This window comes from Thalassospira sp. MIT1004, from assembly GCF_001858545.1.
Taxonomy (GTDB): domain Bacteria; phylum Pseudomonadota; class Alphaproteobacteria; order Rhodospirillales; family Thalassospiraceae; genus Thalassospira; species Thalassospira xiamenensis.
Map to the genome: position 1 here is coordinate 115344 of NZ_MCAO01000011.1, position 57671 is coordinate 173014.

Here is a 57671-nt window from a genome sequence, read left to right on the forward strand (position 1 = left end):
TGATCCAGAAGCGGTACGCGGCTTTCCAAACCGTGCGCCATGCTCATTCGGTCTTCCACCTGAAGAAGAGCTGGCAGCAGACACTTGAAGTCAAAATGGGTCATGCTGTCAAAATAGGCTTCCTTTCGGACGTTCCCGCGATTGTTAAATATCGCCTTGAAGTCTTCGAAAACTTTTTCCTTGCTCAATGAGCTCCAATCAACTTCATCAACCATATCGGTTGACCTATCAACCAACCGGAAATAGCGAGCGTCAATAGACTCAAACAAACCTTCACGCCAAAATTCTTTGATCAGCGGCTTGTATTCACGCAAAACGCCCAAGTTTGGAATAATCGATTCAGGCGTAACGACGAAATTACCGTTTTTATAGGTCCCGTCGATCGCAGCCTTAATCGCTTGCTCGAAATAGGCAACAACATACCGGGCGTATCCGCCGAAAATTTCGTCCCCGCCCTGACCGCCTAGGACGACCTTAACATGTTCGCTGGCCAGCTTTGAGACCATGTACTGTGGAAACGACCCTGGACCTGCTACCGGAACATCAAGATGATAAATTACCTTTTCAATATTCTCACGGAAGTCTTCTGCGGTGATATCGATCTGATTGAGCTCAGAGCCGCATTGATCAGCAGCTATTTGCGCATACCTGCTTTCATCATATCCGTCAAAACAGGTAAATTTCCCGTGGAAGGCCTGATTATTCTCTGGCGCATGTTGCCGCGCCAGGATCGCTATAAGGCTTGAGTCAATGCCGCCAGACAAATAGCTGCCGACGGGCACATCGCTTCTCAGATGGACATCAATTGAGTCATCAAGAAGTTCTCTCATCTTACCATCAAAGTAAGAAGCAGTGTGATCATAGTCGATTTCGTAATGGACGTCCCAGTAGCGCTCGACCCGTACCTGGCCGCGTTCTACAATAAGCTGATGGCCTGGCATCAATTGCTTCACACCTTCAAACAGAGTGTGCTCGCCAATTGTGTACTGGAAGGTCAGGTATTCGGCAAAAGCCCCTGCGTCGGTACGAATATCGGGAAGCAGCGGCAGCAACGCCTTAATTTCCGACGCAAAAATCAGGTTGCCCTCAACTATAGCATAGTAAAAGGGCTTAATCCCGAAACGGTCACGTGCCGCCAACAAGCGTTTGCGTTTTTCGTCCCAAATTGCGAACGCAAACATGCCTCGAAAATGCTGAACACAATCAGTGCCATACTTTTCGTAGGTAGCAAGGATTGTTTCAGAGTCTGAAGAGCTTTCGAACGACCATATCGGAGACAACTCTTTCTTAAGCTCAATATAATTGTAGATTTCGCCATTGAACGTTAGAACCGTATCATTCGGTGCTGTCATCGGCTGAGCACCATGATCGGTCAGATCAATGATCGAAAGACGGCGGTGAGCAAGACCAACACTCTTATTTTTTGCAGACCAAGTGCCTGCGCCATCTGGGCCGCGGTGTGCGATCAACTTATTCATTACATTAAGTTTATCATCCAGACGGCCCAACTCCGAACCGCGAAGAGAAATAATCCCAGCAATGCCGCACATCTTAACCTTACCCCCAACCGAACAAAATTTTTCTAACGAAAGGCTTTATTTTACATTCTACGATCTGAATCAACCGTCGGAATACTGGAGACTTCGAATTACGCATAGCCCCTTTGAATTTGCCCCACAATGACGATAGGGCAATAGCAAACCTCATTCGGTACTTAAACCCCAAAGATTTTTTATCAGACGATCGCTCTATCTCAGTAACGAACTTCAGTCCCATATCAGCCTTTCTTGGAATATTAAGCTTCTCAAAGCTGGCCGATATTTCTTTGTCAAAGGCAGCTATAAAAGTCTTCAGTGTCCATTTTGAAGAAAGAGCCACTTCTTCATGCGCCGCCATTATTATCTTGTTCGCCTTCGCAGGGTCGCGAATAAAATCGACAACTTCCTTCATATTTGAATGGTCACGAGAGAGAACTAAAAAATGCCTGTTAGGCTCAAGGACCCCCGAATACTCTCCGTCGTACATAATCATCAAAGTTTTCAGGCACGCAGCTTCGAAACAACGCGGTGAAATTGCCTTGATAACAACTGAACCGTCACGCCCTTCCATGAATAGCTCTTGAACTTCGCGGAACGTTGCTTCGGGATAAAGCCTTACATATTCTTCAATCTTGGAAGATACATGGCCTGTGAAATCAATAAAGCTTGCACCACTTTCTGTACCCAGCACAGCTTTCGAGTTGGCCAGAAATGAGTTCCACTTTTCACCATACAGACGGCAGGATTCCTCTGTAGAAATATCACAAGTTAATTTATATTTACGCGCATCCAGCAAGAAATTTTCGGCGATTTTCCACTTCTCTTGACTGAACTCACCATACCAAGCAGGTAGCTTTCGGGCCCGGTATCCCACGTCGACAGGCCTGTCCAAATAGTTGGGGACAGTGCGCGACAACAAGTGCTCGGGAACAAAGCCGGTCAAAGTAGATACAAAGCGTACTCTCGTAAAATCAACATTGCGATACACCTGCTGGGCTTGAAAATTATTCAATATAGTAAAGACAAGATTAATTCCGAGGTCATTTATCGCTGCACTAGTTTTGTCAGCCCATCTCATTTCATCCTGAACAAAGGCAGCCTTTAATCCTTTGAAATCTGATACGTCATTAAAAACCCCTTTTGATACGTACTGTTCATTAGATATAATTACAGAATAGTGAAAAACTACTACATCAAAAGTATCAAAGTTTATATTCATCGACTTCGCGGACATAACGTCCACTAAAGCAATTCGATGCTGGCTCCAGTTCTTAAACGCAAGAAGGTGATCATTCACAGTTCCTGCTTCTCGCCCAACATTTGAACAAAGAACAATTATATTCATTTTAGTATCCGACTAACTATCAGCCAGCGCGGCAGGTCCCCCGCTTCTCCACCATCCACGGTCGTTCAATTCGAACCATTCGACCAAACTAATCCATTTCCAGAGAGCCCAAGAGTTATTTTTCCGACCGCCCAGATGCTCTTCCCACAACTTAAGCACTTCATCTTGATAATATCCGTCAATCCCGCTTAATCTATCGTCGGTGATCCTCTCAAAGCACCAGTCTTTCAACTCTCCCCTCATCCAGTGATCCAGCGGAGCAGCATACCCAACTTTGTCAACCCGCCACCTGATACTCTCGGGGACGATGCCCGCAGCACATTCACGCAGGATCCTCTTTTGCCACCCGTCTCGAATATATGCGTCATCAGGTAGGCTCATGCAAAGATCAGCGAATTCGTAATCCAGAAAAGGCAGGCGCGCCTCTCTTGAAAAGGCCATAGAGTTCCGGTCAGCATACCGCAACAACATAGGCAGGCTGTTATAGGTGACAGCATCAAATAGAATTCTCCTAAGATCACTATTTTCAGCCCCCAAAGCCTTTTGATCCTTTGAGCCTCCTCGAGCTTTCTTTTTCTGTATAAGTGAAGCAATTTCTTCGTTACTGAACGCAACTTGTGCGTTGAACCGACGCTCCGGCTTTTCGTACCCCTCAGATGCTGAGATGAGCCTGCCATTAAACGCCTGCGTCTCTTTCATTGCTACATCGAAATATCCTTGATCAATAAGATCAAGCTGACGTGTCTTAAAATAATATTGATAACCGGCCAGCAACTCATCAGCCCCCTGCCCATCCAATAAGACCGTCACGTTGTTTTCCTTTGCCAGACGGGCAACACACCACTGCAAATAGATAGACGCCGAGAGAAAAGGCTCCTCCTGATGCCAATGCAGCATCAATGAGTCTTTCTTAAGTCCTTCCGGGTTGGGCGATACCTTCAATGAGTTTACGTGCGTAAATTCTTGGACAGCATCAATTTCATTTTCTTCGGAAATATCTGCATCATCGGGAAAACAGGCAGAAAATGTATGTTGTGTGTTAATATTGCTTTCATTTTGATTAGCAATGATGCCGACGATTACAGACGAATCCAGCCCACCAGATAAGCTAGAACCAACAGGAACATCAGACCGAAGCCTCATTGCCACGCTTTTTTCAAGCTTGGCCTTGAGATCCGATACCGCATCTACATCCCGAACGACGGAATAATCAGGCGTCCAATATTTCCATTCCTTGATATTCCGACCTTCAACAGACAACCATCTCGCCGTTGCTGCGGGGAACCTTTTAATATTTACAAAAAATGTGCGCTCGTCATTCTCGTACCAGTCACCCTTGGCGTAGGCCGTAATGCTTTGGTCATCGATGGTAAGATCAATAAGCGGATGCGCTGTAATCGCCTTCATTTCAGAGGCAATGACCACAGTACTTAGATCTCCGAAACCAATAAAAAGTGGTTTTTCACCGAAACGATCTCGCGCGACAAGCAACCGTTTCTGCAAACGATCATAAAAAATCAAAGAGAACATACCATTAAGTCTAGATAATGCACCCTCCCCCCACTCTATCAACGCAGTAAGAAGTACTTCTGTATCGCCAGATGTTCTGAACTTGTGCCCAAGCTTTGACAGTTCTTCCTTGAGTTCGATAAAATTGTAGATTTCCCCATTGAACACCAATACATATTGATTACAAGCTGACACCATCGGTTGATTGCTCCCCTCAGAGCAATCAACAATCGAAAGTCTTCTATGCCCAAATGCGACCTTACGTTTGGGCGACATCCACTCGCCACAGGCATCGGGTCCTCTGTGTCTCAACCTGTCGCGCAATTCGCATAACAATTTTGTCTCGACAGGTACTACCGGAGACAATATCCCCACAATTCCACACATGACGCGCCTGTTACAAAATATTAGTGACCATTTTTTCTTTTATCTTCGCAGGTATTCTCTGCCAAACAGCACGGCACACTGCGTACAGACATTTATTGTTTTGGATTGTCCCGACAACGTATTTACGAATTACGTACTTGACGTTCTTTCTGTTTATGCTCGGAATTTTTATCGTTAGCCATCCCCCGGATTTTTTGAAATGAATCTTGGAGATATTAGCCAACAACTCTTTACGATCAACGACTCCAAGAGGCAATGGCGGCATAATCTGCTTTACCACGGTATCCCCCGGAACCTGATCGACATATAACGCAAAAATATTGTTTTCCCTAGGCCATCTTATGTAGCGACTAATGACCCGGTCAAAATTCTCAACAAAGGTTTGGTAACTGTATCGCCCGGTATTGATTACATCTTCATAAGCTTTGGCGGTCATATTTTCCAAAAATTCGTGATTTTCCAAAAGATCAAATATTTCATAAATATTTGAAAAATCTTTTTTCAAAGGAATATAGTGCTCCCAAGGCCGAACAACCCCGGAATAGTCCCCCTCGAACAAAACGAGCGCCGTTCTTAACTTTATTGCTTCGAATATCTTAGGAGAAACTTGATTCATGACAATCTCCCCTTCGACGCTGGAAACAAGCTCAAGAGCTTGATCGTAATAGCAGTCCGGTGATAGCCTCTCGCTCATTTTCTTTAATTGATCGGAAATTCTTCCGTCAAAATCAAAGACATTGGAGCCACTTTCAGTTCCCAGCGTTGCCCTGCAACTTCCCAAGAATCTATACCATTGATCCCCGTAAACTCGAAATTGATCATCGACTTCTATATCGATAGACACTGCTTTTTCTTGAGCCAACTTCTTTACTTGCTCACCGATGATATACTTGTCATATCCAAGTTGACCATAAATCGGTGGCAACCGACGCCCACGATAGCCAATCCGGACCTCTCTTTGATCCAAAGGAATGCCAAAGTCCTCAATCCCCGGGCTTTCGGGAACATATCCGGTCAAATTGTTGATAAACTTTGTTCCTGGAAACCGATAAGAAGGATATACCTTTTCGATGTAGTCTTCCGGCACACAGGTGTAAACAATATCGAAACCTAGCGTCTCGATGTAGGAACGCGCTCTTTCGGTATTCTCATATTCATCTTGAATAAAGAGTATCTTGAGTCCGTCAAAGTTTCTCATTTTATTGAAAAACTTCTCTTGCAGATGTCCAACTATAGATAGCCGAATCGAGTAATGCAAAACAACGCAATCAAATGACGAAAAGTCGACCTCGCCTGGATCCGCAGATAAAGCCTGCCAATCATAAATCGAGCATGGGATGTTGAATATGCGGCTGGAGCTGTACTTCGTAAAAGCAGCAACGTGTTCTTGAACCGTTTTGGTCTCAACAGCACCTGCGTCGTATAAAAATGCGATATTTGCGCTTTTTTGATTGCTCTTATTTATCTCATCCTCGATTTTCGCCAACAAAGCATTAAAACGGGAATTATATGAATTCTCCTGAGCAACCTTTCTACGCAGATTCTTGGCCTGACCATCACTCGACACAAACTGCAATTTTACAATCTGCTGCACAAACTCATCTGAATTACTTGCAATTGCGAAAGTATCGGGATGCTTTTGCAGGGCATCAATTGGAACGCTAACAACGGGTAAATCGCATGCAACATACTCAAAGGCCTTAAGAGGCAGAGAATTTTTAATCCAGGCATCGACATAGAATGGGATCAACCCTACCGTCGAGCATTTCAATTCCAAGTAAAGATTCTTGCGGTCTAGCGCCCCCAAATAAATGACGTTTGGCAGCTCTTTGATCGCTTTCCAATCTTTATTGCGTGTAGTTTCTTCCCCTATAAACTTGAATGTCCAATCGTCAAGGCTTTCAACCAAGGTGCGGATCATACCAAAGTCAAGCCGATCGTTCACCCCGCCCTGATATACAGCAATTTTATCAGAATCCCTGCGTGACACGGTCTCTGGCACAACACTATCAATGAAGCCCAGATCACAACCATTCTCAATTACTTGCATGTTCTTAATAGCAGGAATTGCGCGTGCATAAGAGTTAGCGACACCATTACTACATGCAACAACCATATCGACCTTCGGCAAGATCCATCGTAAGGACTTTCTTATGTCGTGGATGCCATCTTCCCAAACTTTGGTATCGGTGAAATAATCTTCAGTTGCGTGATAAACTCTAAATCCTGAACTTAAAGATTCTATCAATAACTTATAGTTAATGGGGTCGTATAACCACACAATCGGACGCCGATACCCGCGGGCGCGCAGAATTTTCTTGATAGTAGATACATCTCGCAACGTGAGTTGCACACTCACATTGACCAATTCAATATTTTTATACTGGGTATCAACAACCCGAACTTCCGATGATATTGTATTCTTATGCTGAAAGAAAAGAACAGGCAGGCTATCTGCAAACCTAGTAGCGTAATGAAATCTATTACTTATCGCCTCTTTGTCCCAGTCGGACCAAGTCAGCATAAGAACGCAATCAAAATCATCAGAAATAGAATAAAACATATTTATAATCTCTAATATCCAGACTTTAATTCAATATGCTTTTCTTTTACTGCTTCCACAACAATCTCATGAGGCCGCATAAATACCCGACACAGCAAACTATTCCACTTATTTACATCAGACGGATTACCTATCTTTTCCAATACTTTCTTTTGAATTAACTCGTAAATCCTCTTAAATGATTTATTATCCATATAAATATCTCGAGGAGTAAAAATACTATATCCATCAATATGATATTTTCTGATCGAGAAACCTGCATCTACGAACATGTCGCGCAACAATTTTTTATTAAAGTTTCTCAAATGGACATACTCATATTTACATCCCATTTTCGGAGAATACTTTAATAAAGACTCCCGGTAAGGCACTCGAATATACGCCCTACCTCTTACTTTCAATGACCGATTAACACTAATAAGATAGGATCCAACATTCAAGACATGTTCCATTACATCGGTACTGGTAACAATATCAAACTCGTTAAGATACGGTAGGTTTTCTGCGTTAGCGAGAACCGGTTGAATCGATCTTTTATTCTCCATTCTCTTAAGATATGGAAGGGAGATATCAACAGCAACTACAGATTCAGCTCCTGCAGAGACAAGAGCTTTAGCAAGAACACCTTGACCAACCCCCAGCTCACAAACACGAGAACCTGTAACGTTGCCAATATACTTTAGCATATTGTTTGCTTGGTGGCCGATATACGTCCGATCCAAAATGGATTCAGACAAGTCATCTTCAGCAATTTCATCGTAGTTCGTCAGGTACTCTTTGAATGCCCGACTCTCGCGATCCGACTGGCTTAGCATTTCGACAACGCCACCAACTCGTCCCGAGCCCCAACCACAAGACGCACACTCATGTCCTGCGTCTTCTCGTGCGCGGGTTACATTGTAACAATTCGGACAAGAATTCATTCTTAACCCCTAAAACCTATTTGTATTAGTTTTGACTATCCATCCATTGCCCAGTCAAAACTATCTTCGATTTATCGCGCATAGATGACTTAACACTCACACATTGTGCTCGCGAAAGAATGTCATATCGCAGAGCGCTTTCTGGACATGCGAGGTCAAAATTCTTATACAATCCACAAGACAGGAAGTAACGTCCCTCCCCAATCGGATTTGTATCAAGCCAAAATTCGACTTTCTTAATGCTACCGCTAGATAACTGATAGTCTTGCTCCGGCTGCACAACTTGACACACCAAGTTACCGACATCATCGTACAAAACAAACAGACAAGAACAGCCGTGAGACCGATCATCTTCACAACAAACTTCAGCAACTAGCCTGACGGGTTCCCCAGTAGAAAAATGATCGATAACCAGACCGTCAGAATTGGTAATATAAGAGCTGTCAATTCTCAACGGCCCTTCACCCCCCCATCTCGAACCGCCAGCCGATGATTTGGGCGACTGCTCATTCGTCGACAAGGATGCATTCTTTTCAGCATCCTTGTTCATCCTCATGATGCGCTCTTCATACTGGTTCACCACAGTGAGCGGGTCACCGGAGGTCAGTATCTGGCCGTTATCGATCCACAGAGCTTTATTCGCGAACTGGAGAATTTGGCTCATGGAGTGTGAAACGATCAGCAAAGTTGCCCCTGAGTCCGTAAGCCGCCGAACTCGTTCTGCTGAGCGAGATGCAAAGTAGGCGTCTCCAGCTCCAAGCACTTCATCAATTATGACAATATCTGGTTTAATCGCAGTTGAAACCGCAAACTGCAGCCGGGCCCTCATACCGAGAGAATATGATTTCATCGGTTGGTTCAAAAAATCGCCAAGCTCACAAAAACTGACGATATCATCAATAGCAGCATCTAGCTCTGATGCAGGCAAACCACTATAGGCCAGCGCTGAACGAATGTTCTCCAGCCCAGTAAATTCCCCATGAAAACCTAAGCCAGTCTGCATCAAGGCCTGAACGTTACCGTTAACCTCAATTTTGCCGGTGGTCGGCGCAAAGTTACCGGTAATCAGCTTCAAGAGTGTTGTTTTACCAGCGCCGTTTCGGCCAATAATACCAACTCTCTCACCTTTCTTGATGTCCAAATTAATGCCATTCAGAGCACTGAATGTCTTATAATTCAATCGCCGCCAAAAGCGCAACCAAGATACGCCCAAGACGTCCAGCGCCTGATCAGAAAAGCTATCATAAAGCTTATACTCCTTCTTCACATCACTCAGACGAATGGCAATATCACTACCAACCAAGGAGCTAGAGCGCTTTGCCCCTCCTGCTTCCACTGAAGCTTTAATTGAATTATGCATAGTCGAAAAACACCGTCTTTGCGCGGGAGAACACATACGCACCAAGAACAAAACTGCCGATGCCAAACACACTAATGCCCAGTAAAATTGGCCATGGCGGCAACATGCCGAGCACAATCAAACTTTGGAAAGAGATCACAAAATACGCCAGCGGATTGAAGTATATAAGAACAGCAAGGGAACTCGGCAGCATATCGGGCGTATAGGCAATCGGACTGGCCACTAACAGGAGAATGGTGACATAGGTCAATATTTGCTGAATGTCTTTCAGAACCAAATTCGCAAGTGACAGTATCCACGCTATGCCCGTAAGAAACATTGCCAACAAGGCCATAACAACGGGTACGAGTAACCAGGTCCAGAACAACTGCCCGAGGAAAACCGTTGCAACAGCGATTATACCAATACCAATCGCCAAGGTTACCAGTGACACAACAACTTCACGCAGCGGCACTAATTCGGCCGGGTAAACTGTATTCAGTAGAATATCCTTGTCTGCAGACAAGGAAGTTGTCGCCAACATCAACCCCTGACTAAAGTTAATCAGCGGTACCAGTCCCGAAAAAATATACAGGACATACAAACCCGGCTCCATATCGGGCGGACGGACGCGAAAGACAACCAAGTATATTGCGGCATAAAGAGAAAGTAGCAACAACGGGCCCAAGACAATCCAAACAAGCCCAAGCACAGAGCCGGCGTAACGCTGGCGCAATGACGTATTTACGGCAGCAAATAGCAAGTGGCGCCGCGACCATATCAAGGTAATCGGAGAGAAAATAAAAGTCGGCTCTTCACGCATTTTTTTGCCAATAGCTTCAGAGTAGAAGAAATTGATTTTCACCCAAGGGTAAACAACAATTTTGCTAGTTTAGGCTTGCTATAACAACGTCGGTGATCCGCTGCAGCTGTTGCTCATCAAGGCCAGGGTGCATCGGAATACTTATCACTTTTCGCGCAAGATTTTCTGAGACATTCATGCCATCCCCCAAATTCGGGAACGACTTGTATGCTGTCTGCATATGCATCGGCACAGGATAATAAATTGCCGTTGCAATACCATGCTCCCGACACGCATTTTCGATCAACGACCTGTCCTCTGCCACAATTGTGAACTGGGCCCAGACAGATTTATACCCTTGCGGTACCTTTTGGCACGATACGTAAGGAGACAGCGTTTCTGTGTAAAATGCCGCGACTTCATTTCTTATTGCTATTTCACTTTCAAAAATCGAAAGTTTTTCTAACAATATCGCCGCCTGTATCGTATCCAGCCTGCTGTTCAATCCAATTCTTACGTTATCGTATTTGTCTTGCCCCTTGCCGTGAAACCTCAAAGAACGCAGCTCTTCGGCTTTTTGAGGTTCATCAGTGAAAATTGCTCCTCCGTCGCCATAGCATCCCAGTGGTTTCGCTGGAAAGAAGCTCGTGGTTGTATAATCCGCCAACACACCGGTGCGACACCCATCAATCTCCGCCCCAAAGCTTTGAGCCGCGTCTGCAATCAGGACCATGCCTTCTCTGGTCGCTATTTCGCGCAAGGCATGATAATTCGCCGGCAATCCAAAGATATCAACAGCCACAATTATCCTCGGCCGCAACCCAAGTGCCTTCGCCTTTTCGATACCTGCTTCGAGACTTGCCGGATCAATGTTGAATGTGCGCGAATCAACATCAACCAATATAGGCGTAGCCCCAGTGCCAGGGACAATTTCAGCCGTCGCAACGAAGGTAAAAGACGGTGCGAATACGGCATCTCCGTGACCAACACCTTCGGCCATCATCACAAGCGACAATGCATCAGTACCATTTGCACAAGTTACAACGTGTTTTGCACCAGTGAACTCTGCAAGTTTCTCTTCGAGCTCCGCAACCTCGGGACCCAGGATGTACTTTCCATGATCAAGAACCCTGGCCACAGCTGCATCAATCCGGTCACGAATACGTTCCTGCTGCGCCGCAAGGTCAATGAGCGCAATCTGTTTAGTCACTTGTTACTTCCTCCAAGAGGCCCTCAGCCACTTCCCGATATTTTCTGCCCTCACGCGGGCATACCAGATCCTCTCCCAGCATTTCACCTGCATGACTTGCCCACCCGATACGTCTTGCCGGAACACCTGCCATTACTGCGAACTTGGGAACATCTCGTGTTACAACGGCCCCGGCACCGATAAAGGCGTACTCATTTATCGTCACACCGCAAACAATCGTGCAATTCGCACCAAGAGATGCACCTCGCTTGACCAGTGTACTCTTGTATTCATCCTTTTTTTCAACCCCGGCACGCGGATTGATTACATTGGTGAACACCATACTTGGACCGCAGAAAACTTCGTCTTCCAACGTTACGTTGTCATAGATCGAGACATTGTTCTGGACCTTCACCCGGTCCCCAAGAACGACCTTGTTCCCGACAAAAACGTTTTGCCCCAAGGAACACCCGGCACCTATGCGCGCACCACCGCACACATGAACCCAATGCCAAATACGACAGTCTTCCTTGATTAACGCGCCCTCATCCACGATCGCTGTCTCATGGATAAAGGTTGATGCACCAATGGTTGTCATAGTTTCACGTTCATGCAGAAAGGATGGAAATCACCAGAAAGCGAGGCCGGTGTCATCTTGCGAATGTCATAAACTGTTTCGATGCAAGCTCGGGCATCTTCAATACCAAACCCGCCACCTGCAAGAATGTCACGATAACTGTCTGTATGCAATTCGGTGAAGCCATCCGAGAATTCAAGCTCTTCGTCTTCAATGAGAATGGAGCGATAGGTTCTCTTACCCGCTGACTTTGCGTCTGCCGGGAGATATTCCGGGTTGATCGACAAGAACCAGCGCACACGAGCATGATCATATTCCAGATAACCAGATGCAACATCAGCCTCATGCAGGTGTACGACATTGTTTCGAACATCACCAAACACCCACCCGAGCATATCAAAGAAATGAACACCAATATTCGAAGCGATACCGCCGGACTTTTTGACATCGCCCTTCCAGCTTACACCATACCAGTGCCCACGGGACGTCAGATATGTCAGATCAACATCAAAGACCTTGTCTTTCGGTGCATTGGCAACCTTGTCACGCAATGCCTTGATTGCCGGATGCAGACGAAGTTGCAGAATGTTGTATATTTTTGCGTCACCCTCGCGCTCGATTTCCGACAGTGCATCTATGTTCCAAGGTGTTAGCACCAAGGGCTTTTCACAAATCGCGTGCGCCTGATTACGGAGTGCGTGACGGATATGAGCATCATGCAGATAGTTTGGAGAGCAAATACTGAAATAATCAACTCCTGTGCCCTGACGTCGCAACAGGTCTATGTGCCGGTCAAAACGCTCGAATTCCACAAAGAAATCCGCATCCGGAAAATGACTGTCAATGACGCCCACTGAATCATTGGGATCAAATGCTGCAACCAGGCTGTTCCCAGTATCCTTGATCGCTTTCATGTGGCGTGGAGCTATATACCCAGCGGCACCAACCAATGCAAAGTTCGTCATTTTTGTCCTTCATTCTCTCATATCAAGCAAGGCTCAGGGCAGACACTTCTGCACAAAAACCCCACATTACACAATAGTATTTTCTCGTCAGAGGGTACTCAACCAGAACAAAGCGAAACGGGAGAAAACACCCCACTCAAAAGCATAGGTCATCGCTTCAAGTTCTTTAACTTACATGCTTAGAAGCACTGACCCTCCCCCCATATCAGTCTCACTCATAGGGTGAGTGCTTGGTTTGATTTAAGTGCCATACCCTGAAGGGACCGCAAGGGGCCTTGGGCTCGTTGCGGCCCCTCTTACAGGGCCGTTGAATGCCTGCGCAAACTGAGCCGGTGTTTGATAGTTGAGCAAGGAGTGGGGCCGGATGGTGTTATAGTGTTTCCATCAGGCCTCAATGATCTTGCGGGCTCCGTGGATGCTTGCAAACCAGTTCTCATTTAGGCATTCTGTGTCGGTTTGCTAGGGTGGATAAACCGTAGCTTCACCCCGGTTTTGTACGACCATTCAAACATCGCCCGGGAAGTCAGTTTAGGGCCGTTGTCATGAACCAGTTCGTCCGGATAGCCATGGATAATGGCCAGTTGATCAAGATATCGGGTGAGCCACTTGCCAGATATCGAGACGTCAACAATTTGGCCTAGACAGCCCCGCGTACAATCATCGACGATATTCAAGACCCGGAACCGACGTCCGTTCCACAGGCCATCCGAAACGAAGTCCAAAGACCAACGTTGGTTGCGGCGAACGGCTGCCTTGAGAAGAATGCGATCCCGATGCGCCAGCCGTTTGCGTTTGCGGCGACACACCTGAAGGCCTTCTTCACAATACAGGCGATAGATTCGCTTGGCATTGACCACGAGACCTTGCCTTGCGCAGAAAGACATGCAGGCGCAAATAGCCATAGCGGCGATACTGACCTGCCAACACCTTGAGGCGTGACCGTGCCGGCGCATCATCCTCTCTTCTGGAAGCATAATGCAAAACCGCGCGGCTGATCCCGACAAGCCCGCAGGCGCGGCGTTCGGTAAACTGGTGCTCTGCTGTCAGGTGAGCAACCGCCAAACGCCGCGACGCAGGCTTTAAAAGCTTTTTGCCAAAAGATATTTCAGAGCGGCGTTGTCGAGCATCGATTCCGCATACAGCTTTTTCAGTCTGGCGTTCTCTGCCTCAAGTTCACGAAGCCGCCTGGCATCGGATATCTCCATCCCGCCAAACTTCGACTTCCAACGGCAAAAGGTATGCTTGGCAATACCATGACGGCGGATGATATCCTTCACCGCAAATCCCGCTTCCTGTTCCTTCAAAACCCCGATGATCTGTTCTTGCGAAAAGCGCTTCTTCATCTCGAGTTCTCCTTTGCCTTAGTTTGGAAAACTCACTCCAAAAATGCGACTGTTTTCGGAGAGAAGGTCAGCACTACTGCCATTGAGCAAGAGCACTTGCCTTAACAGCGATATTAACTGAAGCAGCAAAAACCTGGGAGAAAAAACGAAGGAGAGAACCGGCCCAAAGCCGTTTGAACCTAAAGAAGTCCGCACCCTCTATTTGAGGGTTACTCATTTAGTAGGCAAACAAAACTGCGCTAGAGGGAACTCTTAGATGCAAGCTCAAAAACCGCCAAAGTCTCCTCACTCACATGATGCTCGATCCCCTCGGCATCAAATTCCGCGATAGCAGGGTCGACGCCCAATGCGATCAGGAAATTATAGACGATCTCGTGGCGCTTGCGGCATTTCTCGGCAAGCTCCTTACCCTGATCGGTCAGAAAAATCGAGCGATATGGGCGTGATGTGACAAAGCCGTCACGCTCCAGGCGCTTGATCGTATTGTTGACCGTCGCCGCCGTCACGCCAAAGCGTTCGGCAAGGGCGACGGATCGCGCCTCGCCTTCTTCCTGGATCAGGTCGGCGATCATTTCGACGTAATCCTCGGTTACCTCGCGGGCATGGGCGTCGCGCAATTGCGCAAAAACTTCGGCCTTGTTGTGTCGCGGATGACGCGCATTCGGATCGCCCATTCACAGCTCCTTTGAAATCCCCAAGGTCTTCATATCAACATAGTGTGCAAAAATCAATTTAGCCTTGACTAACTTTAAAAGTCCGCACATAAATAGGGGATATTGGCAGACTGATTTTAACTTGCATCACAGGACCGCCTCACATGTCGCTTCGCCGCATCGCCCGGAATTTAGGTTTTGCCCTTGCTGCCGTCTGCGGCTTTGTTGCCGTTTCGGTGACAGCTGCCTCTGCCAAGCCGATTGATGTTGTCGCCACGACATCCATGATCGCCGACGCGGCGCGTCAGGTTGCAGGCGACCGCGCAAAGGTCACCGCCCTGATGGGCCCCGGGGTTGATCCGCATTCCTATCGCCAGACACGCAGCGACATTGCCGCCATGGCGCGCGCCGATCTGGTTTTGTGGCATGGCCTGTATCTTGAGGCACAGCTTGAGGAATTCTTCCTTGATCTGGAAAAGCGCCGCAATGTCATTGCCGTCGGCGAAGCAATCGACACGTCAAAGCTTCTGAGCCATGCGCAATATAAAGGCCGCTATGACCCGCATGTCTGGATGGACCCGCAATTGTGGGAAACCGTGGTGCTGGCGGTTCGTGATGCGCTGATCAAGACCGATCCCGAGGGCGAGGCCACCTATCGCGCCAATGCCGACAAGCATATTGCCGATATCGAAAAGCTGATTACCTACATGCAATTGGTCACCAAAACAGTGCCGGAAAAAAGCCGTGTGCTGTTGACCGCGCATGACGCGTTCAGCTATTTCGGGCGCGGCTATGATTTCGAGGTTCTGGGCATTCAGGGCATTTCAACAGAATCCGAAGCCGGCCTTCGTCGGGTCGAGGAACTGGTCGACACCATTGTTGATCGCAAGATCGCCGCGGTCTTTGTTGAAAGTTCCGTGCCGGAGCGTAATGTGCGCGCCCTGATCGAGGGTGCTGCCGCGCGCGGCCAGAAAGTTGAAATCGGCGGCACGCTGTTTTCCGATGCCATGGGAGAGCCAGGCACCTATGAAGGCACCTATATCGGCATGATCGACCATAACGCGACCCTGATCACCCGTGCGCTTGGCGGCGATGCCCCGGCCACCGGGATGCAGGGCAAACTGGCCGCCGGCTCCTGAGCCGCGCCACCGAAGGAACTGTCATGAGCAACGCAGAACTGATTGCAGAAGCCGGAAAGATCGTTGATGTCGCGGGCAAGGATGCGCCGCTGACGGTGCGTGGCCTTACGGTATCCTATGGCAACAAACCGGCGGTCTTTTCTGTCGATGCCTCTATCCCGGCGGGCTCCATGACCGCAATCATCGGGCCGAACGGGGCGGGCAAATCGACCTTCCTGAAAGGGACACTTGGCGTGATCCCCCGGCTGTCTGGCGAAATACGCATTTTCGGCAAACCGTTTCACGAGGCACGCGACCGGGTGGCCTATGTTCCGCAACGCGCCAGTGTTGACTGGGATTTCCCCGCACGCGTTATCGATGTCGTCCTGATGGGGCTTTATGGCTCGGTCGGGCTGTTTCGTTTCTGGCGGGCGCGCCACCGCCAACAGGCCATGGAATGCCTTGAACGCGTCGGCATGGCCGACTTCGCCACCCGTCAGATCGGGCAGCTTTCCGGCGGTCAGCAGCAACGCGTATTCCTTGCACGCGCATTGGCGCAAAATGCCGAATTTTACCTGCTCGACGAACCCTTTGCCGGGGTCGATGCCGCAACCGAACGGGCCATTGTCGCCGTCCTTAAGGACCTTAAGTCCGAAGGCCGGACAGTTGTTTGCGTGCATCATGACCTATCCACGGTTGCCGAGTATTTTGACCGCGTGCTTCTGATCAATGTGCGCCGCATTGCCGAAGGCCCGGTCGATACCACCTTTACCGCCGCCAATTTGCAGGAAACCTATGGCGGGCGACTGGCGACCACGCATATCGATGAATTGCGTCTTGCCTGATCAAATGCCCGTCTTGGCAAAGCCATCGGAACCACTCAGATGAGTTTTCTTGATTACTTCATAAGCGCCCTTTTCCTTCAGGCCGGATATAACAGCGCCCTTGTCGCGGTTGGGGCCGGGTTGCTGGGCCTTGCCGGGGGTGGTGCCGGTGCGTTTATTTTCCTGCGCAAACGAGCCCTTGTTTCCGATGCGATCAGTCACGCCACCCTGCCCGGTGTTGGTATTGCTTTCATCTTGATGGTTGCCTTTGGCGGGGATGGCCGCTGGTTACCCGGATTGATCATCGGATCGGCCATTTCATCGGGCATCGGGCTTTTGATGGTCGAATGGATCACACGCCAGACCCGCCTGACCGAGGATGCCGCAATCGGGGCGGTTCTGTCGGTTTTCTTTGGGCTTGGCATCGTTTTGCTGACGATTATTCAAACCATGTCGTCAGGCCGTCAGGCCGGGCTTGAAAACTTCCTGCTGGGATCGACCGCTGGCATGCTGATCAGCGAGGCAACCACAATTGCGATTGCCGGTGCCCTTGCCACCGCCTTTGTTTTCATGCTGCGCCGTCCGATGACGCTAGTGGCGTTTGATCCGGAATATGCCGCAACAACCGGTATCAATGTCCGTCATATTGATCTGGCCATGATGGGGCTGGCGCTGATTGTTACCGTGATCGGGCTCAAGATCGTCGGTCTGATCCTGATTGTTGCCCTGCTGATCATTCCGCCGGTTACCGCCCGGTTCTGGACCAATCAGGTCGGACCGATGATCGGTATTGCCGCCGCCATTGGCGGACTTGCCGGTTATATCGGGGCGGTGTTTTCGGCCGCCGCCGCCTCGCTCCCGACCGGGCCGATCATTGTTCTGGTGGCGTTCGGGTTCTTTGTCTTTTCCGCATTGTTTTCACCGCTTCGTGGCGGTCTGGCATCGGCCCTGCGTCATTGGCGTTTCCAGCGCCGCGTGCATCGCCGTCAGGGGCTTTTGGCACTGGCGCGACGCGAACCGATCTATGATGGATTTACCCTTCGCATCCTGCGTCAGTCCGGCATGATACGGCCTGACGGGGTGGCAACCCTGCGTGGTAAAACCGCATCGCAAAAGGCCGCCCATGACGAAGCAAGATGGGCGATGGCGCGGCGCATCCTGCCCGATGATTCAGCGATTGAACGCTATGACGGTCTGACCCCGATCGAGGATATGATGACACAGGATCAGATCGACGAAATCGACCGCGTGATTGCCGAACAGACCGGATCCCCCGCATGATCGACAATCTGATCACCGCCCTGGGTGCTGAATTTGTGCAACTCAGCCTGACACCAATCGTGATCGGTATTCTGGGTGCGGTTGCCTGTGCCCTGCCCGGGAATTTCCTTTTGCTGCGTCGCCAGGCCCTGATCGGAGATGCGATCAGTCATGTCGTCCTACCCGGTATTGTCGTGGCATTTCTGGTAACCGGCACCATCACGGCCGTACCGATGATGATCGGTGCGGGCTGTGCCGCCATTGTTGCCGTCATCGTGATCGAGCTTGTCAAACGGCTTGGCCGGGTTGAGCCGGGGGCCGCGATGGGGCTTGTTTTTACAACCCTTTTTGCCGCCGGTGTGCTGCTGCTTGAAATCACAGACACCAGTTCGGTGCACATCGATGTGCAACATGCGTTGCTGGGCAATCTTGAAAGCCTGATCTGGTTTGATGCCGAAGGATGGCAATCGTTGCTTGACCCGGCGGCCCTGGCAACCCTTCCGCCCCAGTTACCGCGACTGGCGGTCGTTCTTTTGGGGATCGTGCTGTTCATCACGCTATTCTGGAAAGAATTGAAAATATCGACCTTTGATGCCGCCTTTGCCGAGGCGATTGGCATTCGAACCCGTGTACTGGGATTTGCGCTGGTTGTCGCCACCGCAATTGCCGCAGTTGCCGCCTTTGATGCGGTCGGATCGATCATTGTGATTGCGATGTTTGTCTGCCCGCCTGCCGCAGCCCGCCTGATGACCAACCAGCTTGGCTGGCAGATCGGATGGAGCGTTGTGTTTGCCGTAATTTCGGCAGTTCTGGGTTATGTTTTTGCCGGATACGGGCCGGGCTGGTTCGGGTCGCCCTATGCGGTCAGTGCGGCCGGCATGATCGCCACGATTTCCGGTATTATCCTGTTGCTGGCCTGTCTGTTCGGACCGCAACGCAAACGTACCGGCCAGCGCGCCGAAGCGTAAAGGAGGCTTGCATGACAATGACAAAACTGACCGGATCAACACTTGATCTTAAACGGGCATCGCGCCGATTGGCAAAAATCCGCCGCGCGATTGCCGCCGCCCGCAAGCTGGGTGCCTGAAACCGGCATCAGTTTGATCTCGCCCTGAGCCTTCCAGAACGGCATACTGGGAGCATGGTGAAATCTGTATTCTATCGCTATCTGTCGACTGCCTGTTTTAGCTGTCTGCTGTCGGGCATGGCGGGTGGCGTGGCATTACCTGCAAAAGCACAGGAATTCAGAACCCTTGCAGACATCGAACGTGACCTGAACCGTTATGAAAAGGTTGCACTGCACAGTTTCGCCGACCGTGCTTCCTTTCTGTCGATCATTGATCGGACGCTTGGCCTTGATAACATAAAAGGTGTGGATCTGCTGTTTGCCAAACTGCCGCAGTCGCCCTTTACCGTATCGGGACGCCGCGGCAACAATCAGGCAGTACCGTGCCAGATTTTCATTCCGGCAAAAATCGCACCGGGTAGCGGGACTGAAATTTTCGCCGACCTGATGCGCGGCTGGTTTGGCAATCAGCTTCACTATTCCAGCAGTGCCGATCTGACCTATGGCTGGTTGATGCGCCACGAAGTGCGCCATTGCGATCCGTCACATTTCGGCGATGGCGGCACCAAGGAACGCGATAACGAAATCGAAGCCGATCTTTTCGCGCTGAACGTCATCACCGATCCGGTTGTTCGTAAAAAGCTGGCGCAGGATGCGCTGGCATTTCGCATGATCACCGCGACCCTGTTTGCCAGCAGCAGCCATATGACCGGCCTGTCACTGAAACGTGCATTGCATGACACACAATCAGGAAACGATCCGACGGCTGCCGACGAAATGGCGGCCTTTCTTGCGGCGCGACAACAAGTCTTCGATCACGCCAAAGCCATCACCACAGGCCCCCGTCCGACCAATCACGATATCATTCGCGCCGTGATCGAACTGGCAGGCACGCAACAAGGCAATCTGCTGGTTGCGGAAATTCTGGTCGACCTTGATCAGGCCATCGCCCATTTCGCCCCCGAACTGCACGACCGAAGCAAATCAGTCCAATAGCACCTGAACAAAAATCAGGCCGTCTTGCGCCAGAAGGTCATGGCGAGACACTGATCACGGTCAAGGCCGACTTCCTTCCGCCATATCTGATGAATGGATTTATAGCTGGCCTGCTCGACCCCGGCCCAGCAATAGACACGCGCCCGATCCTTGGGCACTTCGATACGGCTGACCGCCTCGCGGATCGGACTGGTATCGGTTGCGGGATGGGTATCACGACACACCCATTCAATCGCGATCCGGCTTTTGGTGGCCAGATCGATGATGTCAGCCGAACTTTGTATCTCGATCAATGCATGTCCGCTGGCATGTTCGGGCAGTTCTTCAAGATAACGGCCAATCGCCGGAAGGGCGGTTTCGTCACCTGCAAACAGGAACCAGTCGGCATCGGGCAGTTCCCCACCCAGCGGCCCGGTCATGCCGATCCGGTCCCCCGGTTGCGCATGAAGCGCAAAGGCAGACCCGGGGCCGTTATCGCCATGCATGACAAAGTCCACCTCGATCCAGCCTGCCTTGGCATCGATCCGGCGGATGGTGTAAACCCTTGGCGCAACCGCATTTTCACCCTCGGGCCAGACCACCATACCATTGGGGGCCAATGTCGGCCATTGCGGTTCGCCAACATCACGTGGCGGGATCAGAAGGCGCATGTGAATGCCATCGCCATCGTAAAATTCCAGATCATCCCCCGCCAGCCGCAACCGGCGCATATGAGATGACAGGTCCGTCACACCAATCACACGAAGTTCCCGGAAGTTCGGCAGCTTGCCGTTGCTTTCCCCCGCCCCCTTCCAGCGGCAGTCAAGATCGGCTTCGGGTACGATGCTTTGCAGGATGGCAATAAGTGCGGCCTTCATCTGTGCAACACCGGCCTCGCTTTTTGAGCCGACTTCGATATCAAGGTGCTTTTCACCGGGCTGCAAAGTCAGATGCCCGACCGAAAGTGAAATCTTCGCACCGTTGTCATCGTTCGTCACATCGCAATCATGTTCGGCATAATAAGCTGCAACCGCGTTTGCGACATCGGCACTTGCGCTCAGAACGATGCGGGTTTTGGCAATCAGCGGGCTGTCAGACTTTACAGGCATCAGATGACTTTCGGTGGCGGTTGGGGGCAACGATTGACCGTGCATCATTGATAATAAAACTGATAGGCATTCTCAATAAAATTATTGTCATTGCAATCGTCGGGTCATGTTACATCATGGCCCGACCCGCACCGGTCGGATGCGTGCACCAATGCATGAATGACCGGAAGTCCATGATCCATAAAGACGAAACAATGCCATGACCGATAAAATCCGCCGCCTGAAGTCCTTTGAATTCGCCACTGCCGTTGATTGGGCCGCACAGGAAGGCTGGAATCCGGGTTTTTCGGACGCGGATGCGTTTTTCAATACCGATCCGCTGGGCTTCTGGGGGACGTTTGACAAACAGGGGCTGGCCGCCGTGATTTCAGCCGTGCATTACAATTCGGATTACGGATTTGTCGGCTTTTACATCTGCCGCCCTGATCGTCGCGGCGAAGGCCTTGGTTTGCGGCTTTGGGAAACCGTGCTGGGCGAGGCGGTTGCCAAAACAATCGGTCTTGATGGCGTTGTCGATCAGCAGGAAAACTATCGTAAATCTGGCTTTGAGTTGGCCCATCGCAACCTGCGCTTTGGCGGCGTGGTTACGGCACAAAACCCGCAAAACGACGACCTGTTCGAACTTCTGATCAATGATATCGCCATCATTGATGCCTTCGAACAGACCTGCAAACTGTTCCCGGAAAGCCGGATCGAGTTTCTGCGCGGCTGGATTTCTGCGGAAAAGCACACCGCACTGGCTCTTCGCGGCCCGATGGGATTGCGCGGCTATGGCGTGATCCGGCCGTGCCGCACCGGGCATAAGGTCGGGCCGCTTTTTGCCGACAATATCGACGATGCCCGCACCCTGTTCCAAGCCCTGCTTGCCACCCGCAAGGAACAGGATCAGCCGGTCTATCTTGATATCCCCGATGGCAATGAAGCCGCCCGTGCCCTGGTCGAAGAACACGGCATGCAGGCGGAATTTGAAACCGCGCGCATGTATCGCGGCAAAGCCCCAGAACTGAATCTTGAAATGACGTTTGGCATTACATCGTTTGAATTAGGCTGACTATCCTTACCGGTGGGTTGAGCCCCCGACAAAAGTCGACTAACAAACGTATAGTATGTCCTAGACATTCGCGATAAGCATATAAGCGGATCGGGAAGGCACAGATATGGATTGTTCGCGCCGAGCGAACGAATTATGCCGGATTTTATCCGCTTGCTATGGAAAATCCGTCTGCAACCTCCCAATTTGATGGATTGAAACGGAAAATATAACCGCCAACACCATGACACGTATCAGGGGTACCGCGTTTTGATGTTTGCCAGAACAGAATGGCTGCCTGACAGTCTGGAAGAAAGATTGCCTTTTTCGATCCCGAACCAGCTTTTGCCGCATGAATTCATAACGCCGGAAAACGTATAAGCATCATGGATATTGCAACACTTATCGGGATCGTCGCCGGTATGGGGGTTATCTTTGGCGCCATCCTTATGGGCGGCAGCCTGAATGCCTTTGTCGATCTGCCATCGATCATGGTTGTTTTTGGCGGCACGGCGGCGGCAACGCTGATTAAATTCCCGATGCGTGATGTGATCAAGTCGCTGAAGATCGGGATCAGGATCGCCTTCAAGAACCCAAAGGAAGATCCGCTGTCGATCTATGAAAAGGCCATCGAACTTTCAACACTGGTGCGCAAGAACGGCCTTCTGGGGCTTGAGAATGTCGAGATTGAAAACGACATCATGGCGCGCGGCATTCGCATGTGTGTTGATGGCCATAGCGGTGAAGTCATTCGAAGTTCGATCTCGAGCGAGGTCGAAAAATCGATCCAGAATGACGAACTTGGCGAACTGATGTTCCGCGGGATTGGTGATACCGCCCCGGCCTTTGGCATGATCGGCACACTGGTCGGTCTGGTGCAGATGCTGGCCAACCTGTCGGACCCCGATGCCATCGGCCCGGCCATGGCGATTGCGATGCTGACCACCTTTTATGGTGCGGTTCTAGCCAACCTGATTGCGCTTCCGGTTGCCGACAAATTGGCCCTTAAGGTCGAACAGCTTAAAAGCACCAAGCAGTTGATTATCGAATCTGTGGTCCAGATTCAATCAAGCCAAAGCCCATTGGTGATGAAGGAAATTCTTGGGCCCTATTTGCCGGGCGGTATCCCCAAAGATACCGACAGCGAAGGCGGCGAATAAACCGCGCAACATTCATTTACGACAGATACATAAGGCAACAGGCGTAGAAGATGGCAAAGAAACCGGCAGCAGGAGCTCCCGCATGGATGGCGACATTCGCCGATCTCATGTCATTGCTGCTCGTGCTGTTTGTGCTGTTGCTCACCTTTGCCGAAATGGATGTCATCAAATACAAACAGATTGCCGGATCGGTCAAAACCGCGTTTGGCTTTAGCAAGCAGGACGAACTGGCCGGTGTTGTCGAACTTGATGGTTCGATCCTTGGCAAGGCGCTGAAACAGCCGACCCCTGACACCCCCCGCATTGTTTCCAACATCCCGCCCGTCGAAACGCCCGAGATCGAGATAAAGGAAGGCGACAGCAAATCTGAAAAGGCCGAGGCCCTCGAAGAAACACTGGAAACCGTGCTTCATAAAATGGGCATGACAAACCAGATCGGCGTTGATCGAAAAGACGGCGACGTGGTTGTCCGTTTTCCAAACGAGATTGCCTTTCCATCCGGCTCTTCGGGGATGACAGCGGAATTTGCGGCCATCCTGAACCGGCTTGTACCGGTCATCAATCAGACCGAAGGTCAGGTCGTGGTTTCCGGCCACACCGATAACATTCCGGTATCGTCAAATTCGCCCTATATCTCGAACTGGGATTTATCGGCGGCGCGGGCCACATCGGTCATCCATTACATGATTGATCAGAATGGTACCGACCCGGCCCGCATGGTTGTGCAGGGCCACGGTGACAGCCGCCCGATTGCCGACAACAGCACGCCCGAAGGCCGGGCACAAAACCGACGCGTCGAAATCATGATCGAAATGGTCGATGACGCCGGAAACAATAGCGGCGCGACGACATCCGGACCGACCGGTGGCACAAACACGGAAACAGGCAGTGATGGCATTCCATCACCCGAACAACGTCGAAGCTTTTCAGTACCGGGCAACCAGTAATCATCGGATGCAACCGGGTGACAAAACTCGATAAAGCAGGCAAGCTTGGTGGAATGACAACGCGGTCGCCAAAAAAACTATCCGTCCTGTATGCCGATTACAGTGACCGGAACATCAAGGCAGTGCAGACAGCACTTGAACCGCTGCATCTGGCGGCCTTTCATGCGAGTGACGACCGCGACGCCATCATCGAACTGACCCGTAAACACCGCCCGGATCTGATCCTGATAGGTCTTTATCTGGACGGTATTCGCGGTATTTCGACCATTCGCGACCTGCGTCAAAGCGCGTCGGATGCCGATCCATTCTGCAATCAGGTCCCGGTCTTGCTAGGCGCGCCAAAACTGGATCGTCGCGCCATGCGCGATGCGGTCGAAGCCGGGATTGAAGGCGTCTTTCGCCAGCCGGTCGACGCCGACCGTTTGCGCAAGATCGTTCAAACCGTGATTAAAAAGCCGCGCCGCTTCGTATTCGAAGACAATTATTTCGGCCCGGCACGCGAAGGCGATAATGTCGCCGAACCATCGCGCAAAATACGCCAGCCCCGCAATGCCAGCGCCCTGATCGACCGCGAGATTGAAAAACCGGCCCGACGTCATGACGACATCAAATCGCCTGAACCTGCCGAGGAACCGGCATCGGATCAGAATGGCGAAAAGCCCGCAGCCAAACCGCGACCGTCGCGGTCCGTCACCCTGAAACCTGCGATGCACTCCAAAACATCATCACGCAACGCTGCCACGGTCACACAGACGTTGGACACCAAACGCTCCACCAGTGCCAAGATCGGCATTGAAACCTCTGATGCCAAACCGGGGAAAACGCAGCGCGACTATAACCTTGATGCGGCAGAATCCGTTCGCGCGGTGCTTTCCCCCGTGCCGCAACCGCTTGAAACCGCCAAACTGACCGATGACAGGGCAGAAGACGCAGACCCGGCCGACACCAGCGTTGATGAAAAGCTGGTTGAAATCGATCTGACCGAAGCCCTTAAGGGGCATCGGCTTTGGGTTGATACCGGCGGCAAGGAGGGGGCGATGATGTCGATCAGGCACGCCGATCTGCGCGATGCCGATCTTGAAGGCATCGACCTGACCCGATGTGCCTTGCCGCATGTGTCATTTCGCAATGCCAATTGCAAAAAGGCGGTGCTGCGTCGTTGCGATATGACGGCGGGCGATTTCATCGGCTGCAATCTGGATCATGCCGTGCTTGCCGCCACCCGTCTTTCCGGTGCCAGCTTTACCGATGCCATCTTGCGCAACACGGTGTTTCTCGGCTCTGATCTGGCAGGTGCATCATTTCGCGCCATGACACTGCACAATTGCGATCTGAGCGGTGCCAATCTTGCCCAAACCGATTTCCGCGATGCCGATCTGTCCACGGCCAAGGGATTGTTCGCCGAACAGATCCAAGGCGCACGGATCAACGCCAATACCCGCCTGCCACGTGACATGAAGCTCAAGGATTAAGGATCAGGCTTAAAGCCTAGCGCCGACCAAACATCTTTTCGATGTCGTGCAGTTTCAGTTCAACATAGGTCGGGCGGCCATGGTTGCACTGCCCTGAATGCGGGGTGGCTTCCATCTGGCGCAATAGTGCATTCATTTCATCAGCATTGAGCTTCCGCCCGGACCGCACCGACCCATGGCATGCCATGGTCGCGCAGACATACATCAGCCGGTCCTTAAGGGCCATGCCCTGCCCCAGTTCGACGATCTCGTCGGCCAGATCGCGCACCAGCCCCGCAACATCAACCTTGCCCAGCATTGCGGGCACTTCGCGCACCACCAGCGCACCGGGGCCAAACGGCTCGATCACCAACCCCAATTCGGCAAATTCTTCGGCACGCTCAGCCACCCGTTCGGCAGATGCCTCGTCCAGTTCGACGACTTCGGGCAACAGCAATCCCTGCCGTTTAACGCCATTTTCCGCCAGATCGGCCTTCATACGTTCATAGACAATGCGTTCGTGGGCGGCATGCTGATCAACAATCACCAAGCCATCGCGGGTCTGGGCGATGATATAGTTTGCATGCACCTGCCCGCGCGCAGCGCCCAGCGGATGATCAACAAATTTGGCGACATCAGTGTCGTCGATCCGTGCCGACGGGGCAGCACCGGCATACCCGCCACCATATCCCCCGGCCAGCGCACTGGCGGCAGCCGCGGCAAATCCGCCATTATCACCGCCGGTCTCTCCACCGGCAAAATCACGCCCGCGATCAAACAGGCCACCAAACGAGGTTGCCGGTGCCTGTGCCGCGTAATCGCGCTGTATGGCTGCCGAACCTGGATGGCTGGGTTGATAGGACCCGAAATTATACCCGCCCGAGGCGGGGCGCCCGCCGCCATAGGGCAAGGATGGTCCGTCACCTTCGCGCCGGGCTGCGCCCAGCGCCATATCGGCCACCGTGGTCGATGCCCGGTGCCCGGCCCCGGCCAAGGCGTGTTTGAGCGCGCCGACGATCAACCCACGAACCATGCCCGGATCACGGAACCGGACCTCGGTTTTGCCAGGATGGACGTTGACGTCAACATCACGGGGCGAAAGTTCAAAAAACAGCGCCAGCAACGGATGACGGTCGCGCGCCAGAAAATCCTGATAGGCCCCGCGCACCGCCCCCTGCAACAGCCGGTCCTTGACCGGGCGGCCATTGACAAACATGAACTGCATCTGCGCGTTGCCACGATTCAATGTCGGCACCCCGGCATAGCCGGTCAGGCGAATGCCTTCGCGTTCTGCTTCGATCTGAAGGGCGTTATCCTGAAATTCACGGCCCATAACTGCCCCCAGCCGTTTCAGGCGGGCATCGAACAAATCACCTTCGCAGGCCGGGTAATTCAAAATCTGCTTGTTGCCGTCCCCCGACAGGGTAAAGCCAACATCGGGCCGCGCCATCGCCAGCCGATCCATGATTTCGCGCGCATACATCTGTTCGGTCCGCGCGGTTTTAAGAAACTTCAGCCGGGCGGGTGTCGCATAGAAAAGGTCGCGTACCTCAACTCGCGTGCCAAACGGGTGGGCCACCGGTTCCGGTACGCTTTTCGCCCCACCTTCAACCGTCAACGTCCAGGCATTTTCCGCCCCGCGCACCCGACTGGTCAGGCGCATCCGTGATACCGATCCGATGGATGGTAAGGCTTCGCCGCGAAACCCCATAAAACCGATATTGAACAGATCATCATCGGGCAGCTTGGACGTCGCGTGACGTTCGACCGCAAGGCCAAGTTCATCGGGCGTCATGCCCTTGCCATCGTCAGTCACCGACAACAGGGTCCGCCCACCATCGCGCAAGGTCACGTCTACCCGCGTTGCCCCGGCATCCAGCGCATTTTCCACCAGTTCCTTCAACGCCGCAGCCGGGCGTTCAACCACCTCACCGGCGGCAATTTGGTTGATCAGGTTCTGGGGCAGGACGCGCAGGGTCATGAAGGGAAATGCTCGTTAAATCGGGGTGATATTATTGTGATTGAAACGAACCTATCAAAGCACAAAGCGCGGCGAAATGCCTTTCACCGCGCTTTGTACATTTTAAAGTCAGGATCGGCTTAAAACGCCAGATCGCCTTCGGGTTTGCCCACCACCGTCACGGTAACATTGGCCGGATCAAGCAGTTCGCTGGCAACCCGGTTGACGTCATCAAGGGTGACGGCCTCGACAAAGCTATTGCGTTTATCAAGGAAGTCCTTGCCCAGTTCCTGCATCTGCATGCCAACCAGCATGCCCGACAGGTTGCCAAGGCTGGTAAAGCGCAGCGGGAAGGCCCCGGTCAGATAGGATTTGGCGTTATCGAGTTCTTCCTGCGACACGCCTTTGTCCTTCATCTTCTGCCATTCATCGCCAATAATCGACAGGCTTTGGCCGATGGCATCGTTGCGCGTCGCAACTCCGCCCGTGATCAGCTCAGCCTTGTCCATATCGGCCAGATAGCTGTATACGCCGTAAGCAAGGCCGCGCTTTTCACGCACTTCCTCTGTCAGGCGCGATGAAAAACCGCCGCCGCCAAGGATATAGTTCATGACATAGGCGGCATAGAAATCCGGGTCCTTGCGCGCGATACCCTTCTGGCCCCAGACTGCCTGGCTTTGCGGGATGTCCTGCTGAATGACCTCGATCCCGCCAAATTTTGGCGTGACTTCGGGAATGGCCGGAAGGTCGCTTTTGTCCGGCAGACCGCCAAAGGCTTCGTCAAGCAATGGGCCGAGTTCCTCGGCCGTGATATCGCCCGCGACCCCGATCACCAGATTGTCGCGCGCCATGGCATGACGGACAAATTCACGGAAATCATTGGCATTCAGGCTACTGACCGATGCCATCGTTCCCGATACCGGATTGGCATAGGGATGATCACCAAAGATCGATTTGAAAAACGCCTTGCCGGCAATATCGCCCGGATCATTTTCCGCCCGGCGCAAGCCCGAAATCACCTGTGCACGGATGCGTTCAACCGCCTCGTCGTCAAAGCGCGGCTCGGTAAGCGCCAGACGCAGAAGATCAATCGCCGTGTCGCGTTCGCGCGTCAATGTCACCATTGATCCGGAAAAATCATCGCGACCGGCATCAAAGGAAATGCTGATCGACCGGTCTTCCATTTCGGTGCGGAAGGTCTGGCTGTCCATTTCGCCAGCCCCCTCGTCGATCAGGCCCGACACCATATTGGCAAGCCCCCCCTTGCCTTCCGGGTCGGTCGCGGAACCGGCCCCCTTGAAGGCAAAATCAACCGTCAGAAGCGGGTTCAGGTGATCTTCGATCAGCCATGCGGTAATGCCGCCATCCGATGTGACTTCCTGTACCTCGACAGCCCTTGCGTGGCTGGCAAATGACGTCATCAACAGGGTGGCCGATGCCAGCCCCAGCAGGGTTTTGCGCATTTTCATTACCGGAATTGTCTTTGCAATATAGCTCATGATCAATGCACCTCCTGCTCGCCGGTGACCGGCGCGGTTGGCATGCCGTTCACCGGGCCGCCTTCGGGCGGCTGCAACCAGCCGGTTACTGAACGTTTATCGTCAAATACCGATTTGGCAGCTTCGTTGACCTGCTCGACCGTTACCGACTTGATCCGATCCGGCCAGCTTTCAACCTGATCGACGGTCAAACCAACCGCCAGCGCTTCGCCCAGGGTACGCGCAGCCGCCGAAAGGGAGTCACGGGCGAAAACCGCACTATCAAGAAGCTTCTGCTTGGCACGCGCCAGTTCTTCCTCGGTCACGCCATTTTCCGCAACCTTGGCAATTTCGGCATCTACCGCCTTCTCCAGATCGGCCAGTTCGACACCGTCGCGCGGGACGGCATACAGGCCAAAGCTTGCCAGATCAACCGCAACCGGGTCATAGAAAGTCCCGGCACTGGTCGCAATCGACTGATCGACAACAAGGGATCGGAAGAAACGGCTGGTCGTGCCCGATCCAAGGATTTCGCTCAGGACCTCAAGCGGGGCGGCCTGATCGGCATTTTCGCTGTTGTAGGACGGTGCAAGGTAATAACGCGACATGGATGCCTGCCCGACGCGCGGATCGGTCAGCGTTACCTTGCGCGGGGCATGCTGGGTCGGTTCCTTGACACGGTGGCGGGTGGCAACGTCGCCCGCCGGAATGACACCATAATATTTTTCGGCCAGCGGTTTAAGCTGATCCATGGTGATGTCCCCGGCCACGACCAGAATGGCGTTATTGGGCGCATACCATTTGCGATAAAACGCCAGCGCGTCATCGGTCGACAGGGTTTCCATCTCATTGAGCCAGCCGATGATCGACCGGCCATAGGGATGGGCCATATAAAGGGCAGCCCGCATCTGTTCACCCAGAAGCGCACCGGGATTGTTATCAATCCGTGATCTGCGTTCTTCGATGATCACGTCGCGTTCGGGTAAAACCACATCATCGGAAAGCTGAAGATTCTGCATCCGGTCGGCTTCCATCTGCATGACCATTTCAAGCCGGTCACGCGCGATATTCTGGAAATACCCGGTATAGTCCCATGCGGTGAATGCATTGTCATTGCCGCCATTGCGCGCAACGATCTTGGAAAAATCACCCGGGGCAATGTCCTTCGTACCCTTGAACATCAGATGTTCAAGGAAATGGGCAATCCCTGATACGCCCTCAGTCTCGTCGGCGGATCCGACCTTGTACCAGACCATATGGGTTACGACCGGGGCGCGGTGATTTTCCACCAGCACAACCTGCATGCCGTTATCAAGGGTCATGGTTTGCGGGCTGAAAACCGCCGCCCCGGCCAAATGGGGGCTCAGGATCATAAGAACAGCGGCAAGCAGGCCAATTGGCCCGCGCGCAAATATCGAAATCGGGGATCGGGTCGGAAATGTCATTACGTCATCCCAATGCTATAAGCAGGATCGCCAGGAAGCAGGCAGGGTGCCTGATCTATACGGCAACGGACAAGTTTTGATTAAGAACTGAATATGACAGAACAAGGGCGCGGAAAGACCGCGCCCTGCCATAATTCGAATTTTGTTCTATTTCCGGGACAACTCACCGGAAAGTGACCGCAACACCCTAGAAGATATCTTCCAGCCAGCCTTTCTGACGGCGTTCGATGACCGGTGTTTCACCTTCGGAAACCGACTCACCCAATGCCTGCTGATCGCGGATGCGCTTGGCTTCGGCTTCGGCATCAACCTGGGTGCCAAATTGCGGTTTTTCCTGCCAGAAGATCAGCTTGTCGACGACGCTGTCGCTTTCTTCGATAAAGATCGATGTTTCACGATCAACCGTGGTGCGGATTGCCGGATCGGCATATTGCGCGCCCGACTGCGACAGCAGGGCAACCTGCCCCTGACTGCGATTGCCATCGGTGATATCACGCTTGACCGCGTCCGGGTCTTCACCGGTCAGGATACGACGCGCCTGATCGGTGGTCGTGCCGGTCTGCGGGCGCGGTGCGCCCGGTTCCGGAACACGCAGCGTGAAATCAGGCGGCAGGCTCAGCGGTGCACGGGAAACAACCTGAAACTCGTCCGGAGCCGTTTTGTTCAGACCAAACGTTTCACGCGTTGATTCACAACCGGACACGGCAAATGCCAAACCGCCCAGCAGCGCAACTTTGAAAATCGATGTCGATAGTTTCCGGGCCATTGATGCCTCTTTACCACTCAGTCTCCGGCACGGAATTGCCGGATCAAAAATTACCTGGATGATTTTTTACCGCCAAACAGGGAATCGATCAACAAAAGGACTGCACCAATCGTAATTGCGCTGTCCGCAATGTTGAAAACCGGCCAATGATAGCCTGCAACATGCATATCGATAAAGTCGGTTACCGCCCCGTGACGCAACCGGTCAACAAGGTTGCCAACCGCCCCGCCAACCACAAGCGCCAGCGCAATGCCCAACAACCGGTCGCGCGTCCGCCACATCCAGATCAGGAAGCCGACGGTAATTGCCGCCGTCGCCAAAATCATGACCCACGGCGCCTGCCCCTGGAACAGGCCGAATGAAACGCCACTGTTCCATGCCAGCAGGAAATTCATGAACGGCGTGACTTCAATCACGCGATGCGGGTTTGACAATCCGTCAATCGCCAGCTGCTTGGTCCACTGATCGACGGCAAAGACAACCGCAATAATGACCAGCCCAAAGACAAAGGCACGATGTTTCATCAACACTCTTTCTGTCTTGCCTGAACACGGTCTTCCGAATGGACAGACCAGAACCGGAAACGGGCCGCCTTATTGGGCGGCCTCGATCCCCATTTCATCAACGGCATCAGCACAGCGCAGGCACACGGTTTTGTGCACCGGGTGGCTGCCGACTTCGGGCAATGTCTGCCAGCAACGCTCGCATTTCTCGCCCTCGGCCAATGCCGGAACCACACCAACGCCGGTAACTTCTTCAAGGGTATAGGCCCCTTCGGGTGCGTCGCCGGTGATCAGTTCTACATCAGATGTGATGGCGATTTCGGCAAGATTAAGGCCATTAAGCGCTTCGACATATTCCGCCGTTGCATAGACCTTCGGTGCGGCATCAAGGCTGGCCCCGATGCGTTTTTCGGCACGTTCCAGTTCCAGCGCACCGGTTACAACGCGACGCAGCTTGCGGATTTTTTCCCACTTGGCGGCCAGCGCGTCGTTTTTCCAGCCATCCGAGATCGTGTTGAACGTCTCGGAATGAACCGAACTGTCGGCACCATAGCGCGCGCGCCATGCCTCGTCGGCGGTAAAGCACAGAACCGGTGCCAGCCAGCGCACCAGACTGTCAAACACGCGGTCCATAACGGTACGCGCCGCACGGCGTTTGGCACTGCTTGGCGCGTCGCAATAAAGCGCGTCCTTGCGGATATCGAGGTAAAACGCCGACATATCAAGCGCACAGAAGTTATGCAGTTCGATAAACAGCGTATGGAAATCGAAATCCGCCGTCGTCTTGCGCACCAGATCGTCCAGCTTGCTCAGACGATGCAGGACCCAGCGTTCCAGTTCCGGCAATTCGTTATCCGCAACCTTTTCCGCCTCGGTAAAGCCGTCAAGATTGCCCAGCAGGAAACGCAGCGTATTACGCAGGCGGCGATAGATGTCCGAATGACGTTCGATGATCTCGTGGCTGATGCGCAGGTCATCGTGATAGTCGGAACTGACCACCCAAAGACGCAGGATATCCGCACCAAGCTTGTTGATGATGTCCTGGGGCGCGATGACGTTGCCAAGCGACTTGGACATCTTGCGGCCTTCGCCGTCCAGAACGAAACCGTGCGTTAGAACCGCGTCATAAGGCGCACGGCCGCGCGTGCCGCAGGATTCCAGCAAAGAGCTATGGAACCAGCCGCGATGCTGATCCGATCCTTCAAGGTAAAGATCAGCCGGCCATTTCAGGTCCTGGCGTTCTTCCAGCACGAAGGCATGGGTCGAACCGGAATCAAACCAGACGTCAAGAACGTCGGTGACCTGTTCGAAATCCTTGGCGTCATATCTGTCGCCCAGGAAATATTGCGCATCGCGGGTGAACCATGCATCGGCACCTTCTTCGCAGAAGGCGTCGTAAACACGGTTCAGCACGTCCTGATCGCGCAGCGGTTCACGGGTGTTTTTATTGATGAACACCGTGATCGGCACCCCCCAGGCACGCTGGCGCGAAACGCACCAGTCCGGGCGATTGGCAATCATCGAATGCAGACGGTTACGCCCGCCTTCCGGCACAAAGCGGGTTTCATCAATCGCCTTCAACGCCTTTTCGCGCAGGTCATTATCCTTCATGGAAATGAACCATTGCGGTGTGGTGCGATAGATAATCGGCGCCTTGGATCGCCAGGAGCACGGATAGGAGTGCTTCAGACGCCCGCGCGACAGCAACGCGCCAACCTCGACCAGCTTGGCAATGACCGCTTCGTTGGCATCGGCTTCCTTGCCATTTTCATCATAGATGCGTTTGCCGGCAAACAGCGGCACGGTCGGGTAATAAGCCCCTTCACCATCCACCATTTCCGGGATTTCAAGACCGTATTTCAGACCGGTTTGGTAATCGTCCGGGCCATGCGTCGGCGCGGTATGGACAAAGCCGGTACCGGTGTCGGTCGTGACATAATCCGCCGCCAGAAGCGGCACGTCAAACTCATAACCCTGCCCACGGAACGGATGGGCGGCAATGGTGCCTTCAAGGTCGGAACCCTTGAAATTGCCAACAACCTTGTGCCCGGTGATGCGACCGTTTTTACAAACGTCTTCGACCAGATCGGCACAGATCGCCATTTTCTCGCCGACCTTGGCCCAGGCTTCTTCGGCGGTTTCGGTCACTTCGATCACGACATAGTCGATCTCGGCCCCGTACGAAATCGCGCGGTTGCCGGGGATCGTCCATGGGGTTGTGGTCCAGATCAGGATCGTCGCATCGGAAAGGGCGTCGACCTTGGATGAAACAACCGGGAACCGGACATGGATCGTTTTGCTGGTGTGGTCGTGATATTCGACCTCGGCCTCGGCCAGGGCGGTTTTTTCGACCACCGACCACATGACCGGCTTCGAGCCCATATAGAGCGAGCCGTTCATCAGGAATTTGCCAAGCTCGCGGGCAATCGATGCCTCGGCCTTGTAATCCATGGTGACATAGGGATTGTCCCAGTCGCCCATCACGCCAAGCCGCTTGAATTCCTCGCGCTGGATATCAAGCCATTTCTGGGCGAACTCGCGGCATTCCTTGCGGAATTCGGCAATCGGCACGTCGTCCTTGTTCTTGCCTTTGGCACGGTATTGTTCTTCGATCTTCCATTCGATCGGAAGCCCGTGACAATCCCAGCCCGGCACATAAACCGCGTTCTTGCCCAGCATCTGCTGCGAACGGGTGATCACGTCTTTCAGGATTTTGTTGAGTGCATGACCAATATGCAGATGGCCATTGGCATAGGGCGGGCCATCATGCAGGACAAACATTTCACGATCCGCCGAAATACCGCGAATTTTGCCATAGAGGTCCTCTTTCGCCCACTGTTCCAGCAGGGTCGGCTCCATCTTTGGCAAACCCGCCCGCATCGGAAAATCGGTCTTGGGCAGGATAACGGTCTTTTTGTATTCGACACTCATCGTGACGGTCCTGTCGTCTTTAAACAAATTACAAGGGCGAACCCCCGGTGATACTGGCTGCCCCCGTAAAGGCGCGCGGATCATAACGGGTTCGTCGACAAATTCAAATCTTGCCGAGAATCTCTTTGGCGGCAATCACATCCGCGGCGATCTGGGCTTTCAGTGCATCAAGCCCGTCGAACTTCTGTTCGCCCCGGATAAAGCCGTGCAAACGCACGCGAACGCGACGGCCATAGATGTCCTGATCGAAATCGAACAGGTGGGCTTCAAGCCCGGCATCCGCATCCCCGCCAAAGCTGGGGCGAACACCAATATTTGCGACTCCGTCGATCCAGCGTTCAACGGTTTCGTCATTTGCGTCCGATATCAGGCCAAGCTGAACGGCATAAACACCAAATTTCGGACGCAGATGATTGCCAAGTGCAACATTGGCAGTCGGGAAACCAATCGTCCGGCCGCGCTGATCGCCCTTGATCACCACACCGGCTACTTCCCACGGGCGCCCCAGCAAATGGGTCGCATCCTGCGGGCGGCCATCGCGCAGCGCCTGTCGGATCGCGGTCGAGGAATAGATGATCCCGTTATCATGCGTCACCGCCTCAATCGCCGTCACGCCGAAACCGGACTTTTCGCCAATTGCACGCAGCAGATCGACATTTCCCGCCCGGCCCTTGCCAAAGCAGAAATCCCAGCCAACGACGACATGGCGCACACCAAGCCCGTTCACCAGAATGCGCTCGATGAATTCTTCGGCGCTCATGGCGGCAAAATCGCGGTCAAAGCGGGCTTCGAAAAACAGCTCAATATCCAGATCAGACGCCGCCGTAATCCTGTCATCAGCCGATGTCAGGCGGAATTCCGGTTCGCCCGCCCGGAACAGCATCCGGGGATGGGGCTCAAACGTAAGGATCCCCAGCGGCGCATCCAGATCGCGGGCGATTTCGCGCGCATGATCAAGCAATGTCTGATGGCCTAGGTGAAGGCCGTCAAAATTACCAATCGCAACGACCGCACCGCGTGCGTCATCTGTCAGATTGTCAAAAGATCGAAAAACGCGCATCCGCGCCGGTCTCTCTTTTTTTGCTCGTCATCATGCCGGCAGATCGCATATCCGCACGGTCCAGCGGGCAGCTATAAAGCGCGCAAGCCCGAAGCGTAAAGACTTTTCCGACAAAAGATGCTTATTGGCGTGACGGCACCATCACCATCGCCTCGCCCGCAATCACGCATTTATCGCCGACATAACAATTGGTTTCCAGAACCACACGGCGCTTGGGCGCGATGATTTCGCGCACCGTGACCTTTGCGGTAACGGTATCGCCAATGCGGACCGGTGCCTTGAACTGCAAATTCTGCGACAGGTAAATCGTGCCCGGCCCCGGAAGACGCGTGCCCAGAACGGTTGAAATAAAACCGGCCGACAGCATGCCATGCGCAATGCGGCCTTCAAACATCGTGGTTTCGGCAAATTCCTGATTAAGATGAACCGGATTTGTATCGCCGGACAATCCGGCAAACATCACGATATCGGTTTCGGTGACGGTTTTGGCGTAGCTGCCGACCATGCCGATCTCGATATCCTCAAGATACAGCCCTTCCAGTCCGTTCATCTCTCTCATTTCCTGACTTTCCTTGCCTGTTTTCGATCGCCACGTCTGACTTCTGATTTATTTTTGCGCCGCAGCATTCGCAATATTATTTCGTGTTTTCTTTTTTCGGCAATGGATAATTGGTTGAACAGGGTAATTTAACCGGCTTGCCATATCGGCTATGCCTGCCCAAATGGGAACTTCCGTCACGCCCCGTCACGGTGCAAACTGCCTCTCAGAACAACAAATTGCGGAAAACGTCCATGAATGCGACCACTGCTGACATCTATGAAATCGCCATGGGCCGATGGAGCCGCCGCCTGTCGCGCAGCTTCCTTGATTTCGTTGCCGCCCCATCCTGCGGTGCGCTGATTGATGTCGGTTGCGGTACCGGGAGCCTCACACTTGCCGCCGCCACGCGCTATCCCAAGGCCCGGATTGTCGGGGTGGACCTGATCCCCGATTACCTGTCCGAAGCCCTTCTCAGCGCTGCCGAGAATGTCAGCTTTGAAACCGGCGACGCCAGCAACCTGCCCTTTGCCGATGACAGCTTCGACACCGCCTTTTCGCAATTGCTGTTAAACGATCTGGATGGTCCGGCGGGTGCTGTTTCGGAAATGGTCCGGGTCACGAAACCGGGCGGGCGGATTGCGGCAAGTGTCTGGGACCGTGCCGGGGGATTATCTTTTATCCGGCTGTTTCTGGATGCTGCCGCGGTTGTCGCCTATCCATCAGGCGATGAATTGCGCAGCAGGATTTTTGATATCCCCTATCAAAGCGAAGACGCCCTGTTTGATCTTTGGTCCGATGCGGGTTTGGGCGATGTTGATACCGCAACCTTGTCGATCCGCATGGATTTTCTGGATTTCGAGGATTACTGGCAGTCGCTTCTGGGGGCACACAGCCTGATCCGCGATTTCTTTAACGATCTTGATCCGGAACTGGCCCTGCAGCTGCGCACCGCTACCGAACGGTCCTATCTGGGGGGCAAGGATGATGGCCGCCGGTCGCTGGTCGCATCCGCCATGGTTGTGCGTGGCATCGTCGGGGAATAGGCGACGATTACATCAAGACCGGCGAAACGGCATCCACAATACCGACCAAAGGCTTTGACTGCGTTTGTCGCGAAATTCCTCAAGTCCGATCTGCATGTCATGATCATTGGTTTGCGTGTGATCGACATAGCTGACAAACAGCCGGTCCCAAACTGACAGGATATTTCCGTAATTGCTGTTGGTTTCGCCTATCAGGCTGGAATGATGGACCCGGTGCATATCAGGCGTCACAATCAATCGGCGCAATAACCGGTCAAACCCGCCGGGCAAATGAACATTGCCGTGATTAAACAGCGCAAATCCGCTTAGCATGCTTTCATAAATCACCACCGCCCAAGGGTCGGCCCCCAGCAAAACAACAAACAGCGATTTGTAGATTGCGGATGCCAAAATCTCGAATGGGTGAAACCGCACCGCGGTCGAGACATCAAATTCGATGTCGCAATGATGCACCCTGTGGAACCGCCAGAAAACCGGCACGATATGCGTCAGGCGGTGCTGCCAGTAAACTGCACAATCAAGCGCGACGATTGCAATCAGGCCACTCAGCCACCCGGGCAGGCTCATCAATTCCTCGCCCTGATTGATCACGCCCCAGCCCTGCTGCCCGGCCAGAATGGCCGCGGCAATCATCGCGGCCCCGATGGTGAAACGGGTTAATGCAGCCCCCATCAACAGCAAACCAAAATTGGTCAGCCACCGCCCCGGGTTGCGCAACCCACCCGCCGGACGATAAGGCATTAACGCCTCCCACATTGCCATCACGACAAGGATGGCGGCAAAGATGCCCAATCTTAAAAACCCTGCCTGTTGATCCATCTTGTTCCTGCCAAACACCACGCACTGCAACGACGACTGTGTCTTTATGGTCATAGTCGATGATATTGAAACAATACAGTACCTTGCCCATCGCAAGTCCATCACCATTATGTTAGATGAAGGATGTGTGACGAAGCAGTCCTGCCAAAAACCGTTTCTGAACCGGTTGTCGCGGGGCACCGGCAGGAGGATTTGATGGGTCAGGCGACAGGACGTATTGCGGCAATGCTATTCGGGGTTCTGATCCTCGTGCCGTTCGCGACCATCGCCCGCGCTGATGGCCCGCCTTTTGACCTGCCGGTCGATTGCCTTTATGGCCAGTGCGATGTGGTTCATTATGTCGATCACGATCCCGGCCCTGAAATCCGTGATTTTGCCTGTGGCACCACCACCTATGAAGGCCATCGCGGAACCGATTTTTCCATTCCTGACGAAGCCACCATGATTGGCGGGGTCGAGGTCAATGCAGTTGCCGCCGGAACCGTGATCGCCACCCGCGACGGGGTCGAGGATATCGACGCCGGCCGTCTGGTCGGGGATGCGCTTAAGGGGATCGAATGCGGCAATGGCATTCTGATCAACCATGATGACGGCTGGCAAAGCCAGTATTGCCATCTGCGCCGCGGATCGCTGGCGGTGAAAAAAGGTGATACGGTCGAACGCGGTCAGACAATCGGACTGATCGGCATGTCCGGTCAGGCCACCTTCCCGCATCTTCATTTCAACCTGCGCAAGGATAACCAGCTGGTCGATCCGTTCAGCGGTACTCCGATGGGTGCCGTCACCCCGCAGGATTGCAATGCCAGTAACGCCGTTCTTTGGACCGAGGCCGCCAAGGAACAGATGTCCTATCGCGCCATAACGCTTTATGCGTCGGGATTTTCGTCGGCCAAACCCAATGCCACCGACATTAAACGCGGCTATGGCAAAAGCAGCGAACTCCCCGCCTCAAGCCCCGGCCTGTTTTTCTGGGCTTATCTGATTGGTGCCAGCAACGGCGATATCATCCGATTAAGCATGGATGGCCCGAACGGCATTGGCGGACACCGCGATTTCACCATCAATGTCGAAAACGATAACGGCCCGCGCGCCAAGTGGTTTTACGTCAATATCAACCGCCCCGGTGATCGCTGGCCCGCAGGGGCCTATCGCGGTGAAGTCACCTTTACCCGCCCCGGCCAACCACCCAGGGAAATCGGCATCACCGAGCTTGCCATTCGCTGACAACGCCGCCGATAACGCTGCGGATAACATGGACATTGCCGACGGGTATCGCAGCACAGCATGCCAATATCGCGGGAATCGGCAGCAACTGAGCCACGTGCCAATTCCGATTCTCGCGTTTTTCATGCGCCGCACCATCAACCTTTGGTTATTTGTGACCAAAACAGGTGCAGAAAAGCTGGCCTTTTCCATCAGGTTGAAAGTTTTTTGACGTTTTTATCAGGACAGCACTTGTATCGGGACCATATGCCTGCATATATTTCAGTCGTGCACCGTGTGGTGCATTAAAAGATACCTGTCATAAGACGGAGTAAAAATGATGAATAAGCGCAAAGCCGTTGCTATCGCCATTGCCCGTGAACAGCAGATCGCCCGTTCGATGGAAATCCTGTTTGCTGGCACCATTCTGGCCCTGATTGCATCGCTCCTGATCCTCTGATCTTTATCCAAGCGCTTTGTCATTTTACCGGTCGTTAGCCAATCGGGGATAACGACCCGAAAGTTCAAGAACATCTTCATGAACAACCGCCGCCTTTTCATCGTTGCCATTACGCGAATTACCAGCCCGGTGGTCTGAGGACCCCGGGACGTGTCTTTTCGCCTACTGGATGCAATGAAAATGTGTGTGCATTGTCATGACCGATCATGCCTTTCTCGCGCCGCTTGAAAGCGCGCAGCCGACCAAATCCGTTTATTGTTTCGCCGTTCACGCCGCCGCAGAACCCGATGTTATGCCGCGTGTGCTGGAACTGTTTTCCAAACGCAATCTTGTCCCCGCAAGCTGGCATTCCACCGTCGCCGACAGCCATGCCGGTTTCAGCGAATTGCAGATCGATATCCAGATTCAGCAACTCGAAACCAAAGTTGCCGAACATATCGCGCGTTGCCTGCGTCAGATCGTGCATGTGAATACGGTTCTGACATCGGAAAAGGGTTATTCCAACTCTGCCCTTGGCGCTTAGGCCTTGGACGCTTAGTCTGTCTGGGTCGCGGCACTGCAACATGATCGTGTTGCAGTGCGCCCCAACCGACGGAGCCCGTCTTGACCTATCTTGACCATATCAAAGCCTGCAACAACGCCAATCCATCGCGCTATGTGCCATTCCGCATTGATGGAATGTCTCTGGGTGCCTTGCGTCCGGACTTTGCCACCGCCCTGTCCGCACTTGGCCCGGACTTTGTCCGCGATGAAAATGGCGAATTTTGCTTTGCGTCACATATCGGAACCCTTGATGATCGCAACCGTTCGCTCGATACCGCCACCAAGGCGCTTTGCGATCAGGGCGTCATCCGTCGTCTGCATGGCGAACGGTTCGATATTCGCCCGACACTGGGTCACGATCCCCTGTGTCAGTTGGATCGGTCCGCCATGCCCTATTTCGGGTTCCGGTCCTGGGGGGTGCATATGAACGGCTATGTGCAAAAAGATGATGGCATCCATATGTGGATTGCCCACCGCGCCAAGGACAAACCGACCTATCCCGGCATGCTCGACAATATGGTTGCAGGCGGCCAGCCGACCGGACTTGGTTTTCTTGAAAACATGATCAAGGAATGTGCCGAAGAAGCCGCCATCCCCGAAAACCTCTCCAGAAATTTGAAACCGGTCGGTACCGTTTCCTATCTTTACGAAACCACCGAAGGGCTAAAGCCCGATGTCATGGTCAATTATGATCTGGAATTGCCCGCCGATTTCGTGCCGCGATGTGCGGACGGCGAAGTCGAACGGTTTGAATTGATGCCTTTGGCCGAGGTTGCCGAAATCGTACGCAGCAGTTTTGATTTCAAATTCAATTGCGCGCTGGTGATCATCGATTTCCTGATTCGCCACGGCTTCCTGACCGCCGACAATGAACCGGATTACAGCCAGCTGACCACCGGGCTGCATCGCAATATTTTCCGATAGGGATTTGTTGATTTGTCCCGCGCAAAAGCGCCCCAAACTTACTGTTTGGTCGGCGGACCGCCCATAAGCGCCCCAACCGCCATCAGGGTCAATTTGGCGCGCAATTCCGGATCAAGCTTGTCCAGATCTTCCTGCTTGTTGCGGATGGCAACCAATGCTTCGGAAATCAGTTTGGCGCGCGCATCGTCGGCTGCACTTGGCATCCGGCTTTTCTTTTTGCCGATCTTGGCATCGGCGGCTTCAAGAGCCTTAAGGATCGCGGCCTGCGGATTATCCGACTGTTCTGTCAGGGTCTCGGCCAAGGCCTGTGCGCGGGCCTCCTCAAAGGACATGCCACTTTCCTGATAGGCCATCGCGCGGTCTTCGATCCGGCGTGCCTGTTTGGCCTGGGCAGCACTGCGTGCGGCCAGTTCGGGATCATTGAGTTGAAGGGACTGTGCATCGCCATAGGCCTTAAGGGCCTCCCGTCCGCGTTTTCCTACGAAAACGCGCAGCAGCGTCTCCTTGAGCATTCCCATCAATCGTTCCTGCTATGGTTTGGTTGCCCGCATCACAAGGCAACCATCATGCACCCAAAGGGTTTCAAAATCATTGCCTGCGGCCGGCAAGCAATATCGCAACGCCTTATATATGTTGCGCAACCCGGTCTTCTTCAATCTCAAGAATGTAACCGACCAGCGCCTCGCAATCATCCGTTCCCAGATGTTCAAGATCAAAGACGAAATCAACATTGTCACGCGCCGGGTCATCGGTTTTCCCGACAATGCCGAATTTGATATATTCCGCATCAAGGGCGGCCAGCGACGATATCACATCGGCTACCCCCACCCGGTCTTCAGCCGTCAGCGACAAACGGATCAGAACCAGAATATCGGCATCGCAATCAACCGCCTGACGGGCAATCGATTGTGCGTCGGAATTTTTCGGGGCGATATCAACGTCAAACCCGCCATCGGCAAACAGGGTCGCGACATGCTTGTGATGGGATTCTTCCGCCGACGATGCCGTCGCCAGAAGCAGTCTGGGGTGGCGGCCTTCCATCTCGGCGAAACGGGCAAGATTGGTCGCAAGTTCAGGAGACGTCATAACACCTCACAGAAATAACCTGTCCAGGATGGACATTCTGCGAACCAGTATTCCAATGAAACCTTGGAACTTCAAGCATTGCGGCAAGGTTTTCTGCATCAGACCTCACAACCGCAAAATGCGGTCAATGGTGGTTCAGCCGCCGATTACCGCCGATGGATCAACCCCGATGACATAGGGATGCGCCCAAAGGAGCACGACATAAAGCAGAATTCCCAGCCCGATATCGCGCCAGCCAAGCGCGCCTTTGGCAAGCCCCGCGACATCAAACCGTCGAGTCCCGTCAAGGATTGCCTTGTATTCGGCCACGTCCATGTGGCGGGCGCGGATTTTTTCCATACGCCAGAACCCGGCAATGGCAAAAACCGTCGCCCCGCCGAAGAACATGAAAGCCACCAGATCACCATTGGGCACGATATGCCCAAGTCCCCACAACATCATGCCCAAAAGCAGCGGATGACGGGTCAAACGATTGATCCCCGGTCGCGCCGGATCAAAGCCCTTTTTTCGTCCTATCGACAACGGACAGGGTTGAATAATCGCCGCAGCCCACAAAATACAGGCAGGCAGCATGAAGGTCAGCGTCACATGGTTTTGCCAGATTTCGTAGGGCCACAGCGCGATGAAGTCCGCATGACGCACTTCATAAATCACCCATCCCAGCAGGAACAGCGACGTGACCGAAAACGTTATAATATATGCCGTGTGACCGATCCTTGCCGTGATCGCACCACGCAGAAGACCGGGCACGATATGCCCCGCCATAAACACCGCGACTGAAACGAAAAACCATGTCAAATGACGATCTCCCCTTTACATTGACGCGCTGTCATGCAAATTGCGCATCTTTCCGCGTGCAGCAAACCGGTCGTCAAACTGGTCCCGATTGGTCCAAAATGGCTAAGACCCTTGCGCCGCGTGATATTAGCGGATACGTCTGTATCCCTGTTTGACTTCGGACAATAAGCACCTGCCTATGGATTTTCCACCGGGCAGACAAAGAAACACGGAATATACTCGAAATGAGCTGGACGCCGGAAAAGATTGAACTGCTGACCTCGCTCTGGAATCAGGGCTGGACCACAGCACGCATCGGTGAAGAACTGGGCGTTGGCAAAAACGCCGTCGTTGGCAAGGCGCACCGCCTTGGCCTGCCCAAGCGCCCCTCCCCGATCCAGCGCCGCGCCGAAGAGAGTGAGCCGAAAAAGGCACCGACCCCGAAAGTACAGAGCAAAGGTATCAGCATCTTTGATCTCGGTGCCGGTATGTGCCGCTGGCCGTTCGGTGATCCGGGCGATGAAGACTTCCATTTCTGCGGCAAGAAATCTGTGCCGAGCAAACCTTACTGCGACGAACATTGCGCAGCCGCCTATCTGAACGGCAAAAACCCGCGCGAAGACGGCCCGCGGAATGTTCCGGGTCGCCCGAATGCGCCGCATATGTCGCACGGTCCCAAAAAGTAACAGTCTGGCTGTCGCTGACCTTCACGGTCTTCGCGCACGCCCAATTAAAAAGCCGCCCTCTTCCGATGGGCGGCTTTTTCTGTTTCGGGTCCAGTCCTATTTCGACTGAAGGACATATTGGGCAAAGCCGTTTTCGTCCTCGCCGACAAAGCTGATATTGTCGGGTGCGTTCATTGCAGAGGATGCCTTGGGACTGGTGACAAACGTCACCTTGGATGCCTCCCCGATGGGGGCCAGGCTCCAGTTGCCATCGGCCTTCGGATCGATTTCCTTTTCCTCAAGGATATAGTTCGCCAGAACCGTACGGTTTTCATCGGGTGCTTCGATGATGATGCTTGATCCATCAAGTCCCGGGAAATTGCCCCCGCCACCAGCACGGTAATTATTGGTCGCAACCACGAATTTCTGATCGTCGGCAACCGGCTTGCCATCATAGGTCAGATTGATGACGCGGTGCGCGTCCTTGTTTACCACCTCGCCTGATGCGTTGTATCTGGCCGGTTGGGTTACATCGATCTGGTAATTGACCCCATCAATGACGTCAAAGTTATAGGTCGGGAATGTCTCGTTGATCAGCGGCTGCTCTTCCCGGCTGTTCGGGTCAATCTGATTGAACTGTACGGCCGACATTTCCAACCATTCACGGACCTGCGCACCATCAAGCAGCACCGCCCGCAATGTATTGGGATAGATATAAAGATCGGCAACGTTCTTTAGTGCGATCTTGCCTTCGGGGATGTCGGTGAAATATTCCGGGCCGCCACGGCCACCGGCCTTGAACGGTGCACCCGCCGACAGGATCGGCATCCCGTCATATTCCGAGCCCTTCAGGATACGTTCCAGATACCATTTCTGGGCATTGGTCACGATCTGGATCGACGGATCATCGGCCACCAGTGCAAAGAAGCTGTTGATCGGGGCGACCGTCGTACCGACACCTTCGCGCATATAGGCAATGGTTGCCTCGTGCTCTTCTTTAACCGCCTCTATCACTTCCGGGTCGGCATCGACCAGCGGGGTGATATCACGGCCTTCTCGGTGATAAATCGGACGTGCTTCCGAAAAGCTGTCGGTCACCTTCCATTCCCCGGCATCATTGACCGAAAGTGTCAGGTCAATCACGCCAAGGTGGCTGCCCCAGAAGCCCGGCATAACGGCGGCCACACCATTGATCGTGCCTTTGGCAAGGTCGACACCGTCTATATTTGCATAGGCATCGGACGGGAACACCGTATGGGCATGGCCAAACAGGATGGCATCAATGCCGTCAACCTGGCTCAGATAATAGGTGGCGTTTTCTTCCATACCTTCACGTGCCAGTGTCGACAGGCCCGAATGCGGCACCGCAATCACGATGTCCGCGCCCTTTTCGCGCATTTCCGGCACGTATTTTCTGGCCATTTCGACAATGTCCTTGGTCACGACATTGCCTTCCAGATTGGCCTTGTCCCACTGCATGATCTGCGGCGGGACAAACCCGATCACGCCGACCTTGGCCTTGTGCTTTTTGCCGTCGCCATCGGTAAATTCACGATCAAGGATCACATAGGGCTGGAAATACGGTTTGTCATTTTCGGCATCATTATCGCCGTCATCGGCAAACACATTGGCACTGACATAGGGGAATTTGGCCCCCGAAAGACTTTTGCCCAGGAAATCGAGACCATAGTTGAATTCATGATTGCCGATATTGGCCGCGTCATAACCCAAAAGGTTCATCGCCTTGTAAACCGGATGCACCTCGCCCTCTTTCAGGCCGTGGCGCTTTGCCATGTAATCGCCAAGCGGGTTGCCCTGGATCAGGTCACCATTATCGATCAGGACGACGTTTTCGGCCTCACCGCGCGCGTTTTTCAACAGGGTCGCGACCTTGGCCAGACCGACCGTATCCGACGAACTGTCACGATAATAATCGTAATTGACCAGATGCGTGTGGATATCGGTGGTTTCCAGAATGCGCAACGATACGGCGCTGTCGGCCAATGCCGTGCCGCTGGCAAGCGCGACCGTCAGTGACAAGACTGATCCCGCAACTGCGCGACCAAAAAATGCACGACCGGCCAGACGAAAATATGACATGTGAAAGGGTCCCTGTTGAAGCGATGCTCGTGCCTGACATTATGATTGTTCGTTTGGTCAGGATTTGAAGATTTTGCGAAAATAGCAAGGCAAACACAAATGAAAACGCCCGCAAGATGATCGCGGGCGTTTTCCATATTGAAATTCTGCACCAGTTCAGGCGGCTTTTGTTACTCCGCCGGGCGCAGCATTGGTTGATCGGACTTATATCCCATAACCACCTCTTTCCCCGGCTCCGGGTCATCGGGCACATTCAGCGCCAGAACCAGTGACACCAACGCCATCGCCGCCCCGGCCAAAAACACCGCTGACGGCGAAATCAGCCACAACAACCCGAACGCCACCGGGATGAACACTGCGGCAATATGGTTGATGGTAAAGCTGACACCCGCCGTGGATGAAATGTCGGCCGGATCGGCGATTTTCTGGAAATAGGTTTTGATCGCAATCGCCATCGCAAAGAACAGATGATCGATGACATAAAGCGCCCCGGCCAGCTTGTCGCTTTCGACAAAGGCATAAGACACAAATACAATGAACAACCCTATATATTCAAATGTCAGGGCCTTGCGTTCGCCCCACTTGCCGATCAGCTTCCCGATCTTGGGGGCCATCACCATATTGATCGCATGGTTCAGAAGGAACAGAAGCGTAATGGTGGCGGCATCATAACCAAACTTCTCGACCATCAGGAACCCGGCAAACACCGTGAAAATCTGGCGGCGTGCCCCGCTCATGAAGGTCAGGGCGTAATAAAGCCAGTACCGTTTACGCAGGATCAGTTTTTTGGTCTGCGGGTGGGCATCGGCAAATTTCGGGAAGGCCATCCAGGCAAACAGCGCGGCAATAACCGTCAAGGCCCCGCCAAACAGATAGACATAGCGATATTCGACATCGAGAAGTTCCAGCATCGCCCAGACAATGCCGAACATCACCAGCGACGATAACGATTTCGCCGAAAGCTGTCGGCCCATCACCATCGCGGTGCGGTCCTTTTTCACCCATTGCAACGACAATGCCTGCTGCATGGTTTCAAAATAATGGAACCCGATCGACATCAGAACCGTCGTGCAATAAAGCCCGACGACGGTGGGGAAATAGCCCGAAATCGCCACCCCGATGCCCAGCACCAGAAGCGAGATCAGCGCAAAGGTCTGCTCGCGCAGGATGATCAGCACAAAAATCGCGGTAAAGGCCATAAAACCCGGAATTTCACGTAACGACTGCAAAATCCCGATCTCTCGACCGGTAAAATCCGCCATCTCGACCGAAAAATTGTTTAACAACGCCATCCATGTCGAAAACGACAACGGCATCGCAGCCGCCATGAAAATCAGCAGCACTTCCGGGTTGCGCCATCCCTTATGCGCAACCGCCCCACCCGACAGATCGGGATTGCCCGGCACCTCGATGGGGGCGGCATGGGTGCTTGTTTCCGGTTGTAAATCCTTGGACATGATGTTTCCCCGCACGGAACCGGTGGCAATTGGGGCACGTGCTTTTATCTGTTTGGTTGGAAGGACTTCAAACTAGCGTTGCCGCACACGTCTGTCTTGCGATAATCTGCCATCATATATTGCAAACAGGACATTCTTATGGATGGATCACGGGATATCCCGAAATATCCGCAACATTCCCGTCCCCGGCCCGATCACCTGCCGCGTCCGGTTTATGTCCGCATGAGCGACCTTCCCGCCGGGTACAGCATCGGCGCGCACAGTCACGACTGGCATCAACTGATTTTTGCCATCGAAGGCACCATGACCGTCACCACCAAAGCCGGCATCTGGGTCGTCCCGCCCCAGCGCGCGGTCTGGGTGCCGCCGGGCGTTGAACATGCCGTCAGTCACGCCACCTTCACCCGTGCGCGCCATATCTATATCGATAAAAATGCCCCGGTCGATTTGCCGGATCGCTGCACGGTGCTGGATGTAAGCCCGCTTCTGCGTGAACTGATCCGGGCCGCAACCGAAATCCCGATTGAATATGACGAAGCCGGGGCTGAGGGGCGGCTGATCCGCGTGCTGCTTGATCAGCTTAAACCGCCCAGAGACGATAACCTGCATCTGCCCGCCCCCAAGGATCCGCGCCTGGCGCGCATCTGCGAACAGTTGCAGGCCAATCCGTCTGATAACCGAACCCTTGATAACTGGTCGCGCGATTGCGGTGCATCGTCACGCACGCTGGCCCGCCTGTTTCAACGCGAAACCGGCATGCCGTTTCGCGACTGGCGGCAAAAGCTGCGCCTGCTTTACGCGCTTGAAAAACTGGCCCATCATCGACCGGTCACCGAGGTCGCTCTTGATCTCGGTTATGAAAACACCTCGGCCTTTATCGCGATGTTTCGCAAGGCCACCGGCAAAACGCCGGGTGGGTATTTCCGGTAACGCAGGAGGATGAAATGAGCGAAAAATCATACAATGGCGGCTGCCAGTGCGGTGCGGTGCGTTATCGTGTCGACAAGCTTGATCTGGATAAATCGATCACTTGCAATTGTTCGCGCTGCCAGAAACTCGGATCGGTTCTGGCCTTTACGCCGCGCGATAATTTCGTACTGAAATCCGGCGGGCAGAACCTGACCGAATATCTTTTCAACGATAAAAAGATCAGTCACCAGTTCTGCAAAACCTGCGGCATCCAAAGCTTTGCCTATGGCCAACTGCCCGACGGCAGCAAAATGGCCGCCATCAACGTCAACTGCCTTGACGATGTCGACCCGCGCAGCCTGACCCCGCATCATGTCGATGGCAAAAGCCACTAATTACCCCCCTCACAATCATCATTCCTGCGAAGGCATGAATCCAGACGGGTCCGCGAACAGATGACAAATTGGTGTATCGACTGCGCGCGATCCCTAAAATCGACCACTGAGTTTCGCTCGACCCTGATATGAAAAAATCTCAGTATTTCATACGACTTATTCAGGGTACTGCTTGATAAGCGGGACATCCTTCCCGCCAAATGCAGGGTAATCCCGAAAATGGGCAGTGTATGGTCCGGGATCGGCTTGCGGCTTGCCGCCACCGGTCTGTTTGCAGTGATGAGTTTGTTTGTCCGTCTGGCCTCGTTCGAGGCACCGGTCGGGCAAATCATGTTCTGGCGAAGCTCTGTCGCCCTGATCCCCATCGTCCTGTATCTGATGTGGCGACGCCAGTTTCCGCGCGGCCTTCGCACCGCCCGACCGTTCGGGCACCTGAAACGCAGCACCTTCGGCCTTGTGTCGATGTTCTTTTCGTTTCTGTCGCTCGCCTATCTGCCGCTTGCCCTTGCGACGGCTCTTGGCTTCCTCGCCCCGCTTCTCGTCTTGCCGGTAGCGATGATCATGTTGCGTGAAAAGCCCGGCATGGCGGTCTTTACCGCGACCTTTGCCGGTTTTGGCGGGGTGTTCCTGATGCTGTGGCCAACATTCTCGACACCGGGGATCGATACCGGCGTTCTGATCGGCATCGGGGCGGGTCTTGCCATGGCGGTCACCACCGCCTTTGCCAAGGTGCAGATCAAGGCCCTGACCAGCACGGAATCATCGGGCACCATCGCATTTTATTTTGCCGTGATCTGCTCGCTTGGCGGTTTGCTGACCCTGCCGTTCGGCTGGGCCGATCCGTCGCCTGAAATCCTGATGTGGCTGATCGGAGCGGGTCTTACCGGCGGTCTTGCCCATATCTTCATGACCGAGGCACTGGCACGTGCGCCCGCATCCACATTGGCGGCATTCGAATATACCGCAATGATCTGGGCGTTGTTGCTGGATGTCACGGTATTTGGCCTGCTGCCCGAACCGGTTTCCCTGTTTGGTGCCTTCCTGATCGTGCTGGCCGCCGCCATCGTGATGTTTGGGGACAAGCTCGGTGTGCCCGTTCCCAAACCCGATATCACTGCCGCCCAGGCACAGGGAAAGCCGGGGGAATAGCCCCCGAAATAGCCCCCGGCCCATTACAAAGCCCGGATCAATCCCGGCTTTCGCGCAATTTGGTCATCGCATGCAGGGCAAGATTGGTGGGAGTTGGAATGCCAAGTTCCGCCCCCTTGCGCACGATATAGCCGTTCAGGAAATCGATCTCGCTGGTTTTGCCCCTCGCCAGATCCTGTGCGGTGGATGAATATTGCCCCGGCATGGTTTCGGCGATCTTTTCAATCGCCCCCCAGACATCGCCGGGTACGGTCACCCCGCATCCCTTGGCGACCGCAAGGCATTCATCAACCGCATTGCGCATGACATCCCAAATGCCTTCGCCCTGAACCAGACGGCCATAGGGCATCTGCGATATTGCCGATAACGCGTTATAGGCACAGTTCAAAATCATCTTGACCCAAAGCGCACCTTGGGCATTATCCGAAATCTCGACCGGGATATGCGCCGGGCGCAGCGTTTCGGCAACGGTTGCACTTTGCGCAGACTGCCCGATTACCAGTTCACCGCGACCATGATGTTTGACATGACCTGGCCCCTCCATGCTGGTCGCGACATACACCACGGTCGGGATCACCGGCAATCCAATGACGGCCGATAAACGTTCGGCGTTATCAACCCCGTTCTGAAGACTCATGACGATGGTATCAGGGGCCAGAAACGGCTTGATCTGCGCCCCGGCATCATTGGTATCGGTGGATTTGACGCAAAACAGAACCAGACCGGCACCAGCAATTGCCGCCACGTCGGCGCTGGCATTCATTTCAATATACTGCTGCGTTCCACCAAATTCCAGAAGCAGTCCATCTCGATTGACAGCATCGACATGGGCTGGCCGTCCGATCAGGGTCACATCATGCCCGGCCCGCGCCAGCATCGCCCCGTAATAACAGCCAACAGCCCCTGCCCCCATCACCGCGATTTTCATGTCTGGTATCCTGCATGTGGTTTTACCAATCAAAGCTCTTGCGCCGATCAGATGTCAAACGCGGCATCAATCGACGACACTTTCCGCCACAGATCAAGCCCCCAACGTCACAACCGACACATGATCGGCCTTCCAGCCCCCCGGCCAAACTTCCGCATCCCCGCCGCGAAGCTCGCGGATCAAACCGATAGGAACATCACGCGCCAGCAAAAGCGGCCCGTCACCCCCATCGTCAAAATCCGGCGCGACATGGGCAAAAACCCCGGTATGGCCAAGCTGCGGCTCGCAAGGAGTAAATACCGAACAGCCAGAATAATTCGTCGGGTTCTGGGTGGTCTGGTTGGCGGTTCCCGTCGTGCCGCATACCGCAATGCTGCACATCAATTCAACCGCACGCGCCTTGGCACAGCCAAACACGCGATGATATCCCGATGGCGTTGCCGTCATGGAAGGCACCAGCAATACATCGATATCAAGCGGTGCCAGCAGACATGAAAGCGCTGGCATTTCGATATCAAGGCAAATCAGCACCGCAATCCGCAATCCCCGCCAGTCAAATGTCGCAAACCTGCTGCCCGGTGTCAGGTTCCAGTTATCGGGTTCCTGTTCACCCGGCGTCAAAGACATTTTATCCTGAACAATGCGCGTGCCTTCGGGTGTGAAAATCATCGCGCTGTTGGTCTGGCCCCGTTCCGGTTTTGCCGGATCGACATGATGGGGCATGCTGCCTGCCACCAGAACCATGTCATGCTTTATTGCCAGTTTTGCCGCGTGATCGCAGGCCGCACTGGCATGATCGGCCATCCATGCCATTTCCTGATCGGTGCGCAAGCCGTCGGGCTTGAACGCCAACCACTGTTCTGATGCATATTCCGGCATGACAAAGATATTCGCCCCGTCCGCCTCGGCCATTTTGTGATCGATGTGATCAACCCAGTCCTGCAAACCGTTCAACGGCACCCCCAGATTGGTCGCCCAAAGGGCAATCGAAACGCTATCGCGGTTTGGCATATCGGTCGTCATGTCATCTTGTCCCATTTGTCGCAAATGTCACCGGACCGGCACAAAGCCGCCCGGTGACACATCTTTTCTTAAGGCAGCTGCCTCACCCCTAGTTCTTGAGCTTGGTCCAGACACGGTTGCGCAAATCGCGCGCCTTGGCCGAGCAATTCTGCCCCGGTATCAGAAGGTCGGCATATTCTTCGGGCATATTGACCGCCGGATCATTTTTCAGCGACTCATCCATGAAGGCGTCTGCGCCCCTGATCCCGTTCATGTAACCGGCATAGTTCGACGCGGCGGCGGCGTTTTCCGGCTGCATCATCCAGTTGATAAAGGTTTTCGCATTCTCAAGGTTCGGCGCACCAGTCGGCACGACGAAATGATCCGACCAATAAGTCAGGCCTTCTTTGGGATACACAAACACTGCCTCGGGAATGGTTTCCTTGGTTCGGTGTGCCGCCCCGTTCCACTGCATATGCATCTGCACTTCGCGGGCCGACATGCGGTCAATCGTGCCTTCAGAGCTGTAAACCGCAATATAGGGTTTTTGTTTCAGCAACACGTCGAGAACCTTTTGCGCCTCGGCCGGGTCTTCCGTGCATTTTTTGACCCCGATATAATACGACGCCGCATTATACATTTCGACTTCGTCATTCAGCGCGCCGATCTTGCCCTGAAACTCTTCGCGCGGCTCGAAAAACTCTTTCCAGCTTTGCTCTATCTCGGCATCAGTCCCAGCCGCGTCGTAGGTAAAGCCGGTGGTGCCCCACAAATAGGTCACCGAATATTTCCGGTCCGGGTCGTATTGCATCGTGTCATGCGGTTTGGCGACATTCTTGAAGTTTTCAAGGCTCTTAGCGTCAAATTCGGTCGCAAGCCCGTCTTTGATCATGGTGTCGACCATATAGTCCGATGCCACCGCGATATCATATCCCGATGCCCCAGCCTGCAATTTCGCCAGCATGGTTTCATTGGAATCATAGACATCAAGCGTCACCTTGATCCCGGTATCGGCTTCGAACTTTTCAATCAGTTCCGGCGGAAAATAGTTCGACCAGTTATACAGGAACAACTCGCCGTCGGCCTTCGCCGCCCCGGCAGACAACAACGCAAGTGCCGATGCTCCCAGAAGTACAGAACGTATGTTCATCCTAAGACTCCCTGTTTTGGACGGTCCTATGTTGATTATTTGCGACCGGCCCGTCCGTAAAACGGTCGCGTTCTGGGGAATGGTCCCTCATCAGTAACGAATGCGGTCAATCAGGAACGAAACGCTGACAAACAGGATCGACACGACCAGCATCAGGGCCGAAACCGCGTTTACCTCTGGCGTGATACCAATACGGATCATGCCAAAAATATAGATCGGCAATGTTGTCGCCCCGGCTCCGCCGACAAAATAGGAAATGACGAAATCATCCAGCGAAATGATGAAGGACAACATCGCACCCGACATGATCCCCGGCCACAATAACGGCAATGTCACACGCCGGAACGCTTTCCATTCATTGGCATAAAGATCAGTTGCCGCCTCGACCAGGGATGGGTCCATTCCTTCAAGCCGGGCTCGAATCGGCAGATAGGCAAACGGAATGCAAAACACCGTATGTGCGGCAATCACACTGATCAGGCCAAGCTTTACGCCCAGCGCCACAAAGAATAGCAGGGTCGCAATCGCGGTCACAATTTCGGGCACCAGCAAGGGCAGCGCCAGCATCGCCGCCACGCCGGTTTCGCCGCGAAACCGCCTGCCCGACATGCCCAATGCCGCCAGTGTCGCGGCAAGGGTCGCAACCACGGTTGCCGAAACAGCAATGATCAATGAATTTCGCGCCGCGCGCAACATATCGTCATTGCCAAGTGCCACCACATACCAGTCGGTCGTAAAGCCGGTCCAAATCGTCGCCAGCCGGTTTTCGTTAAACGACAAAACAATCAGCACGACAATCGGCAGATACAGATAGGCAAAGAAAAAGATCGCCATCGGCGTCACGCCGCGAAACCGCCATAACGGGCTGGAGGAATCAACTTTCATGATTTTTCCTCCGGCAGGGATTTGAACTTCATCGAATAGGCCATCATCGCCAGCAACACCACCGCCAGCAGAACAAAGCCAAGCCCCGCCCCAAACGGCCAGTTACGCGCTGATCCGAACTGACTGCCGATCAGATTGGCGATCATCATGAATTTGCCACCGCCCAGAAGCTCCGGCGTGACATAGGCCCCAAGACAGGGCACGAACACCAGAATACATCCGGCAACAATCCCCGGTGCCGCCAATGGCAAGATCACCCGTGTCATCGCGCGCAGCTTGTCCGCGCCCAGATCGAATGCTGCCTCGATCAACCGATGATCAAGCTTTTCCAGACTGGCATAGATCGGCAAAACCATGAATGGCAGATAGGTATATGTAAGCCCGATCGACACGGCATAGGGCGTGTAAAGGATATCAAGCCCTCCGGTTTCCAACCCCAATGCGCCCAGCAGATTGTCAAACAGCCCGCCATTGCGCAGCAACAGGATCCACGCATAGTTGCGCACAAGGATGTTGGTCCAGAACGGAATGGTCACCAGGAAAATCAGAAAATTCCGGCGGCTTTGCGGTTGGATCGAAATGTAGAAGGCGGTGGGAAAACCCAGAACGAGGGCAAAGACCATGGTCATGGCCGAAAGGCCGAACGACCGCGCGAAGACCTGAAGATAATCGGTATTGATCATCAGGTTGTCCATCAGGTCGCGTTCAAAGATGAAACTGATATAGGCATCAAACGAAAAGACGCCCCAGTTCACCCCGCCATATTCCCCGCGTTCAAGGATCGACACATAGGCCATCTGCATCAGCGGCACGGCCATAAAGAACCCGATATAAACAACCGCCGGAGCAATCAGCCAAAATCGTTTACTACGAAACAGATTGCCCATGATCAATCCACCAGCACGCGGGCGGCATCGGCCGGGATAGTCACCGAAACGGGGTCACCCTTGGCAAAATTGCGGGTTTCGGTCTGGGCATCTGCAGTGCCGCCGGAATTCTGCATCCTGACCCGCAAGGATTGCTGCCCGCCGCCCAGTTCAATGTGATAGGCCGTATCTGTCCCGATATAGACCACACCGGAAACCAGGCCTTCCAATCGGCCTTCTTTGGACTCGCCAGCAGGATCAAGGCTTAACCGTTCCGGGCGGATGGATACCGTTACCTGGCCGGATTTCTGCGGCGCGGTTATCGCTTCGCCAAGCGACACGTCCCCGACACCGTCAACCCGCAACATCAGATCGCCCTGCGCCGACGTCAAAAGCTCCCCGGTCAGGAAATTGCTTTCGCCAATGAAATCGGCAACGAAGCGATGGGTCGGTTGTTCGTAAATCTCGCGCGGGGCACCGATCTGTAAAATGTGACCGGCCTGCATCACTGCAATCCGATCAGACATCGCCAACGCTTCTTCCTGATCATGGGTGACAAAGACAAAGGTGATGCCGGTTTCGGTCTGCAATCGTTTCAGTTCGATTTGCATTTCCTTGCGCAATTTCAGATCAAGGGCGGACAATGGCTCGTCCAGCAACAGAACCTTGGGGGCCGGAGCAAGGGCGCGTGCCAGCGCAATCCTTTGCTGCTGCCCGCCAGAAAGCTGGCTTGGACTTCTGTCGCCATATTGTGCAAGCTGCACCAGTTCCAGCATCTCGTCTGCGCGCGCATTGGCCTGCTTGCGATCAATGCCCTTCATCTCAAGCCCGAATGTGATGTTCTGGCGCACGGTCAAATGCGGAAACAGCGCATAGGACTGGAAAACCGTATTGATCGGCCGCTTGTAGGGCGGCAAGTCCTGCAAGGCCGCACCTTCGAGCAGGATTTCACCCGATGTCGCCTGCTCGAACCCGCCGATCAACCGCAGCAAGGTGGTCTTGCCACAACCCGACGGGCCAAGCATCGTAAAAAATTCGTTATGGAATATATCAACAGAGACATCATCAAGCGCCTTGACAGCGCCTGTGCCACTGCCGAAAGACTTGCTGACAGATCGTGCCGCAACAACAATTTCTGGCATATGCACCCCTGATTTGATTTTCTAAAAATCATACAGGAAGGGGGATGTCATGCAACGCTGTGGCGCATATTACCCGCCCGACACAGGCTATTCCGCAGCTTCTGACAAAAATGCGAAGTCAAACCGTCGAATATTCAATCTGAAATCATAAATCCGTGCAATTGTTCCAACCAATTCAGAGGGATATCGCCGAAAAGCAGGTCAAAACGCGAAATTATCAGATCATTTCTTGATCAGATAATTCCACTGGCGCGCAATTTGGCAATCTGCGCGTCGCTCAGATCCGCCACCTGACGCAGGATGTCATCGCTATGCTGGCCCAGCATCGGCGGCGCGGTTTCACCGGCAATTGGCGTTTTGGAAAATTTGATCGGATTGGCAACTGTGGGCACCTTGCCCGCGGTTGGATGATCAAGATATCGCACCGTATCGCGATGTTTGACCTGCGGGTTATCAAACACCCGATCCAGCGTATTGATCGGACCGCATGGTACATTTGCGGTTTCCAGAATGGCGATCCAGTCATCGGTGGTTTTCATCACCATCGCCTGACGAATTTGCGGCACCAGCGTTTCGCGGTTGGCGACCCGGGACCGGTTGGTGGCATATCGTGCGTCATCGGGCAAATGCCCGATCCCGGCAACGTGGCAAAAGCTTCTGAACTGGCTGTCATTGCCGACCGCAAGGATGATGTAACCATCCGCCGTCGGGAAAGCTTCGTAGGGCACGATATTGGGATGCGCATTGCCAAGCCGCCCAGGCGCCTTGCCCGTCGTCAGGTAATTCATCGCCTGATTGGCAAGGATCGCGGTCTGAACATCCAGCAGAGCCAGATCGACATGCTGTCCCTCGCCCGTCGCATCACGGTGGCGAAGGGCGGCAAGGATGCCAATCGTCGCATAAAGCCCGGTAAAGATATCGGCAACCGCCACACCAACCTTCATCGGCTGGCCGCCCGGTTCCTGATCGGGTGCGCCGGTAATGCTCATAAGCCCGCCCATGGCCTGGATCATGAAATCATAACCCGGCCGGTCCTTATAGGGGCCATCCTGCCCAAAACCGGTGATCGAACAATAGACGATCTTTGGATTGATTTCCGACAGTGATGCGTAATCCAGCCGATATTTGGCAAGCCCGCCGACCTTGAAATTCTCGATCACCACGTCGCATTCAGCGGCAAGTTTATGCAGGATTTCCTGCCCCTCGGGCTTGGTCATATCAATCGTCAGCGACTTTTTGCCGCGATTGGCCGACAGGTAATAGGCCGCCTCGCTGGTATCTTTACCTGTAACGTCCTTGGCATAGGGCGGCCCCCAGCCACGCGTGTCGTCGCCCGCACCCGGACGTTCGATCTTGATCACCTCGGCACCCATATCGGCCAGTGTCTGGCTGGCCCAAGGCCCCGCCAAGA

General features: G+C 53.5%; 52 protein-coding genes and 1 pseudogene (2 of these 53 cut by a window edge). 19 read left to right on the forward strand and 34 right to left on the reverse strand.

Annotated features, from left to right (window positions below):
- From asnB (BC440_RS05325) to mntR, 12 genes and pseudogenes are all read right to left on the reverse strand, one after another.
- Window positions 1-1550: the 5' portion of an asparagine synthase (glutamine-hydrolyzing) gene (gene asnB / locus BC440_RS05325; RefSeq protein WP_065701749.1), read on the reverse strand. 364 nt of this gene lie to the left of the window's left edge; 1550 of the gene's 1914 nt are visible here — the first part of the coding sequence; it begins with the start codon at window positions 1548-1550; the stop codon falls past the left edge of the window.
- Between the two features lie 7 nt (window positions 1551-1557).
- Entirely contained in the window at window positions 1558-2883 is a 1326-nt protein-coding gene (locus tag BC440_RS05330; protein WP_139189973.1) for a glycosyltransferase, read from the reverse strand.
- 12 nt (window positions 2884-2895) lie between these two features.
- Window positions 2896-4779 (reverse strand): asparagine synthase (glutamine-hydrolyzing), encoded by a 1884-nt coding sequence (gene asnB, locus BC440_RS05335; protein WP_065701751.1) that lies wholly within the window; start codon window positions 4777-4779, stop codon window positions 2896-2898.
- Between the two features lie 10 nt (window positions 4780-4789).
- A complete protein-coding gene (locus tag BC440_RS05340) occupies window positions 4790-7342 on the reverse strand; it encodes a glycosyltransferase (RefSeq protein ID WP_065701752.1) in 2553 nt (850 codons plus the stop codon).
- Window positions 7343-7353: 11 nt separating this feature from the next.
- A complete protein-coding gene (locus BC440_RS05345) occupies window positions 7354-8265 on the reverse strand; it encodes a class I SAM-dependent methyltransferase (protein WP_083195715.1) in 912 nt (303 codons plus the stop codon).
- A 25-nt stretch (window positions 8266-8290) separates the two neighbouring features.
- A complete protein-coding gene (locus BC440_RS05350; protein ID WP_065701754.1) occupies window positions 8291-9625 on the reverse strand; it encodes an ABC transporter ATP-binding protein in 1335 nt (444 codons plus the stop codon).
- A complete protein-coding gene (locus BC440_RS05355; protein WP_139189974.1) occupies window positions 9618-10427 on the reverse strand; it encodes an ABC transporter permease in 810 nt (269 codons plus the stop codon). The genes BC440_RS05350 and BC440_RS05355 overlap by 8 nt, the downstream gene beginning before the upstream one ends.
- A gap of 64 nt (window positions 10428-10491) precedes the next feature.
- Window positions 10492-11616 carry a DegT/DnrJ/EryC1/StrS aminotransferase family protein gene (locus tag BC440_RS05360; protein ID WP_065701755.1) on the reverse strand — a complete coding sequence of 375 codons (1125 nt, stop codon included), beginning with the start codon at window positions 11614-11616 and terminating at the stop codon, window positions 10492-10494.
- Window positions 11609-12193 carry an acyltransferase gene (locus tag BC440_RS05365; protein WP_065701756.1) on the reverse strand — a complete coding sequence of 195 codons (585 nt, stop codon included), beginning with the start codon at window positions 12191-12193 and terminating at the stop codon, window positions 11609-11611. Before BC440_RS05365 ends, BC440_RS05360 begins: the two co-directional genes overlap by 8 nt.
- Window positions 12190-13137, reverse strand: coding sequence for a Gfo/Idh/MocA family oxidoreductase (locus tag BC440_RS05370; RefSeq protein WP_065701757.1), 948 nt, complete (start codon window positions 13135-13137; stop codon window positions 12190-12192). Before BC440_RS05370 ends, BC440_RS05365 begins: the two co-directional genes overlap by 4 nt.
- 240 nt (window positions 13138-13377) lie before the next feature.
- Window positions 13378-14480, reverse strand: a pseudogene (locus BC440_RS22595) (IS3 family transposase).
- 239 nt (window positions 14481-14719) lie between these two features.
- Window positions 14720-15154 carry a manganese-binding transcriptional regulator MntR gene (gene mntR / locus BC440_RS05385; RefSeq protein ID WP_065701760.1) on the reverse strand — a complete coding sequence of 145 codons (435 nt, stop codon included), beginning with the start codon at window positions 15152-15154 and terminating at the stop codon, window positions 14720-14722.
- 143 nt (window positions 15155-15297) lie between these two features.
- Between mntR and BC440_RS05390 the strand changes: the two genes are divergently transcribed.
- The 5 genes from BC440_RS05390 to BC440_RS05410 all read left to right on the forward strand — a co-directional run bounded on the left by BC440_RS05390 (window position 15298) and on the right by BC440_RS05410 (window position 20397).
- Window positions 15298-16272 (forward strand): zinc ABC transporter substrate-binding protein, encoded by a 975-nt coding sequence (locus BC440_RS05390; protein ID WP_065701761.1) that lies wholly within the window; start codon window positions 15298-15300, stop codon window positions 16270-16272.
- A gap of 23 nt (window positions 16273-16295) precedes the next feature.
- Window positions 16296-17096: a metal ABC transporter ATP-binding protein gene (locus BC440_RS05395; RefSeq protein WP_065701762.1), complete on the forward strand. Its 801-nt coding sequence runs from the start codon at window positions 16296-16298 to the stop codon at window positions 17094-17096.
- A 39-nt stretch (window positions 17097-17135) separates the two neighbouring features.
- Window positions 17136-18356 (forward strand): metal ABC transporter permease, encoded by a 1221-nt coding sequence (locus BC440_RS05400; protein ID WP_065701763.1) that lies wholly within the window; start codon window positions 17136-17138, stop codon window positions 18354-18356.
- A complete protein-coding gene (locus tag BC440_RS05405; protein WP_065701764.1) occupies window positions 18353-19303 on the forward strand; it encodes a metal ABC transporter permease in 951 nt (316 codons plus the stop codon). The genes BC440_RS05400 and BC440_RS05405 overlap by 4 nt, the downstream gene beginning before the upstream one ends.
- A gap of 173 nt (window positions 19304-19476) precedes the next feature.
- On the forward strand, window positions 19477-20397 hold the full coding sequence (locus BC440_RS05410) for a hypothetical protein (RefSeq protein WP_065701765.1): 921 nt from the start codon (window positions 19477-19479) through the stop codon (window positions 20395-20397).
- Window positions 20398-20411: 14 nt separating this feature from the next.
- Here BC440_RS05410 and BC440_RS05415 read toward each other — a convergent pair whose 3' ends face one another.
- Window positions 20412-21485, reverse strand: coding sequence for a siderophore-interacting protein (locus BC440_RS05415; protein ID WP_065702139.1), 1074 nt, complete (start codon window positions 21483-21485; stop codon window positions 20412-20414).
- 199 nt (window positions 21486-21684) lie between these two features.
- Between BC440_RS05415 and BC440_RS05420 the strand changes: the two genes are divergently transcribed.
- From BC440_RS05420 to BC440_RS05435, 4 genes are all read left to right on the forward strand, one after another.
- On the forward strand, window positions 21685-22536 hold the full coding sequence (locus tag BC440_RS05420) for a GNAT family N-acetyltransferase (protein ID WP_065701766.1): 852 nt from the start codon (window positions 21685-21687) through the stop codon (window positions 22534-22536).
- Window positions 22537-22901: 365 nt separating this feature from the next.
- Window positions 22902-23675 (forward strand): MotA/TolQ/ExbB proton channel family protein, encoded by a 774-nt coding sequence (locus tag BC440_RS05425; protein ID WP_007090151.1) that lies wholly within the window; start codon window positions 22902-22904, stop codon window positions 23673-23675.
- A 50-nt stretch (window positions 23676-23725) separates the two neighbouring features.
- A complete protein-coding gene (locus BC440_RS05430) occupies window positions 23726-24622 on the forward strand; it encodes an OmpA family protein (RefSeq protein WP_074624792.1) in 897 nt (298 codons plus the stop codon).
- A 17-nt stretch (window positions 24623-24639) separates the two neighbouring features.
- Window positions 24640-26094, forward strand: coding sequence for a pentapeptide repeat-containing protein (locus tag BC440_RS05435; RefSeq protein WP_065701768.1), 1455 nt, complete (start codon window positions 24640-24642; stop codon window positions 26092-26094).
- Between the two features lie 16 nt (window positions 26095-26110).
- On the opposite strand, the gene mutL is transcribed toward BC440_RS05435, so the two are convergent.
- The 8 genes from mutL to BC440_RS05475 all read right to left on the reverse strand — a co-directional run bounded on the left by mutL (window position 26111) and on the right by BC440_RS05475 (window position 36775).
- The gene (gene mutL, locus BC440_RS05440; RefSeq protein WP_065701769.1) at window positions 26111-28054 is read right to left on the reverse strand and encodes a DNA mismatch repair endonuclease MutL; all 1944 of its coding nucleotides are present in this window, start codon (window positions 28052-28054) and stop codon (window positions 26111-26113) included.
- A gap of 119 nt (window positions 28055-28173) precedes the next feature.
- Entirely contained in the window at window positions 28174-29532 is a 1359-nt protein-coding gene (locus BC440_RS05445) for a pitrilysin family protein (protein ID WP_065701770.1), read from the reverse strand.
- Between the two features lie 2 nt (window positions 29533-29534).
- The gene (locus BC440_RS05450; RefSeq protein WP_063093213.1) at window positions 29535-30956 is read right to left on the reverse strand and encodes a pitrilysin family protein; all 1422 of its coding nucleotides are present in this window, start codon (window positions 30954-30956) and stop codon (window positions 29535-29537) included.
- Between the two features lie 187 nt (window positions 30957-31143).
- Window positions 31144-31722, reverse strand: a complete 579-nt coding sequence (locus BC440_RS05455) for a DUF3035 domain-containing protein (protein ID WP_007090157.1) — start codon at window positions 31720-31722, stop codon at window positions 31144-31146.
- A 50-nt stretch (window positions 31723-31772) separates the two neighbouring features.
- On the reverse strand, window positions 31773-32246 hold the full coding sequence (gene lspA, locus BC440_RS05460) for a signal peptidase II (protein WP_007090158.1): 474 nt from the start codon (window positions 32244-32246) through the stop codon (window positions 31773-31775).
- A 69-nt stretch (window positions 32247-32315) separates the two neighbouring features.
- Window positions 32316-35156, reverse strand: a complete 2841-nt coding sequence (gene ileS, locus BC440_RS05465) for an isoleucine--tRNA ligase (RefSeq protein ID WP_065701771.1) — start codon at window positions 35154-35156, stop codon at window positions 32316-32318.
- Between the two features lie 103 nt (window positions 35157-35259).
- A complete protein-coding gene (locus BC440_RS05470) occupies window positions 35260-36216 on the reverse strand; it encodes a bifunctional riboflavin kinase/FAD synthetase (protein WP_065701772.1) in 957 nt (318 codons plus the stop codon).
- A 121-nt stretch (window positions 36217-36337) separates the two neighbouring features.
- Window positions 36338-36775, reverse strand: coding sequence for a MaoC family dehydratase (locus tag BC440_RS05475; protein WP_037987282.1), 438 nt, complete (start codon window positions 36773-36775; stop codon window positions 36338-36340).
- Window positions 36776-37008: 233 nt separating this feature from the next.
- On the opposite strand from BC440_RS05475, the gene BC440_RS05480 reads away from it, so the two are divergent.
- Complete coding sequence (locus tag BC440_RS05480; RefSeq protein ID WP_065701773.1) at window positions 37009-37800, forward strand: class I SAM-dependent methyltransferase; 792 nt, start codon at window positions 37009-37011, stop codon at window positions 37798-37800.
- A 12-nt stretch (window positions 37801-37812) separates the two neighbouring features.
- Here the strand turns inward: BC440_RS05480 and BC440_RS05485 are convergent, their stop codons facing one another.
- Entirely contained in the window at window positions 37813-38541 is a 729-nt protein-coding gene (locus BC440_RS05485; RefSeq protein ID WP_247643532.1) for a sterol desaturase family protein, read from the reverse strand.
- A 273-nt stretch (window positions 38542-38814) separates the two neighbouring features.
- Here BC440_RS05485 and BC440_RS05490 point away from each other — a divergent pair, with 273 nt between their 5' ends.
- From BC440_RS05490 to BC440_RS05505, 5 genes are all read left to right on the forward strand, one after another.
- Complete coding sequence (locus BC440_RS05490) at window positions 38815-39843, forward strand: M23 family metallopeptidase (RefSeq protein WP_037987483.1); 1029 nt, start codon at window positions 38815-38817, stop codon at window positions 39841-39843.
- A gap of 28 nt (window positions 39844-39871) precedes the next feature.
- Complete coding sequence (locus tag BC440_RS05495) at window positions 39872-40054, forward strand: hypothetical protein (protein ID WP_110252548.1); 183 nt, start codon at window positions 39872-39874, stop codon at window positions 40052-40054.
- 105 nt (window positions 40055-40159) lie between these two features.
- Window positions 40160-40282 carry a hypothetical protein gene (locus tag BC440_RS23605; protein WP_255414996.1) on the forward strand — a complete coding sequence of 41 codons (123 nt, stop codon included), beginning with the start codon at window positions 40160-40162 and terminating at the stop codon, window positions 40280-40282.
- Between the two features lie 196 nt (window positions 40283-40478).
- Window positions 40479-40805: a hypothetical protein gene (locus BC440_RS05500; protein WP_007090166.1), complete on the forward strand. Its 327-nt coding sequence runs from the start codon at window positions 40479-40481 to the stop codon at window positions 40803-40805.
- 80 nt (window positions 40806-40885) lie between these two features.
- Entirely contained in the window at window positions 40886-41749 is an 864-nt protein-coding gene (locus BC440_RS05505; RefSeq protein ID WP_065701775.1) for an NUDIX hydrolase family protein, read from the forward strand.
- A 38-nt stretch (window positions 41750-41787) separates the two neighbouring features.
- Here the strand turns inward: BC440_RS05505 and BC440_RS05510 are convergent, their stop codons facing one another.
- The 3 genes from BC440_RS05510 to BC440_RS05520 form a co-directional block, all read right to left on the reverse strand.
- A complete protein-coding gene (locus BC440_RS05510) occupies window positions 41788-42267 on the reverse strand; it encodes a hypothetical protein (protein ID WP_065701776.1) in 480 nt (159 codons plus the stop codon).
- 106 nt (window positions 42268-42373) lie between these two features.
- Window positions 42374-42835, reverse strand: coding sequence for a hypothetical protein (locus BC440_RS05515; RefSeq protein ID WP_065701777.1), 462 nt, complete (start codon window positions 42833-42835; stop codon window positions 42374-42376).
- Between the two features lie 135 nt (window positions 42836-42970).
- Window positions 42971-43633 (reverse strand): NnrU family protein, encoded by a 663-nt coding sequence (locus BC440_RS05520; protein WP_007090170.1) that lies wholly within the window; start codon window positions 43631-43633, stop codon window positions 42971-42973.
- Window positions 43634-43857: 224 nt separating this feature from the next.
- Between BC440_RS05520 and BC440_RS05525 the strand changes: the two genes are divergently transcribed.
- Window positions 43858-44298, forward strand: coding sequence for a GcrA family cell cycle regulator (locus BC440_RS05525; RefSeq protein ID WP_007090171.1), 441 nt, complete (start codon window positions 43858-43860; stop codon window positions 44296-44298).
- Between the two features lie 96 nt (window positions 44299-44394).
- On the opposite strand, the gene BC440_RS05530 is transcribed toward BC440_RS05525, so the two are convergent.
- Both BC440_RS05530 and BC440_RS05535 read right to left on the reverse strand, forming a co-directional pair.
- Window positions 44395-46377, reverse strand: a complete 1983-nt coding sequence (locus BC440_RS05530; protein WP_065701778.1) for a bifunctional 2',3'-cyclic-nucleotide 2'-phosphodiesterase/3'-nucleotidase — start codon at window positions 46375-46377, stop codon at window positions 44395-44397.
- A gap of 170 nt (window positions 46378-46547) precedes the next feature.
- Window positions 46548-47834 carry an MFS transporter gene (locus tag BC440_RS05535; RefSeq protein WP_139189975.1) on the reverse strand — a complete coding sequence of 429 codons (1287 nt, stop codon included), beginning with the start codon at window positions 47832-47834 and terminating at the stop codon, window positions 46548-46550.
- Between the two features lie 138 nt (window positions 47835-47972).
- On the opposite strand from BC440_RS05535, the gene BC440_RS05540 reads away from it, so the two are divergent.
- The 3 genes from BC440_RS05540 to BC440_RS05550 all read left to right on the forward strand — a co-directional run bounded on the left by BC440_RS05540 (window position 47973) and on the right by BC440_RS05550 (window position 50287).
- On the forward strand, window positions 47973-48764 hold the full coding sequence (locus BC440_RS05540) for a helix-turn-helix transcriptional regulator (protein ID WP_007090174.1): 792 nt from the start codon (window positions 47973-47975) through the stop codon (window positions 48762-48764).
- Window positions 48765-48778: 14 nt separating this feature from the next.
- Window positions 48779-49138, forward strand: coding sequence for a GFA family protein (locus BC440_RS05545; RefSeq protein ID WP_063094715.1), 360 nt, complete (start codon window positions 48779-48781; stop codon window positions 49136-49138).
- 219 nt (window positions 49139-49357) lie between these two features.
- On the forward strand, window positions 49358-50287 hold the full coding sequence (locus BC440_RS05550) for a DMT family transporter (RefSeq protein WP_083195719.1): 930 nt from the start codon (window positions 49358-49360) through the stop codon (window positions 50285-50287).
- Window positions 50288-50324: 37 nt separating this feature from the next.
- On the opposite strand, the gene BC440_RS05555 is transcribed toward BC440_RS05550, so the two are convergent.
- The 7 genes from BC440_RS05555 to BC440_RS05585 all read right to left on the reverse strand — a co-directional run.
- The gene (locus BC440_RS05555; protein WP_065701779.1) at window positions 50325-51215 is read right to left on the reverse strand and encodes a 2-dehydropantoate 2-reductase; all 891 of its coding nucleotides are present in this window, start codon (window positions 51213-51215) and stop codon (window positions 50325-50327) included.
- Window positions 51216-51308: 93 nt separating this feature from the next.
- Complete coding sequence (locus BC440_RS05560; protein ID WP_065702141.1) at window positions 51309-52238, reverse strand: nitrilase-related carbon-nitrogen hydrolase; 930 nt, start codon at window positions 52236-52238, stop codon at window positions 51309-51311.
- Window positions 52239-52326: 88 nt separating this feature from the next.
- Complete coding sequence (locus tag BC440_RS05565; protein ID WP_065701780.1) at window positions 52327-53367, reverse strand: extracellular solute-binding protein; 1041 nt, start codon at window positions 53365-53367, stop codon at window positions 52327-52329.
- Window positions 53368-53457: 90 nt separating this feature from the next.
- Entirely contained in the window at window positions 53458-54252 is a 795-nt protein-coding gene (locus BC440_RS05570; protein ID WP_065701781.1) for an ABC transporter permease, read from the reverse strand.
- A complete protein-coding gene (locus tag BC440_RS05575; RefSeq protein ID WP_065701782.1) occupies window positions 54249-55139 on the reverse strand; it encodes an ABC transporter permease in 891 nt (296 codons plus the stop codon). The genes BC440_RS05570 and BC440_RS05575 overlap by 4 nt, the downstream gene beginning before the upstream one ends.
- A 2-nt stretch (window positions 55140-55141) precedes the next feature.
- On the reverse strand, window positions 55142-56260 hold the full coding sequence (locus BC440_RS05580; RefSeq protein ID WP_065701783.1) for an ABC transporter ATP-binding protein: 1119 nt from the start codon (window positions 56258-56260) through the stop codon (window positions 55142-55144).
- A gap of 233 nt (window positions 56261-56493) precedes the next feature.
- Window positions 56494-57671: the 3' portion of a CaiB/BaiF CoA-transferase family protein gene (locus BC440_RS05585; protein WP_065702142.1), read on the reverse strand. The gene runs 46 nt beyond the window's last position; the window shows 1178 of its 1224 coding nt (coding positions 47-1224); its start codon lies beyond the right edge, outside the window — the gene reads right to left on this strand; its stop codon occupies window positions 56494-56496.

Excerpts from the sequence above, each read along its gene's own strand:
- BC440_RS05530 (WP_065701778.1), bottom strand. The coding sequence starts at position 46,377 with ATGTCATATTTTCGTCTGGCCGGTCGTGCATTTTTTGGTCGCGCAGTT.
- BC440_RS05395 (WP_065701762.1), top strand. The coding sequence starts at position 16,296 with ATGAGCAACGCAGAACTGATTGCAGAAGCCGGAAAGATCGTTGATGTC.
- BC440_RS05415 (WP_065702139.1), bottom strand. The coding sequence starts at position 21,485 with ATGCCTGTAAAGTCTGACAGCCCGCTGATTGCCAAAACCCGCATCGTT.
- BC440_RS05575 (WP_065701782.1), bottom strand. The coding sequence starts at position 55,139 with ATGGGCAATCTGTTTCGTAGTAAACGATTTTGGCTGATTGCTCCGGCG.
- asnB (WP_065701751.1), bottom strand. The coding sequence starts at position 4,779 with ATGTGTGGAATTGTGGGGATATTGTCTCCGGTAGTACCTGTCGAGACA.
- mntR (WP_065701760.1), bottom strand. The coding sequence starts at position 15,154 with ATGGGCGATCCGAATGCGCGTCATCCGCGACACAACAAGGCCGAAGTT.
- BC440_RS05485 (WP_247643532.1), bottom strand. The coding sequence starts at position 38,541 with ATGCCTTATCGTCCGGCGGGTGGGTTGCGCAACCCGGGGCGGTGGCTG.
- BC440_RS05510 (WP_065701776.1), bottom strand. The coding sequence starts at position 42,267 with ATGGGAATGCTCAAGGAGACGCTGCTGCGCGTTTTCGTAGGAAAACGC.
- BC440_RS05500 (WP_007090166.1), top strand. The coding sequence starts at position 40,479 with ATGACCGATCATGCCTTTCTCGCGCCGCTTGAAAGCGCGCAGCCGACC.
- mutL (WP_065701769.1), bottom strand. The coding sequence starts at position 28,054 with ATGACCCTGCGCGTCCTGCCCCAGAACCTGATCAACCAAATTGCCGCC.
- BC440_RS05340 (WP_065701752.1), bottom strand. The coding sequence starts at position 7,342 with ATGTTTTATTCTATTTCTGATGATTTTGATTGCGTTCTTATGCTGACT.
- BC440_RS05535 (WP_139189975.1), bottom strand. The coding sequence starts at position 47,834 with ATGTCCAAGGATTTACAACCGGAAACAAGCACCCATGCCGCCCCCATC.
- BC440_RS05490 (WP_037987483.1), top strand. The coding sequence starts at position 38,815 with ATGGGTCAGGCGACAGGACGTATTGCGGCAATGCTATTCGGGGTTCTG.
- lspA (WP_007090158.1), bottom strand. The coding sequence starts at position 32,246 with ATGAAACATCGTGCCTTTGTCTTTGGGCTGGTCATTATTGCGGTTGTC.
- BC440_RS05390 (WP_065701761.1), top strand. The coding sequence starts at position 15,298 with ATGTCGCTTCGCCGCATCGCCCGGAATTTAGGTTTTGCCCTTGCTGCC.
- BC440_RS05470 (WP_065701772.1), bottom strand. The coding sequence starts at position 36,216 with ATGCGCGTTTTTCGATCTTTTGACAATCTGACAGATGACGCACGCGGT.
- BC440_RS05550 (WP_083195719.1), top strand. The coding sequence starts at position 49,358 with ATGGGCAGTGTATGGTCCGGGATCGGCTTGCGGCTTGCCGCCACCGGT.
- BC440_RS23605 (WP_255414996.1), top strand. The coding sequence starts at position 40,160 with ATGATGAATAAGCGCAAAGCCGTTGCTATCGCCATTGCCCGTGAACAG.
- BC440_RS05365 (WP_065701756.1), bottom strand. The coding sequence starts at position 12,193 with ATGACAACCATTGGTGCATCAACCTTTATCCATGAGACAGCGATCGTG.
- BC440_RS05350 (WP_065701754.1), bottom strand. The coding sequence starts at position 9,625 with ATGCATAATTCAATTAAAGCTTCAGTGGAAGCAGGAGGGGCAAAGCGC.
- BC440_RS05525 (WP_007090171.1), top strand. The coding sequence starts at position 43,858 with ATGAGCTGGACGCCGGAAAAGATTGAACTGCTGACCTCGCTCTGGAAT.
- BC440_RS05355 (WP_139189974.1), bottom strand. The coding sequence starts at position 10,427 with ATGCGTGAAGAGCCGACTTTTATTTTCTCTCCGATTACCTTGATATGG.
- ileS (WP_065701771.1), bottom strand. The coding sequence starts at position 35,156 with ATGAGTGTCGAATACAAAAAGACCGTTATCCTGCCCAAGACCGATTTT.
- BC440_RS05405 (WP_065701764.1), top strand. The coding sequence starts at position 18,353 with ATGATCGACAATCTGATCACCGCCCTGGGTGCTGAATTTGTGCAACTC.
- BC440_RS05570 (WP_065701781.1), bottom strand. The coding sequence starts at position 54,252 with ATGAAAGTTGATTCCTCCAGCCCGTTATGGCGGTTTCGCGGCGTGACG.
- BC440_RS05370 (WP_065701757.1), bottom strand. The coding sequence starts at position 13,137 with ATGACGAACTTTGCATTGGTTGGTGCCGCTGGGTATATAGCTCCACGC.
- BC440_RS05400 (WP_065701763.1), top strand. The coding sequence starts at position 17,136 with ATGAGTTTTCTTGATTACTTCATAAGCGCCCTTTTCCTTCAGGCCGGA.
- BC440_RS05410 (WP_065701765.1), top strand. The coding sequence starts at position 19,477 with ATGGTGAAATCTGTATTCTATCGCTATCTGTCGACTGCCTGTTTTAGC.
- BC440_RS05455 (WP_007090157.1), bottom strand. The coding sequence starts at position 31,722 with ATGGCCCGGAAACTATCGACATCGATTTTCAAAGTTGCGCTGCTGGGC.
- BC440_RS05480 (WP_065701773.1), top strand. The coding sequence starts at position 37,009 with ATGAATGCGACCACTGCTGACATCTATGAAATCGCCATGGGCCGATGG.
- BC440_RS05555 (WP_065701779.1), bottom strand. The coding sequence starts at position 51,215 with ATGAAAATCGCGGTGATGGGGGCAGGGGCTGTTGGCTGTTATTACGGG.
- BC440_RS05580 (WP_065701783.1), bottom strand. The coding sequence starts at position 56,260 with ATGCCAGAAATTGTTGTTGCGGCACGATCTGTCAGCAAGTCTTTCGGC.
- BC440_RS05430 (WP_074624792.1), top strand. The coding sequence starts at position 23,726 with ATGGCAAAGAAACCGGCAGCAGGAGCTCCCGCATGGATGGCGACATTC.
- BC440_RS05475 (WP_037987282.1), bottom strand. The coding sequence starts at position 36,775 with ATGAGAGAGATGAACGGACTGGAAGGGCTGTATCTTGAGGATATCGAG.
- BC440_RS05560 (WP_065702141.1), bottom strand. The coding sequence starts at position 52,238 with ATGACGACCGATATGCCAAACCGCGATAGCGTTTCGATTGCCCTTTGG.
- BC440_RS05420 (WP_065701766.1), top strand. The coding sequence starts at position 21,685 with ATGACCGATAAAATCCGCCGCCTGAAGTCCTTTGAATTCGCCACTGCC.
- BC440_RS05565 (WP_065701780.1), bottom strand. The coding sequence starts at position 53,367 with ATGAACATACGTTCTGTACTTCTGGGAGCATCGGCACTTGCGTTGTTG.
- BC440_RS05515 (WP_065701777.1), bottom strand. The coding sequence starts at position 42,835 with ATGACGTCTCCTGAACTTGCGACCAATCTTGCCCGTTTCGCCGAGATG.
- BC440_RS05495 (WP_110252548.1), top strand. The coding sequence starts at position 39,872 with ATGGACATTGCCGACGGGTATCGCAGCACAGCATGCCAATATCGCGGG.
- BC440_RS05445 (WP_065701770.1), bottom strand. The coding sequence starts at position 29,532 with ATGAGCTATATTGCAAAGACAATTCCGGTAATGAAAATGCGCAAAACC.
- BC440_RS05540 (WP_007090174.1), top strand. The coding sequence starts at position 47,973 with ATGGATGGATCACGGGATATCCCGAAATATCCGCAACATTCCCGTCCC.
- BC440_RS05345 (WP_083195715.1), bottom strand. The coding sequence starts at position 8,265 with ATGAATTCTTGTCCGAATTGTTACAATGTAACCCGCGCACGAGAAGAC.
- BC440_RS05545 (WP_063094715.1), top strand. The coding sequence starts at position 48,779 with ATGAGCGAAAAATCATACAATGGCGGCTGCCAGTGCGGTGCGGTGCGT.
- BC440_RS05425 (WP_007090151.1), top strand. The coding sequence starts at position 22,902 with ATGGATATTGCAACACTTATCGGGATCGTCGCCGGTATGGGGGTTATC.
- BC440_RS05450 (WP_063093213.1), bottom strand. The coding sequence starts at position 30,956 with ATGACATTTCCGACCCGATCCCCGATTTCGATATTTGCGCGCGGGCCA.
- BC440_RS05330 (WP_139189973.1), bottom strand. The coding sequence starts at position 2,883 with ATGAATATAATTGTTCTTTGTTCAAATGTTGGGCGAGAAGCAGGAACT.